This window comes from Thauera sp. 2A1, from assembly GCF_009469595.2.
GTDB lineage: Bacteria > Pseudomonadota > Gammaproteobacteria > Burkholderiales > Rhodocyclaceae > Thauera.
The window spans coordinates 56,443-112,356 of record NZ_SSXV01000010.1 but is presented as its reverse complement, the minus strand read 5'-3'; the positions used below and the strand labels follow the sequence as shown (position 1 = coordinate 112,356).

The following is a 55,914-nucleotide window of genomic DNA, read 5'->3' as shown; positions in this document are numbered from 1 at the left end:
GACGAGATCTTCGCCACCTGGAAGCCGCAGCTCGTCTTCCACGCCGCCGCCTACAAGCACGTGCCGCTGATGGAAGTCGGCAACGCCTGGCAGGCGGTGCGCAACAACGTGCTCGGTACGCTGCTCGTCGCCGCGCACGCGCAGCGCCACGGCGCCGAGCGCTTCGTGCTGATCTCCACCGACAAGGCGGTGAACCCGACCAACGTGATGGGCGCCACCAAGCGCCTGGCCGAGATGGCGTGCGAGGCGCTGCACAGCGCCGGCAACGGCAGCACGCAGATGGAGATGGTGCGCTTCGGCAACGTGCTGGGCAGCACCGGCAGCGTGATCCCGAAGTTCGCCGAGCAGATCGCGCGCGGCGGACCGGTCACGGTGACGCACCCCGAGATCAACCGTTACTTCATGTCCATCCCCGAGGCGGCGCAGCTCGTGCTGCAGGCGGCGGCGATGGGGCAGGGCGGGGAGATCTTCGTGCTCGACATGGGCGAGCCGGTGAAAATCGTCGACCTGGCGCGCAATATGATCCGGTTGTCCGGCTACAGCGAGGACGACATCCGCATCGAGTTCACCGGCCTGCGCCCGGGCGAGAAGTTGTACGAGGAACTGCTCGCCGATGCCGAGGAGACCCGCGAGACGCCGCACCCCAAGCTGCGCATCGCGCGATCGCGGCCGGTGAATGGGACTTTCCTCGAAGAGCTGGAGCAGTGGCTGGCACAGCCGGGGCCGGTGGCCGATGAAGAGGTGCGGATGGGGCTGAAGCGCTGGGTGCCGGAGTATGAGCCGGCGCGGCATTGAATCGAATAGCGCGCAGCAGCCAGGATACACTTCATGCTCGATGCAATGGCTGCGAGCAATTGCTAATTGAGGAGACAGGGTGCCGACGATCTTGAGGGTTGAGGGTTATCGACTGTATTTCTACAGCCACGAACCCGGAGAGCCGCCTCATGTCCATATCGACAAAGGATCTGCGACAGCCAAAGTATGGTTGCACGATGGGTCGGTTGCGAGAAGCTCGGGTTTCACGGCCCAGGAGTTGGGCAAACTGCAGCGCCTTGTGCGCGATGAACAAGCCGTGTTGAAAGGAGCATGGGATGCATTCTTTGGCACATGACACCGACGTTCGGGTGATGAACGTAAGGGTCGATGAAGCTCGTCTCGAGGTCGACCTCATGGACGGTCGCACGATTGCGGTGCCGCTGGCATGGTACCCACGGCTGGCGAACGCCACGGTCGAACAACGAAGCCACTGGGAATTAGCCGGTGGCGGGTACGGCATTCACTGGCCGATGATCGATGAGGACTTGAGCACGGAAGGCTTGCTCCGCGGTGCGCGGGCACCGCAGTGGTCGTAGGTTGGAGAGAAATCGAGAAATCGGGGTCTGACCCCGATTTCTTGATCCTGTGAGAATCGATTCCGCCCACCTCAAGGATATGATCGGGGCCAAGACCGTGCTGATCACGGGCGCCGGCGGCTCGATCTGCAGCGAGCTCTGTCGTCAGCTCGCCCGCTTTGCCCCGGCGCGGCTGGTGCTGGTGGAGGCGAGCGAGTTCGCGCTATACAACATCGAGCAGTGGTTCCGCGTGCACAAGCCCGAGACGCCGATCGTGCCGCTGGCCGGCGACGTGAAGGACGCCGCCCGCCTCGACGAGATCTTCTCCACCTGGAAGCCGCAGCTCGTCTTCCACGCCGCCGCCTACAAGCACGTGCCGCTGATGGAAGTCGGCAACGCCTGGCAGGCAGTGCGCAACAACGTGCTCGGCACGCTGCAGGTGACGGCGCACGCGCAGCGCCACGGCGCCGAGCGCTTCGTGCTGATCTCCACCGACAAGGCGGTGAACCCGACCAACGTGATGGGCGCCACCAAGCGCCTGGCGGAGATGGCCTGCGAGGCGCGGCACAGCTCGGGCAAGGGCTGCACGCAGATGGAGATGGTGCGCTTCGGAAACGTGCTGGGCAGCACCGGCAGCGTGATCCCGAAGTTCGCCGAGTAGATCGCGCGCGGCGGGCCGGTGACGGTGACGCACCCGGAGATCAACCGCTACTTCATGTCCATCCCCGAGGCGGCGCAGCTCGTGCTTCAGGCGGCGGCGATGGGGCAGGGCGGGGAGATCTTCGTGCTCGACATGGGCGCGCCGGTGAAAATCGTCGACCTGGCGCGCAACATGATCCGGTTGTCCGGCTACAGCGAGGACGACATCCGCATCGAGTTTACCGGCCTGCGCCCGGGCGAGAAGTTGTACGAGGAGCTGCTGGCGGACGCCGAGGAAACCCGCGAGACGCCGCACCCCAAGCTGCGCATCGCGCGCTCGCGGCCGGTGGCGGAGGGTTTTCTGGACGAACTGGAGCATTGGCTGTCGCAGCCGGGGCCGGTGGCGGACGAGGCGGTGCGGATGGGGCTGAAGCGCTGGGTGCCGGAGTATGAGCCGGCGCGACATTGAGGGGTTCGCCGCGGGCGTCTGCTTGGTCGAGGTCGAGAATGAAGAAGAGAATTGGCAATAATCCCAAACGGCGGATCATCGAGGGTACGCTGCCGGACATGGCAGCCAGAGAGGCGCTGCTGACCCGGATAAACTACGTGGGCAGCGGCCATCACAAGCTCTACCCTGCGGATTACGGCCTGGAACGAACCAACCCGCGGCCAACGTCATCCGTCTGCGATGCGGTGAAACCCGTGCTTCTGGCGGAGGCGTCGGACCTGTTGCGCCAGGGGGTGCTGCGGGCGATGCTGAGTACTTATGGCCAGGACGGCTTTCCAAAGTACATCTGGTCCGTTTCGCTCGACGGCACCGTATACGAGGCAAAGACCCATCCAAATACGCCGGGGCAGTACCACGGCTATCCGCTCGAGAAAGAAGACAGTTTGCGCGACGAGGTGATTGAGGCATGGGAGGCCCGATGAAAGACGCCTGGGAAATAACCGCTGGCTGGGAGTCGCTCGACAGGGGCAGTGATGAGGAGCGTGCGTGCTTTGCCGCATTGGGTATTCGCGCGCATTCGATCTGGCTAACCGAGGGAAATGACGCGATTGTTAACCGCCTGCGCCAGGCGCCGTATCTATCAGCCTACGATTTGGCCGAGTGGCTGGCATGGAACTGGTGGCGTCTGCGTTGGGAGCCGCGCTCGATGTTGGACGGATGGGATTTCTCGCACCGGCTGACGAGCATCGGGGGGGGCTACATATGGCCGGATCTCACGATCTTTTGTGACGGCGAGCGCACGGTGCTGTTGTCCCGCGCTACGCCGGAGCGTCCGGAGACGCCTTTCCGGTACATCAACCAGGTGGCGCCGGTCATTTCGGCGCTCGATTTCGAGCGTGGCGTGGATGATTTCGTGACGCAGGTGATCGAGCGCCTCGACGCAATGGGCATTCGCGACTCGAACCTTGCCCGGATCTGGCGCGACGTGCAGGAGGAGCGCGTGGATCCTGAGCAGGGGCCTCGGCGCAAGATCGAGGCGTTGATGGGGGTGGATCCCGACGAGTCCGATCCGGATGTAATTGAGCGGGTGCTGGTGGACGCCCGACGTCTGGGCTTGGGGGCAATGGAAGAGCTTGCAGCGGATGTGGGTAGCAGCGGTGGCGTCCGTGAGGTGTTTTCCGCAGATCAATTGACCGAGCATGCGAGGCGCAACGGTTTTGCGGCGGCATTCGACGATGCGGTGCAGCTCGCGGATGCGTTGACGACACCGGCCCGCGCCCAGTTGCCTGCGTGGCAACTGGGCGCCGAGGCCGCCAAGGCGCTGCGTACGCAGGAGCGTTTGGGCTGCGACGCGATCGACGACGCAGTGCTGGCCGCGCTGATGGGCGTGCGGGCGGAAGCGTTGATGAAGACGAATGCAGATGCAGTGCTCGCAATTTCATTTGGGCTGAAGCAGGACGCCGGGGACGACAGAGTGCTGCTGCGCTCGCGATATGCGACGGGCCGACGTTTCGAATTGGCCCGCCTGCTGGGAGACCGATTGCTTGGCAAAGCCGGCGATGCGCTGTACCCGGCGACGCGTTCCACGACCTATCGGCAGAAGGCCCAGCGTGCGTTTGCGGCGGAACTGCTGAGCCCTTTCGACGAGGTCACGGCCATGTTGGACGGCGATTACTCGGCCGAGAACCAACAGGAGGTGGCCGAGCATTTCAAGGTTTCGGAGATGACCATCCGGACGCAGTTGGTCAATCACCGTGTACTCGATCGTGAAGAACTCGAGTCGGGCGAATTCGCCCTCGCGGCCTGACGCGCAACATGATCCGGCTGTCGGGCTACAGCGAGGGCGACATCCGCATCGAGTTCTCCGGCTCGCGGCCGGGCGAGAAGTTGTACGAGGAGCTGCTGGCGGACGCCGAGGAAACCCGCGAGACGCCGCACCCCAAGCTGCGCATCGCGCGCTCGCGGCCGGTGGCGGAGGGTTTTCTGGACGAACTGGAGCATTGGCTGTCGCAGCCGGGGCCGGTGGCGGACGAGGCGGTGCGGATGGGGTTGAAGCGCTGGGTGCCGGAGTATGAGCCGGCGCGGCATTGAGCCGAGCGGTGCGCAGCAGCCGGGATACACTTGGTTTTCGCAGCAAGAGCAGCGAGCAAATGCTGATTGAGGAGACAGGCTGCCGACGATCTTGCGGGTTGAGGGTTATCGACCGTACTTCTATAGCCACGAACCCGGCGAGCCACCTCATGTCCACATCGACAAAGGGGCTGCGACAGCGAAAGTCTGGCTGCACGATGCGTCGGTTGCGAGAAGCTCAGGTTTCACGGCCCAGGAGTTGGGCAAACTGCAACGCCTTGTGCGCAATGAACAAGTCGTGTTGAAAGGAGCATGGGATGCATTCTTTGGCACATGACACCGACGTTCGGGTGATGAACGTGAGGGTCGATGAGACTCGGCTTGTAGTCGACCTCATGGATGGCCGCACGATTGCGGCACCGCTGGCATGGTACCCACGGCTGGCGAATGCGACGGCCGATCAGCGCAGCCACTGGGAATTGGCCGGCGGCGGCTACGGCATCCACTGGCCGCTGATCGATGAGGACTTGAGCACGGAAGGCTTGCTGCGCGGCGTACGGGCACCGCAGTAGTCGCAGGGCGGGTGAAATCGAAGAGATCGGGGTCTGACACCGATTCCTCCGCCACATCTCGTTGGCTCGCCATTTTGCGGTATATTGATGCGGTATTTTGAGTAGGGGCTGAGCTATGGTATCTGCCATCAAACGCAAGACGTCCCTGACGCTGGACGCTGAGTTGCTTGACTCCGCCAAGGTGCTGGAGATTAACGTATCGGCCGTGGCCGAAGCGGCGCTCAAGAGGGCGGTGGCCGAAGCCCGTCGCAAGCAGTGGCTGAATGACAATGCAGACAACTTTGCTGCACAAGCTGCATGGCACGAGCGCAATGGTCACCCGCTGGCCGAGATCATGTGTGCTCCAGGGACCGCTTCGTGGAACGCCTGAACCGCTACAGCGTGGCGGAATACAAGGGCGTGGAGATGGTTGTGGTCGAAAGCGACCTCTTGCCGCCCGACCCTGCGGTCGTCGTCATTCCGTTGCTGCCCGACTATCCCGCCGTCAAGGGCCTGAACCCCGAAATTCTTTATGACGGTAAGCGGTTGATTCTTGCCACCCGACTCATCGCGGCGGTGCGACGAGCCAATGTGCGCTGCGTCGGGAGCGTGGCCGATCAGGGTGACAGCATCAATCGTGCGGTCGACATTCTGATGTCAGGTGTTTAGTGGCGGATGGGCACGAAATCGGGGGCCGAAATCGACAATGCAACTGGCAGACTGGTCGATTTGAGGGTGTGGCGGGCGTAAGTGTGTCGGGTTCAGCTCTTGAACCTGCTCACAGCTCGACGTCCTCATACAAGCCATCCAGCGCCAACTCGGCCCCAACACTTGCCAGCCGGACGACATCACCCTCGCCCGCCGGATGCAACACCCACAGCCCCTCGCTGTTCTTGCGGAAAAGGTCGGCATGCCGGCGATCCTGCTCAATCAGCAGGTATTCCTGCAGCGTGTCGATCTGCTGGTAGAGCTCGAACTTGCGGCCGCGGTCGAAAGCGGCGGTGGAGTCAGACAGTACTTCGATGATCAGGCAGGGATGCTGCTTGGCGAGGCTCGCCTCCGGTTGGCGGTCGCGCGCATCGCAGGTGACGAAGACGTCGGGGTAGAACACCGCGTCTGCGCGTTCGATGCGGAGCTTCATGCCGGAAACGAAGGCGCGGCAGGGCTTGCCCGCAAGTGCGGAGCGAAGCGCTGCGTAGGCATTACCCAGGATGGTGTAGTGCGCATCCGTGCCGCCGGACATGGCGAACACCTCGCCGCCGAGATACTCGTGGCGTTCGGGCTGGGTTTCTTCCCAGGCCATGTAGGCGTCGATGTCGAATTCGGGTTGGGTCTGGGGCAAGGCCATGATGCGTGCTCCGGGTTTTTCAGGAGCATAGCCAGTCGTCGTGGCAGGCTCAATCGCCCCGTGTAGGACCGGGCTCGACCGCGACCAGGCACCGAGTCGCGGTCAAGCCCGCTCCTACATGTAAGGTACGGACCTGTTGCGCTTGACCCTGCCGCTCACCACGCGGCGCGCCGGATCAACGGCCGCTTCGGCGTGTTCTTCATGTGAATCTTCCACCACACGCCGAACAGCGAATCGCCCCAGGCGACGGCCTTGCGCGGCAGGGTCAGGGGGTCGTCGGCGGTTGTAGCGGGGGAGCGCTCGCAGGTGGTGGCGGTGGTCCAGCCGGCTTCGGCGCAGGCTTCGACGGCGCGCAGGTCGTGGCTGCCGAAGGGGTAGCAGAAGTGGCGCACCGGCTCGCCGAGCAGATCCTGCAGCATGGACTTGCAGTCGGTCACTTCGCGCCGGATGGTGGCGTCGTCCTGTTCGGCGAGCTTGACGTGGTTCACCGAGTGGCCGCCGAAGTCGCAGCCTTCGGCGCGCAACTGGCGAATGCGGTCAGCGGTCATCAGCGGCGGCGTGGGGCGATTGTCGCGCTCGAACCAGCTCGACGGGCGCCCGACGAGGCCGGCGATCAGATACACCATGGCCGGGAAGCCGTGCTTCCTGAGGATGGGCCAGGCGTGTTCGGCGAAGTTCTCGTAGCCGTCGTCGAAGGTGAGCGCCACCGCGCGTGGCGGAATCGGCGCCTCGCCACGCACACAGGCGAGCACCTGATCCATCGACAGCACCGTGTAGCCGAAGCGCTTCAGGAAGGCCATCTGCGCGGCGAAGCGGTCGACGCGGCAGTAGGTCGAGCGATGCGACGCCATGGCGCCCTCGAGCCGGTCGAAGCGGCCGACCTGGTGGTACATCAGGATGTTGATGCCGTCGCTCATCGGGGATCGTCTTTGCGGGTTCTGTCTCTACGTCGGCGCCGGGTTCAGCGATTGTCCAGCAACTGCGCGTAGAGCGCACGGTACTGGCCGATGATCGCGCTTTCGGAAAAATCGCGGTCGATGCGGACGAGGCCGTTGGCCACCATCTGCCGCTGCAGGTCCGGTTCGCGGATGACGTGCTCCATGCCTGCCGCCAGCGCAGCACCGTCGTCGCAGGGTACCACCCAGGCGTCCTCGCCATGGCAGGCGATCTCGCGCGCGCCGCGAAAGGCGGTGGCGACCAGCGGCTTGCCGTAGGCCCAGGCTTCGAGGATCACGTTGCCCAGCGTTTCCGCATCGCGCGACGGGAATACCACCATGTCGGCGATGTGGAACCAGGGTGCCGGGTCGTGCTGCCAGCCGGCCCACAGGATGCGGTCGGCGACGCCGGCATGGCGCGCCTGAGCGTCGAGCGCGTCGCGCAGCCCGCCGTCGCCGAGCACAACCAGGCGCAGCCGCTTGCCGTCGATATCGGCGGGCAGCCGGCCCATCGCGTCGACCAGGAAGCGGTGACCCTTCACGTCGATCAAGCGGCCGGCGGTGACCATCAGCCAGTCGTCGGGCCGAACGTCGATCTGCTGGCGCAGCGCCGCGAGCTCGGCCTCAGGCACCGGCTTGGCCGGGTCGGCGAAGTTGGTGATGTGGAACACGCGGCTGGCCGGCAGCCCGCCCTGGATCATCCAGTCGCACAGGCCCTTGGTGTTGCCGATCCAGGCGTGGGCATGGCGGAACGGCGTGAGCTTGTAGTAGCCGCCCAGCCGCGACAGATGCACCTTGCCACGCCCCGGCTTGATGTGCGTGAGGCGGGTGGCGCGGCCCATGTAGGTCTGCACGATGGGTGCGTCGCTCTTCGTGATGAGGCGCGACACCTCGAAGCGCGACAGCGGGTCCCACACGGTGCGAAAGCCGAGCGTGCGATGCGGCACGTCCTGCAAATGGTGGCGGGCGAGCTCCGAGCCGCGGCGCACGACGGCCTCGACCGGCTCGCCATGTCGCACCATCGCCGACAGGAAGCGGGTGAACCAGCGCTCGGCGCCGCCCATGTGCGCGCTGCCGATCAGGTGCAGGGATTTCAGTTGGCTCATGTCTTTCCGCGTCCTTGCAGCACCTTGCGATAGATGGCGAGGTTGCCTTCGCACATCGCCTCCACCGAGAACTCGTCCAGCACCAGCGCGCGGCCGGCTTCGCCCATGCGCGTGCGCAGGGCGGCGTCGTCGAGCAGCCGGTTCATCGCCGCGGCCAGTGCCGTGACGTCGCCCGGTGCGATCAGCAGGCCATTGACGCCGTCGCGCACCGCCTCCGGCATGCCACCGGCGCGGCTGGCGATGATGGGCACCCGCGCGGCGGAGGCCTGCAGCAGCGACACGCCCAGGCCTTCCATGTCGGCGGGATGCACCAGCAGGTCGAGGCCGCCGAGGATCTCCGGCAGGTTGTCCACGAAGCCCATCAAGCGCACGTTGCCGGCCAGGCCCTGGTCGGCGATCGCCTGGCGCAGTTCCGCTTCCAGCGGGCCGCGGCCGAACACGAGCACCTGTAGCGCCGGGTGGCGCGGCAGCACGTTCTGCAGCGCGGCGAGCAGATAGCGGTGGCCCTTGCGCGGGATCAGTTGCGCCACCATGCCGGCGAGCGGTGTGCCTGCCGGCAGGCCGAGCGAAGCGCGGAAGCCCGCCTTGTCGTAGTCGCGCAGGTAGGGCGCGGCATCCACCGCGCTGCGCACGCAACTCACCTTGTCCGCCGCCAGGCCTTCGGACAGCAGCACCTGGCGGATGCCTTCGGAGATGGTGATCACATGGTCGTACAGCCGGTATTTCAGCCCCACCACCCAGCGCGCCTCGGGGTTGTCCACCCGGCGCGACAGCACGCAGGGCACGCCCGCGAGCCGCGCCGCGACCCCGCCCCACAGGTCTGCGCCGCGGCGGCTGTGCAGATGCACCAGATCGGGGCGCTCGACCTCAATCAGGCGCTTCAGCCGCAGCGCCAGGCCGAGGTCGGCGTCGCCTTTCATCGGCAGCTCGAACACCTGCGCGCAGGCGCGTGCCGGCGCGGCGATGTGCGCACCGGGCGGGCAGGCGAGCAGGTTGGTCACGCCGCGGCGGGCGAGCCCTTCCATGATGTAGAGCACCTGCTTGGCGCCGCCATACAGGTGGCGGCCGGATTCGACGTGCAGGACCTTCATGCGGCGCGCTCGGCAGCCAGCACTGCGCGGGCTTCGTGCATGACGCGCTCGGCGCTGATGTCGCGCAGGCAGGTGAAGGCGCCGTTGCAGGTCGGGCGGCGGCGGCAGGGCGAGCAGGGCAGCCCGAGCCAGATCACCTTGCCGTTGGCGCGGCCGGTGTCCAGATAGGGCCGGGTGGAGCCGAACAGCGCCACGGTGGGCGTCGCGAAGGCGGTGCCCATGTGGGTGAGGCCGGTGTCGACGCCCACCAGCAGGCCGGCATGCTTGATGATCGCCGCCGCCTCGGGCAGCCGGGTGGCGCCGGCCAGCGACACGACGCCGGGCGCCGCGCTCGCGATGCGCCGCGCGGCTTCCTTGTCCGCCGGGCCGCCGAGGACGAGCGGCGTGAGGTCGAGCTCGTCGCGCACCCGCGGCGCCAGCGCCTGCCACGCATCCTCGAACCAGTGCTTCTGCGGCCGCGTGGTGAAGGGCGCGAACACCGCGTAGCGGCCGGGTTCGAGGCCATGCGCGGCCAGCAGCGCCCGGGCCTTCGCCTCGGTCTCATCGCTCACGCACAGCCGCGGCAGGAATTCGCCGGTGTCCAGGCCCAGTCGCTCGGCCAGGTACAGATATTCCGAGCTGATGCGCCGTTCGATGCCGCCCTTGGGCACGACCTCGGTCATCAGCCACTGGCTGCCTTCGCGCGAACCCAGCCCGATGCGCCGCGGCGCGCCGGACAGCCAGGTCAGCAGCCCGCTCTTGAGCAGGCTCTGCATGTCGATCGCGGTGTCGAAGCGCTTGTCGCGCAGCATCGCGCGGAAGACGCGGACACGGCCCAGGAATTCGAGGTAGCGGCCTTCCTTCCACAGCTTCTTCCATTCGCCTTTCGGCCACAGGATCAGCTCGTCGATGCAGGGGTCGGCGGCGAGCAGCTCGTGGATGCCGGGCTCGACCAGCCAGGCGACATGGGCGTCCGGATAGCTGCGCTTCACCGCGGCGGCGAAGGGCGAGGCGAAGACGACGTCGCCGATGGCGGAGGCGCGGACGATGAGGAGGCGGTTCAAGGGGGAACAGGAGTCAGGTGTGAAGTGAGAGGACCCGCCGGCAGATTACATCGCGAGTGTCCCGCAGGTTGAGGGTCAGCGCGCGACAGACTCCTGGGGGCAGGAAAAGCCATTCTGCTTCCAGGCGGCTGGCACGTCGTCGATCTTGTAGATATGAACGCTCCTGGGTGCGTTCCGCGCCCTGAATTCGGCCACCTGCGGCAGGCAGCCGAGTGTCGCGGCGAAGTCGTTCATCTCCTTATTGCTCGCGTAGAGCGCCAGGTAGAACGGAGGGGGCGTGTTCTGCAGCGCCAGTCGGATTTCGGGTACTTCGCGCGCGGCCGGATTGTCACGCGAGATGCCTGCCAGGAACTGGAGGCGCGTGTCGTTGATGATGATGCGCTCACCGGCGGTCACGTGGCCTTTGATCCACAGTGCCGCATCGTTGATGAACAGATTCGAAGGCGGAAGCTTGATGAAGCCGGTGAGCACGATGACGCCGAGCAGGATGGCGAGCGCCGGACGCGACAGGCGCCCAACCGTGCTCTCCGCGATCGGGGGCACGGCTTGCAGCGCATCCGCCACATAAGGGCTCAGCAGCGCGAGCAGCAGAAGCGACGCCAGTAGCGCATAGCGGTTGACCATGATCGGAGTCTGCGCCAGAAACACCAGCAGGATCAGCACATTGATCGCCAGCACCCAGTAGATGGGCCCGGCTTTGACGGCGACATGGCGGCGTCCGCGGTAAAGGCACCAGGCGCAGGCGAGCAGCAGGCCATTGCCGAAATTGGCCAGCGTCATGTAGGCGATGGACGCGATGAGGCCCGTGCCGAGGATCAGTTGGGCGAGGTCGCGGCTGTGTTCGTTCAGGATGGCATTGGAAAGCAGCGTGGCGCGATCGGTGAACGTGTGCCAGAGCAGCAGCGGATTGGCCCGCAGGTACAGTTCGTCGAGCCGGGAGGCCGGCAGGTGCCCCGACAGCGCGAGCCCGGCCAGCAAGCCCAGCGCGGGGACGATCCAGCAGCTTGCCAGCAGCCAGCGGCGCAGGCGCATCGTCCGGCCTCCGGCCTGCGCGAGCAGGCCCAGGGGCGCGAGAATCATGAAGGCTGCCGCTTCGATCCTGAACAGGCAGGCGACGGCGATGGCGACCTGCCACGCGAGCGCGTCGGCGAGCCGACCGCGCGGGTCCAGCCAGAAGCGGGTGAAGTGCACGAACCCGAGCAGCGAGAAGGCAAGGAAGCCCCAGTCGCGGATGATTTCCAGTCTGTGATCCAGGCCGCGGAAGGCGAAGAACAGCAGCACCGGCACCCAGCCCAGATGGCCCGCGCTACCGACGAGACGGCAGAGGCGGATGAAGGCGTCGGCCAGAATGACGATGCAGACGGTGTTGACCAGGTAGGCCGAATGCAGCATCGAAAGCCCGGAGAGGTGCGACACCAGGCCGATCAGGATCGGATAGAAGGGCCACGGATAACTCGCCAGCGCGCCCGACAAGCCCTTGTCCAGAAAGGCCTGTGCGGTGTCGATGTACAGCACGCCGTCGGGGTTGATGATCCGCCCGGCCAGGATGGCGGTCGCCATCAGCAGCACGGTGAGGAGGGCGGCGCCTGCGCGGGCGAGGTCACGCTTGCCTGATGTCGGCTCCGACGGCAAGGTCGGCGGCAGTTCCTGTTGCTTCATGTGGACCTGTGGGCGTTGGTGCAGGCGCGCAGCGGGCCCGTCAGGTGACGATGACCGCATTGCGGGCCGCCGCATAGGCGGGAACGGTCAGATACCTGACCTTCGAGCCGTTGAGCCGCGGGATGCCCGAGCCGTTGAAATCGATGCCCGCCTGCGCCACGCCGGCATGATCGCCAGCGGAGAAGGCTTCGCGCACGGTCTTGGTGAACATGCCCGGACCGGTGAAGGCGAGGATGGCGCTCTTGGGGAAACTGAAGCTGCGATTGCGGAAGTAATCGTAGTGATGGCAAATGTTGTCGATCATGCGCGCCAGGACCGGATGTCCCGGCGCAAAAGCGAGGCCCCACTGGCACACGATCTTGTCGGGGTGCTGCATGCGCCCCATCGCCTCGTCGTCGGGCAGCACGATGCAGTCACTGCCTTCGTACGAAATCAGCGCAGAGGCATCGCGCGGGTGCAGCGCGGTCAGGGGGGTGGTGCAGGCCTTGTTGATGTCGAAATAGTAGCCACCGCGCTCGAAGAGGATGCAGTAACGGAAGATGTCCGCCCGCATCGGGCCGAAGCGCACATTGGCAAAGATCCGGTGGATGGGGTGCTCGCCCCAGTGCTCGGCCATGTATGCGCCGAGCTGCTGCTGGTCGAAGATCACGAGCGAGAGTTCCGGGTTGATGTCGCGGAACTTCTCCAATTCACGCGCGTGCGTCTTGCCGAAGTAGCGGTCTTCCCAGGTCTGGTAAACCGTTGTCGGTATCGACTGCTCGACGGCCTGCAGCTTTTCACGATCCGCGACGAGCTGAAGTGGCAGTTCGTTCGTCAGGTAATATCTGCCGCGGCTCAGGCAGCCGAGTATGCGTCGCACGGAGTCATCCTGTGTGCATGAAAAGTGTTTCCGGGGGGCGCCATGAGGCTTGAATTATAATCGCGGCTGGCATCGATACGCACCCGACACCTCCTCAATGCGTCTGGCAATCTTCATTCCTTCCTTCGGCGACGGCGGTGTCGAGCGCATGCTGGTCAATCTGGCCGGCGGCCTGGCGGCGTTGGGTGTGGCGGTCGATTTCCTGACGCGGCACCGCGGCGCGCCTTACCTCGACGAACTGGATCCGCGTGTGCGGCTGATCGACGGAGTGCGTAATGGGATCGCAGATGTGCAACCCTTCCTGTGCCGTTACCTGCAGGACGCCAGACCGGATTTCGTACTGTGCGGCAAGGACGAATCCGCCTTCGCCGTTCTTCTTGCGCGCCGCCTCGCCAGGGTGCAGACCGGTCTGATCATGCAGCCGGGTACCAATTTCTCGGCACGGCTGGCAGAACTGAGGCCTTACGCGCGGTGGCGCATGAGGCTGAAGGTGCGCTTCGTCCATCGTGCTGCCATTGCGGTGGTGGGCAATTCCGAGGGCGTGGTCGAGGACATCGCAAAAGTTGCCGAGCTGCGCCCCGAGCGGGTGCATCTGATCCGCAATCCGACGATCACGCGCAGATTGTTGGCGCAGGCGGCCGAGCCGCTCGATCACCCCTGGTTCGCGGCCGGTGCGCCGCCGGTGATCCTGGGGGTCGGCCGCCTCGGTAAGGTCAAGGGCTTCGATGTGCTGCTGCAGGCATTTGCGCAGGTGAGGCAGGCGCGGCCGTGCCGCCTGATGATCCTCGGCGAGGGGCGTCTGCGCGCCGCGCTGACGAAGCAGGCACGCGAACTCGGCGTGGAGGCGGATTTCGCGCTGCCCGGCTTCGATCCCAATCCATACCGCTATCTCGCGCGTGCGGCCTTGTTCGTGCTGTCTTCGCGCCGCGAGGGGGCACCGAATGCGCTGATCGAGGCCCTCGCGCTCGGAACGCCGGTGGTCTCTTCGGACTGTGCGTCGGGACCGGCGGAAATCCTGCGCGCCGGGGCGGTTGCGCCCCTCGTGCCGGTGGACGATGCGCCGGCGCTGGCGCGCGCCATGCTGGCGACGCTCGACCGGCCCGGTGATGCGCTCGGTCGTAAGGCTGCGGTGGCCGAATACAGCGTGGAAGCGTGCGCGGAACGCTACCTGGCGCTGTTCCAGTCCCTCGCCGCAGAGGCTCGTGCATGACGACGATCGCAATCTTCGCCTCGACTTCCGGGCACAGCGGCGTTGACCGGGCGATGAAGCACCTGGTGCCGGAACTCGTCGGCCGTGGCTACACGGTCGATCTGCTCAAGGTGCGCCGCCATGGGCCCGACATCCGCTTCGAGCATCCGCGCTTCCGCGTGCTGGATCTGGGCACGCGACATACCTACACCGCAGTGTTCGCGGTCGCTCGCTATTTAAGGGCGAACCGCCCCGCCGTGCTGCTGAGCGACAAGGACCGCGTGAATCGCACCGCCCTGGCGGCGAAGTGGCTGGCCGGCAGCGACACGCGGCTGGTGTTCAGCTCCGGCACGACGATCTCAATCGATCTCGCCCATCGCGGCGCATTCGAGCGCTGGCTCCAGCGCAATTCGATGGGCAAGCTGTATGGCTTTGCCGATCGGGTCATCGTGACTTCGACCGGCGTGGCCGACGACATGGCGGCCTACACCGGCCTCGCGCGTGCGCACATCCTCCCGGTCGCGAGCCCGGTGGTGCCCGACGAATTCCTGCAGCGGGAGTTCGCGCGGCCCGACCACCCCTGGCTGCAGCCGGGCGAGCCGCCGCTGATCCTGGGTGTCGGCGAGTTGTGCGAGCGCAAGGGCTTCGACGTGCTGCTGCGCGCGTTTGCCTTGCTGCGCAGGGAGCGGCCGTGCCGGCTGATGATCCTCGGCAAGGGCAACTGGCGTCAGCACCTGATCGACCTCGCCGCGGAGCTGGGCGTTGCGGACGCCTTCGCGTTGCCCGGCTTCGTCGACAACCCTTACGCCTACATGGCCCACGCGAGCCTGTTTGCGATGACCTCGCGCTGGGAAGGGCTCGGTTTCGTGCTGATCGAGGCCATGGCTGCCGGCACGCCGGTGGTTTCGACCGATTGCCCGAGCGGCCCGGCGGAGGTGCTCCAGGGTGGCCGCTACGGCAGACTGGTCGCGGTCGACGATGCCGAGGGGCTGAAACGGGCGATGGCCGAAACCCTGGATGCGCCTCTGCCCGCGGCGACGCTGAAGGCGGCCATCCAGCCCTATACCGTGTCGGCGGCGACCGACGCCTATCTCGGGGCGTTCGGCCTGCCGGTTCGGGCGGCCTGAACGTGCGACCTGAACGGGCTCGCCTGCGCGGGCCGATGCTAAACTCCGCGCCTTCCGGCTGCAGGCACGGGACCCTCGTCCGGGAGGCGGTTCGCGGATCGCCGAGTCTCCCTCAACCCCCTTCTGGAGCCCGTTGGCTTATGTGTGGCATCGCAGGCGTCATTTCGAAGAACCGGCCCGCGGACCGGGAGGTGCTCGAGCGCATGGCCGCGGCGCTGGCGCATCGGGGTCCGGACGACCGGGGCTACTTCATCGAAGGTGACGTCGGTCTGGCGCAGACGCGGCTTTCGATCATCGACCTCGCGCATGGCCACCAGCCGCTCTACGCGCGCGGCGACGAACTGGTCCTGGTCGCGAACGGCGAGATCTACAACGATCTCGAGCTGCGTGCCGAATTCGAGCGTGATGGCGCCCACTACCAGACGCGCTCCGACAGCGAGACCATCCTGCACGCCTATGATCGCGACGGCGAGGCCTGCCTGCAGCGCCTGTTCGGCATGTTCGCCTTCGCGTTGTACGACCGCCCGCGCCGGCGCCTGCTGCTGGCGCGCGACCGGCTCGGCATCAAGCCGCTGTTTCTGGCGAAACTGCCTGACGGCTACGCGTTCGCTTCCGAGCTGAAGGGGTTGCTGCCGGCCCTGCAGGGGCGCGTCGGGATCGATGCCGATGGCCTCGTGCAGTTCCTGCACAATCAGTTCAGTTCCGGCCGCACGACGATCCTGAGTGACGTCGAGCGCCTGGCGCCGGGCGAGGCGGTGCTGTTCGAGGATGGGCGCCTGGTGCGCCGCTGGCAATACTGGTCGGCCTCCGACGTGCAGCCACAGCGCTTGACGCTCGAGGAGGCCAGGGAGGCGTTCTCGCCGCTGATGGAAACGGTCATGCGCCAGCACATGCGCGCCGACGTGCCTTTCGGCCTGTTCCTGTCCGGCGGCGTCGATTCAGGCACGCTGCTGGCGCTGCTGACGAAGTACGGCGACCAGCCGGTGCGCACCTTCTCGGTGGGCTTTCCCGGCACCGGCACGCAGGACGAACTGCCACCGGCGCTGGAGATGGCCAGGCGCTATGGCAGCCTGCACACCGAGATCCGGCCGAGCGGCGACGAGCTGCGTCAGCACCTGGCAGCCACTGTCTGGGCGGCGGACGACCTGATGCGCGACTACGCCAACATCCCCACCTCGCTGCTGTCGCGTCACGCTGTCGGCGAGCTGAAAGTGGTCTTCTCCGGCGAGGGGGGCGACGAAGTGTTCGCCGGCTACGGCCGCTTCCGCAAGTCCGCCGTGCAGCGCTGGGTCAAGGACCTGCTGCAGCCGGGCTCGGGTGGGTTTCGCACCAGCGGCGCGCTGGACCGCGGGGCGCGTCGCCGGCTCCTCGGGGCGGAGTTGCGGGAGGCCTTCACGCGCGTGCGCCAGCCGTTCATCGACGCCTGGGAGGCCAGCCCGCCGAGCTGGTCGGCACTGCAGCGCATGCAGTACGACGAGCTCCTCACCGCACTGCCGGACAACCTGATGGTGAAGGCAGACCGCATGATGATGGCCTGGGGGCTGGAGGGGCGCGTACCCTTCCTCGATCACCGCATCGTCGAATTCGGCTTGTCGCTGCCGGACGAGCTCAAGGTCAGCGACCGGCGCGGCAAGGTGTTCCTGAAGGAGTGGGCGCGTCCCTACGTGCTCGAGGAGCAGATCTCGGCTAAGAAGCGTGGCTTCCATGTGCCGGTCAACAATTGGCTGAGCGGCGACTTCCTGACCCGGCTCGGCCGGGCGCTGGCCGCTTCGCCCGCCATTCGCGCCTGGTTCAATGCGGACGAAGTGGCGCGGCTGGTGCGCAGGCAGCATGGCAGGGACCGCACGGCCGCCCGGCTGCTGTACGCCTTGCTGCAGTTCGCGCTTTGGCACCGGATGTTCATCGAGGGCGAGGGCGCGCGGCCGCCGGCGCTCGTCGAGCCGCTCGAGCTGCTGGGTGCCTGAGCGGTGAACGACGCGCTTCGCCCTGGCTCGCGTGCCCGCCTGGCGGTGCTGATCTCCTTTTCCGGCGAAGGCGGCGTCGAGCGCATGGTGCTCAACCTCGTCGAAGGCTTCGCGGCGCGCGGAGTCACCGTCGACCTGCTGGCGATCCGCGCCGACAGCGCGCATCTGGGGGCCTTGCCGGAAGGCGTGCGGCTGATCGACCTCGGCGTGCGCCACAGCGGCATGGCGGTGCGGCCGCTGGCGCGCTACCTGCGCGAGGCGAAGCCCGAGGCCCTGCTTGCCGCCAAGGATCGCGCCATCCGCGCCGCGGTGCTGGCGCGCTGGCTGGCGGGCAGCAAGGTGCGCATCGTCGGCCGGCTGGGCACCAACCTGTCGGCGGCGCTCGAAGGGCGTTCGGGGCTGGCGCGCTGGCTGCGCGTGGCGCCGATGCGGCTGTTCTATCCGCCGGTGGAGCGGGTGGTGTGCGTGTCCGAAGGCGTGCTGGAAGACACCGCCCGCCTCACCGGCCTGCCGCGCGAGCGGCTGCAGGTGATCCGCAACCCGGTGGTGACGCCGCGCCTGGGCGAACTCGCGGCGCAGCCGGTGGAGCATCCGTGGTTTGCCGACCACGCCGTGCCGCTCGTGCTGGGTGCCGGCCGCCTGACCGAGCAGAAGGACTTCCCGACCCTGGTGCGTGCCTTTGCGACGCTGAGGCGTGCGCGGCCGGCGCGGCTGGTGATCCTCGGCGACGGGCGCCATCGCGCGCGGCTGGAAGCGCTCGCCGCCGAACTCGGCGTCGCCGCCGACGTGGCGCTGCCAGGCTTCACGCACAATCCCTATGCGTGGATGGCGCGGGCCGATCTCTTCGTGCTCAGTTCCGCCTGGGAAGGCTCACCCAACGTGCTGACCGAGGCGCTGGCGCTGGGTACGCCCAGCGTGGCGACCGACTGCCCGAGCGGCCCGCGCGAGGTGCTGGACGGCGGGCGTTACGGCCCGCTGGTGCCGGTCGGCGACGCCGAGGCGCTGGGCGAGGCGATGCTGCGCACGCTGGCCGCGCCGCTGCCCGCCGCCGAGCTGAAGCGCGCGGTGGCGGCCTACAATCGCGACGCGTCGGCGCAGGCCTATCTCGCCGCGCTCGGGCTCACTGGAACCGACTGAATGCTGCTGTCGCTGAAATACAACTTCCTCTTCGTCCATATCGCCAAGACGGGCGGCACCTCGGTGCGCGACTCGCTGCGCCCGCTGCGCCTGCGCGACCCCTGGTATCCGGTGCAGTTCCTGTGCTCGCGGCTGTCGGCGCTGTCCGGCCACCGGCTGGGGATCAAGTTTCCGCGCCATTCGAAGATCATCGCCGCGAAGGAGATGCTGCCGGCGGAGACGTTCGACAATCTTTTCAAGTTCGTCTTCGTGCGCAACCCGTGGGACCTGCAGGTGAGCTCGTTCCACCACATCCGGCGCGAGCGGCCGCACCTGATGAGCCACATCGAGACTTTCGACCAGTTCATCCGCTGGAAGCTCGATCCCGAGCGGCCCTACCAGTTCCATGTGGACACCAGCATCGAGCTGCAGAGCGACTACGTGATCGACCTGCACGGCAAGGTGCTGGTGGATTTCATGGGACGCTACGAGCACCTGGCCGAGGACTTCGACGAAGCCTGCCGCCGCATCGGCATCAAGCCGCCCGAGCTGCTGCACAAGCGCCAGGCGACCGACCGCCAGAAGGATTTCCGCAGCTACTACACCGACGAGCTGGCGGAGATGGTGGCGAAGCACTTCGAGCCGGACATCCGGATCTTCGGGTACCGGTTCGACGAGCCCTGATCGAGCGATTCGAGCGCCCCAGGCATCGTAGGGTCGGCTTCAGCCGACCGGCGGTCCGGCGCGACGGTCGATTGGCCGGCTGAAGCCGGCCCTACGGGTTTCCGGTAAGCGTCCCGAATTGACGTTTATTGGAGCGCATCATCCACCGCAATCTCGCTGCCACTCGCCAACAGCCGCGCATACGCCCCATCGGCCGCGGCCAGTTCGGCATGCGTACCGACCTCCACGATGCGCCCGCGCTCCATCACCACGATGCGGTCGGCGTCGCGGATGGTGGACAGGCGGTGGGCAATGACGATCACGGTGCGGTTCTTCCGCAGGGTGTCGAGCGCGTCCTTCACCGCGCGCTCTGACTCGTTGTCGAGCGCCGAGGTGGCTTCGTCCAACAGCAGGATGGGGGCGTCCTTCAGGAAGGCGCGGGCGATGGCGACGCGCTGGCGCTGGCCGCCGGAGAGCTGGCTGCCGTTGGGGCCGACGCGGGTCTGCAGGCCGTCGGGCAGCTTGGCGATGAACTCCCAGGCATGTGCAGCGCGGGCGGCGCGCTCGATGTCGGCGAGCGGCACTTGCGGGCGGCCGTAGGCGATGTTGGCAGCCAGCGTGTCGTCGAACAGAACCACCTGCTGGCCGACCCAGCCGATCTGGCTGCGCAGCCAGCCCAGTGGCAGGGTGCCAAGCGGCTCGCCGTCGAGCAGGATGCGGCCTTGCGTGGGCTCGAAGAAGCGGGTGATCAGGTTGACCAGCGTGGTCTTGCCGCTGCCCGAGGCGCCCACCAGCGCCACCGTCTCGCCGGGGCGGATCGCCAGCTCGAAGCCGTCGAGCGCCCGGCCGTCCTGCGCCGGGTAGCTGAAGCTCAGTTGCTCGAAGCGCAGTTCGCCGCGCGCGGCGGGACGGTCGGCGGACGTGGTGTCGGGCTCGGGCGGGGTGTCGAGCAGTTCGAAGATGCTCTGCGCGCCGGCCAGGCCGCGCTGTATCACCGAGTTGATGTTGGTCAGGCGGCGGATCGGCTCGAACAGCATCGACATCGCGGTGACGAAGGACACGAATTCGCCGGGCGTGAGCTTGTTTTCCGCGGACAGCGCCGAGGCCGTCCAGATCACCGCCGATACGGCTGCAGCGGCGAGGACCTGCACCAGCGGCACGTTGGCAGACGACACGCGCACCGTGCGCATCGTCTGCTGGCGCAGGCGCTCGGAAATGACGGCGAACCTGCGGTCCTCATGCTCGTGCGCGCCGAAGAGCTTGATCTCGCGGATGCCGGTGAGCGATTCCTCCACCGCGCCGGTCATGTGCCCGGTGGTTTCCTGCATGGCGCGATTGGAGCCGCGCAGCTTGCGGCTGGCGACGCGGATCAGCCAGGCCACCACCGGTGCGATGGCGACGATCAGCAGCGTGAGCTGCCAGGCGGTGTAGATCAGGTAGCCGGTGAGGCCGACGATGATCAGCGAGTCGCGGATGATGATGATCCAGGCGTTGGAGAGCGCCGAGCCGACCTGCGGGATGTCGTACAGGATGCGCGACAGCATGCGCCCGCCGGCCTCGGCCTGATGCACCGACATCGGCAGGTGCATCTGGTGGCGGAACACCTGCTGGCGCAAGTCGGTGATCGCCTTGTTGGCGATCCACTGGCTCGAGACGCTGGCGGCGTACTCGGCGATCCCCTTGCCGAGGAAGGCGAGCATCAGGAACAGCGGCACCTGCCACTGCGCGGTGGCGCTCTTGCCGATCAGGCTCTCGTCGACCAGCGGCTTGAGCAGCGCCGGCAGCACCGGCTCCAGCGACGCGGCAGCCACCATCGCCAGCAGCGACAGCGCGACGACCTTGTAGTAGGGTTTGAGCGAGCCGAGCAGGCGGCGGTAGAGCTGGATCGAGGCCTTCATTCCCGGTGCAGCACCTTGTCGACCAGCAGGCTGGACCAGCCTTCGGCGCGGAACTTGGCATGCAGGGCGTCGGCGTCGTAGCGGGTTTCCAGCCAGGTCAGGAAGTCGACCGGGGCGCTGGCCGTCTCGGCGAGGTAAGAGGCGAAGAAGAAGTCGAGAACCCCCGTGCGGGCCTTCTTGAAGTGCCCGTAGCGCCAGTTGAGCTCCGCTGCTGCATCGGCCACCGGGTGGCCGAGATGAAGGATGCGGTAAAGGGCCGCACCCAGTCCGGCGCGATCCGCGCCAGATTTGCAATGCATCAGGGCCGGATACTCGATCTGTTCGAACAGCGCGCCGAGCGCCTTGATCTCCTGCACCCGCGGGGCATTGCGTGAATAAAGCTTGGTGTCGTGGAGGGCGATGCCCAGCTTGCGGCAGATATCCTTTTCGTAATGGTAGGTGCCGAAGTCGTTTTCGCCGCGCAGGTTGATGATGCTGCGAATGCCGTACTTGCGCTGGTACTTGCGGATCTGTGCCGGGCTGGGCTGGCTGCAACGGTACATTCCACCGCCCAGGTGGTAGAAGTTGTTGTAGACGGCCCGGATGAAGCCGTGGTCGACCAGGTGCATGTCGAGCCAGGCCTTGAGCCGGCCGCCTGGCGTCTTGAGGGGGTCCGGTCTGGTCATTTCGCCTTGTCGACGGTGAAGGGGATGTTTTGCACCGCCGGCAGGCGCGCGAGCGTGTCTGCGGTGATGCCGGCGGGCTGGCCGGCGCGGCAGGCGAAGGCGTCGGGCGCGATCGCATCGACCAGCGCGTCGCATCCGTCCGCGGTGGCCGGCACCACCCAATCCACCATGCGCAGCGCCGCCAGCAGCGGCAGCAACGCATGTGGCGAACCGTCGGCCGCGGCGGGCGCGATCACCACCAGGCGGTCGCCGAGCGCGCGCGCGGCGTCGAGAAAATCGAGCGCGCCACCGTCGATGGCCGCGGGGGCGAGCGTGGCGACCACCGCCTCGCCGGCCGCGCGGGCGCGCTCGCGCACCGTGGCGATCGCGCCCGCGCTCACCACGCCCTGCGGCAGCGGTGCGTGGCGCTCCATCTCGGCTCGTACCTCATCCACCGTGGCGGTGGCGGTGCCCAGCTTGCCGACGACGATGCCGGCGGCGAGGTTGGCCAGCGCGGTGGCGTCGGCCAGCGACAGCCCGGCGGCGATGCCGCAGCCCAGCGCCGCCGACACCGTGTCGCCCGCGCCGGTGACGTCGAACACTTCGCGCGCGCGGGTGGGTAACTGGAAGGGCGTCGCGTTGCGTCGCAGCAGCGTCATGCCGCGCTCGCCGCGGGTGATCAGCAGCGCGTCGAGCTCGAGTTCGGCACGCAGGGCTTCGCCGCGCGCGATCAGCGTCGCATCGTCGGCGCAGGGGCCGACGATGGCCTCGAACTCGGCAAGGTTGGGCTTCACCAGGGTGGCGCCGCGGTAACGGGAAAAATCGGCACCTTTGGGGTCGACCACCACCGGCACGCCCTGCGTCCGTGCCTGCGCGATCAGCACCTGCACGCCGGCGAGCGTGCCCTTGGCGTAGTCGGACAGGATCAGCACGTCGGCTTCGGTGAGCAACTCGGCCACCGCCGCTTCCATCAGGCCGGCATGTTGCGCGGCGAAGGTCTGCTCGAAATCGAGCCGGATCAGTTGCTGGTGGCGGCTGATCACCCGCAGCTTGGTGATCGTCGGTGCATCCGACACCGTCTGCAGCCTGCAGCGTACCTGCTGCGCCTCGAGCCGTGCGGCGAGCAGGCGGCCTGCTTCGTCCTCGCCCACCAGGCCGACCACGGTGGTGCGGGCGCCCAGCGCGGTGGCGTTGAGCGCCACGTTGCCGGCGCCGCCGGCGCGCACTTCGTCCTCGCCCACGCGCACCACCGGCACCGGGGCCTCCGGCGAGATGCGCGAGGTGGCGCCGTGCCAGTAGCGGTCGAGCATGACGTCGCCGACGACGAGCACGCGGCTGCCGGAGAAGTCCGGAAGGGGAAGCAGCATGGGAGCGAACGCAGTCCGTATCGGGAAAACCGGCGGATTATCCCATGGATCGGCGCCGCCCCGGTCCGGCGGCGCTCGTGCGGTGCGGCTTCAGTAGCCCTGGAAGTCGCGCAGCAGCCACACCGTCGCGCGACGGTGCAGCTTCGGATAAACGGCGATGTCGACCTCGCCCAGCCGCTCGGCGGCGGCAAAGCGCGCGCTGATCGCGCCCGCGTCGTCGCGGTCGGTGACGAACAGGAAGTGCTGGCCGGTCTGCAGCGTCAGCGGCGCGGTGAGGCCGTAGTGGTCGGTGACGTGAGCCTGCGGCTGCCAGCGCGCATAGTGTGCAGGGCGCAGGTGGTAGATCAGTTGCGCCAGCATCTCGCGCTCGTCCGACAGCAGCACCACGTCAGGATGCGCCGAGGACTGCGCCGCGAGATAGGGGCGGACCGACTCGGCAAACGCCTGCCAGCCGCGCGCGCGCTTGTAGGGGTCGTTGCGCGACGTGAGCTCCTTGCCGGCGAGCCGTACCAGGTCGGGCCAGTGGTAGGCGACCGGGGCCAGCAGCAGGTTGAACGCCACCGCCACGATCATCAGCCGCCAGCGGCTACGTCCGCCCTGCGCCAGGAAGGCCGGCACCAGCACGCAGCCGCCGACGAAGATCGGCGCCGCCCAGTTGCCGTTGGCGCGCCCGGTGAGGGCCTGCAGGCCGACGACGGTCAGCAGTGGCAACACCAGCATCAGCAGGAAGCGAAAGCGCGTGTCCGCCCACAGGCTGCGCGCTCGCAGCAGCGCCCAGGCCAGGCCGACGGCGAGCAGCGGGCCGAACGACACCCATTGCGCACCCAGGAACTCGAAGAACTCGCCCGGCTTGAAGCCGCGCTGGGCGACGCCCGCGCCGCTCACCCGGGTGATCTCCGCGGTGTGCTGGAAGGTGGGGAAGCCGTGCTGCCAGTTCCACCACAGGTTGGGCGCGAACACGGCAAAGGCGACGACCAGCGCCAGCCACGGCCCGGGCCGCAGCAATTGCCGCCAGCCGCCGGGATGCGCGAGCAGGGCGAGGAAGGCGGAGCCGATGAAGGCCGCCATGGTGTACTTCGACATCATGCCCAGCCCGGCCACCAGCCCGATCGCCAGCCAGCCGACGGTGGCCCCGGTCTGCAGCGTGCGCCATAGCAGCAGCATGCCCAGCGCCCAGAGAAACAGCAGCGGCGCATCGGTGCTGACGAACAGTCCCAGCGCCGACACGATCGGCATCGTCAGGAAGGCGAGTCCGGCCCAGAAGCCGATGCGCGCGTCGAACAGCCGCTGGCCGAGCTGCTGGATGACCAGCGCCGCGGCCGGATACAGGATCAGCGACGGCGCCTTCAGCGCCAGCAGGTTGTCGCCGAACAGCGCCTGGCACAGCGCAATGAGCCCGGCGATCAGCGGCGGCTTGGAGTAATAGCCCCAGTCCAGCGCCTGCGCCCAGCCCCAGTAGTAGGCCTCGTCCACATAGGGGTCGATGTGCAGGTGCAGGATCGCCCAGGCGCGGTAGAGCGTGAAGGCGACCGCGAGGAGCGGCAGCAGCCAGGCGGGTGGCGCACTGGCCGGCCGATGGTCGGCAAGATGCGTGGCGTTCGGGATGGGCGTCATGGGCGCGAGTTTAGCGGAACGCGGCCACCTCGGACTTTGCGGCGCCCCCCGCCCATCGCGCCTCCGCCTTTGCCGCAATCTGCGGGGTCGCGGTCAAGCCCGCTCCTACAGGACCGCGCTACCGTGGGAGCGGGCTTGACCGCGATGTGGCCGATGTTAGCGAACGCGGCGTATGAGTGGCACGCGCCCTGCCGTAGGAGCGGGCTTGACCGCGATCAGCCGCTTGGGTGCTCAATGCTTCAGCGGTTGAACCACTTCAACACCACCCCCCAGCTCTCGACGTCAATGCGAGTCACGTGCCCGCAGGCGAAGTCCAGCCCCAGCCAGCGCTCGGCCGGCAGGCCGAGCAGGTGGCCGGCGATGGCGCGCAGCGGGCCGCCGTGGGCGACGACGGCCACCGGACCCGGGGGGCGGCTAAGGATCAGGTCGTTGAGCCAGCCCAGCGCGCGCGCCGCCATCTCGCGCGCCGATTCGCCACCCGGCGCGCGAAAACCCAGCGGATCGGCCGCCCAGTCGTCGATCGCGCTGCCGATGTCGTCGAACAGCCGGCCTTCCCAAGCGCCGAAGTGGATCTCCTTCAGGCGCTCGTCCAGCAAAGGTTCGCCGAGCGCGTCCGCCAGCAGGCGCGCGCGCTGCAGCGGGCTGGCATGCAACTCGAACTCGGCCGGCAGCAGCGGACGCAACCGCGTGGCGCAGTCCTCTGCGGATTCGGCCAGGCCCACGTCGTGCTGGCCATAGCACACGCCGTGCGCGACGTCGGGCCGGGGGTGGCGGATCAGGTGGAGTTCCATGAGGCGGAAGTCTATCTTGCCGCCCGAGATTCATTTGCTATGCTGATCGAAGTTAAAACTTTCGATCAGCAATATGATTCCGCGTCAGGCACTTGCAACGCTCCATCGGCTGGCGAAGGGTTTCCCGGTGTTGCTGCTGACCGGCCCCCGGCAGGCTGGAAAAACCACGCTGGCACGGCTCGGTTTTCCGGAAAAGGCTTATGTTTCGCTCGAGAATCCGGACGAACGCGAGTTTGCGGAGCGCGACCCGAAGCGCTTCCTGCAGCGTTTCCCCGACGGCGCCATCCTGGACGAGGTGCAGCGCTGCCCGGCCTTGCTGTCATGGTTGCAAGGCCTGGTCGATGAACGTCGCCGCATGGGAGACTTCGTGCTCACCGGCTCGCAGCAATTCGAACTGGCGTCGGGCGTCAGCCAGTCGCTGGCAGGCCGTGTCGGCAGGGTGGAGCTGCTTGGCCTGTCCGGAGCGGAGCTGGCTACACATGGAAGCCTGCCCGACCACATCGACACCCTGTTGTGGCAAGGAGGCTACCCGGCCTTGTACGACCGCCAGCTCGAGCCGGGAGACTGGTTCGCCAACTACGTTGCCACCTACCTCGAGCGCGACGTGCGGCAATTGCTGGCGGTGCGGGATCTCAGGCTTTTTCAGCGCTTCGTGCGCATGTGCGCTGCGCGTTCGGGGCAGTTGCTCAATCTGGCAGCGCTCGGGGCGGACTGCGGCATTTCTGCGGTGACGGCTCGTGAGTGGCTGTCGGTGCTGGAGGCGAGCTTCCTGGCGATGCGCGTGCCGCCCTACTTTCGCAATTTCGGCAAGCGGCTGGTCAAGACGCCAAAACTCTACTTTCTGGACGTCGGGCTGATGGCCTGGCTGCTCGGCATCCGCCATCCGGCCAGTGTCGAGACGCATGCTTCGCGCGGTGCGCTGTTCGAAACGTGGGTGGTGTCGGAGCTCGCCAAGCGGCGCCTCAATGCGGGACAGCCGGCGGATCTGTATTTCTGGCGCGACAGCGCGGGTCACGAGGTCGACCTCATCCTGGAAACGTCGGAAGGCCTGCAGGCGGTGGAGATCAAGTCGGGCATGACCTTCGCGGAAGACTGGCCGCAAGCCGTGGCGAAGTGGCGCGCGCTGGCGGGCGAGGAAGGCCGCCTGCCCTGGCTGGTCTTCGGCGGCGAGGGCGACTACGAGCGGCAGGCTTGTCGCGCGCTGGGATGGCGCGAGTTCATCGCTGTCGCAGGGAATGTCGTTTCAGGCTGAGCACCGGCACTTAGAAGAGCGCCGCCAGCGCCGGATGCCAGGCCACCAGGATGCCGAGGTAGCACGCCAGCTCCGACGCCTGCTGGGTGGCGCCGAGCAGGTCGCCGGTGTAGCCGCCGAGGCGGCGCAGGAACATGCGCGCGGCCCACGCCGTCACCAGCAGCACGGCGAGCGTGGCGCCGAGCACTTCGATGGGTGACAGCAGTGCCAGCGGCAGCAGACCGCACAGCGAGGCGATCGCCAGCTCGGAGCCGGTGAGGCGGCGGGCGAGCGGCTTGGCCTTGGAGGTTTCGTCCTCTCGCACGTAGGGCAGCAGGTGGATCAGGCTGGTCGAGGCCAGCCGCGACAGCGGGTGGGCCACCAGTAGCGCGATCGCCACGTCGAGCTCGTCCTCGGCGCCCAGTTCGTACAGCGCCGCCGCCTTCGCCAGCAGCATCAGCACCATGCCGATGGTGCCGTAGCTGCCGATGCGCGAGTCCTTCATGATGGTGAGCACCTGGGATTTTTCCCAGCCGCCGCCCAGACCGTCGCAGGCGTCGGCCCAGCCGTCCTCGTGGAAAGCGCCGGTGACGCGCACCGTCACCGCCATCGACAGCAGCACCGCCAGCGTCGGCGGCAGGACCATCACGCAGGCGAGGTAGGTGGCTGCGCCGATCGCGCCCACCACCCAGCCCACCAGCGGAAAGTAGCGTGCCGAGTGGTTGAGCCGCTCGGTCGACCACGGCACCCAGGCCGGCACCGGCAGGCGGGTGAAGAAGCCGAGCGCGGTGAAGAAGAGTTCGAGCTGGTAGCGCATCGAGGTTAAGTCAGGTTGAGCGTAGGGGCGCTCTCTCTAATGGCTATACTGCGCATAAAGCATGCGCATCGATACGAGGTGTCTCAATGATTGCTCATACTGCATCGGCCAAGAAAGCCACGAATCTTAGCCTTTCCGCTGACGTACTGGCTGAGGCCAAGCGTCTGGGCATCAACGTTTCGCAAGCTTGCGACGAGTTCCTGCGCGAACTGGTGCGGGCCGAGCGGACGCGGCGCTGGAAGGCCGAAAATGCCGATTTCATCGTCGAGTACAACCGCATCGTCGAGTCAGAGGGCTTGCCCCTGGCCGAATGGAGAAGCTTCTGACATGCCCTGCTTCGACGTTTATCGTCATGCGGGACCGGGCTCGGTCGACACGCCCTACCTCATGGATGTCCAGGCCGATCTGCTCGACGTGCTCGACACCCGGGTGGTTGTCCCGCTGCGTCGGCGCGACAGGCTGGCGATCGCCAGGGTGCCGCCGGATCTGATGCCCATGTTCGACATAGAGGGCGTGGCCTGTGTGCTGGAGATGCCGAAGCTGGCCGCGGTGCCGGCCCGACTGCTGAAGAGACGTGTCTGCTCGCTCGCCGAGCATCGGGCGCAGATCACCGCTGCGCTTGATTTTCTGTTTCAGGGCTATTGAGCCTCAGCCCTTGTCGCTGACGCCGGCCGATTCGAAGCTCGCCATGTCGTTGAGGAAGTTCACCGCCGCCTGCACCAGCGGATACGCCAGCGCCGCGCCGGTGCCTTCGCCCAGGCGCAGATCGAGCTCCATCAGCGGCTCGACGCCCAGGTGGGCGAGCTGCACGCGGTGGCCGGGCTCCTGCGAGCGGTGGGCGAACACGCAGTAGGGCAGGATGGCGGGCTCGATGGCGTGGGCGATGAGCAGGGCCGAGGTGACGATGAAGCCGTCGATCAGCAGCACCATGCCTCTCTCGGCTGCGCCCAGCATGGCGCCGGCCATCATCGCGATTTCGAAGCCGCCGTATTCGGCCAGCGCCGCGAGCGGGTCGATCGGTCGTCCACCGCGCCGCAGCGCCTGTTCCAGCAGGACGCGCTTGCGCGTGAGGCCGGCGTCGTCCAGGCCGGTGCCGCGGCCGGTGATGGTGGCGAGGTCCGCGCCGCCGGCTTCGCCCACCAGGCAGTGCGTCAGCAGCGAAGCCGAGGCGGTGTTGCCGATGCCCATCTCGCCGAAGCCTACGCAGTTGCAGCCGTTGGCGGCCAGCGTGTGGGCGAGCTCGCGGCCGCGGGCGAGCGCGGCGTCGCACACTTCGGCGCTCATCGCCGGCTGCTCGAGGTAGTTTGCGGTACCGGGTCCGAGCTTGGCGTTGATGAGGCCTGGACGCTTGCCGAAGTCATGGTTGACGCCTGCATCGACGACGGTGAGGCCGATGTCCAGTTGCCGCGTGAACACGTTGATCGCCGCGCCGCCGGCGAGGAAGTTCTCCACCATCTGCCAGGTCACGTCCTGCGGATAGGCTGACACGCCGGCGCGCGCCGCGCCGTGGTCGCCGGCGAACACCAGGATGTGCGGCTGGCGGAGCTCGGGCGTGAGCGTCTGCTGGATCAGCCCGATCTGCAGCGCCAGGCCTTCCAGCCGGCCGAGCGCGCCGAGCGGCTTGGTCTTGCGGTCGATCTTGTGCTGCAGGGCGGCGGCGAGCGCGGTGTCGGGGGCGGAAAGATTCGGCTTCATGGCGGATGGGGCGGTTTCAGTCGCGGCGGATGGTAGCACCACTCCGACTGTCGCGGCCCCGCGTAGGAGCGCGCTTGAGCGCGGCCCGACCCCGAATCGCGGTCGAGCCCGCTCCCAGGCGGAAGCGGCGAGTCGTTGTAGGAGCGCGCTCGAGTGCGACCCGCCTCCAAATCGCGGTCAAGCCCGCTCACGACACCGTCGGCGACCCTTTCATCACCAGCGGCAGCCCTGCGGCGACAAAGGTCACGCGCGGGCAGAGCGCTGCCACCGCCTGGTTGAGCCGCCCGGCCTCGTCTCGGAACAGCCGGCCGAGCGGGGTTTCCGGCACGAGGCCGAGGCCGACTTCGTTGGCGACCAGGATCACCTGCCCGGGCAGGGTGGGCAGGGTGGCGAGCAGGGCGTCGCGCTGCTGGCGGAAGCGCGGCAGGGCCTCGGCGCTCGCCGCCGGCGGCAGCGCCTCCGCGCCGGCCATCAGGTTGGCGAGCCACAGCGTCAGGCAATCGACGATCACGCAGCGCTCGGGCGCGGCTTCGCGGCGCAGCGCGGCGGCGAGCGTGAGCGGCGCCTCCACCGTCTGCCACGCGGCGGGGCGGTCGGCTCGGTGGCGGCGGATGCGTTCGGCCATCTCTTCGTCGCCGGCTTCGGCGGTGGCGATGACGGTGACCGGCAGGCCGGAATCGACTGCGCGCTGTTCGGCGAGCCGGCTCTTGCCCGAGCGCGCGCCGCCGAGGATCAGTTCGAGTTTCATCGGAAAGTGGACTTTATTGCGCTGCAAAATCGAGCCGAAAAAGGTATCATCCGCGCCGCTGCCCCGAAAGGGGCGCTGCGTTCGAGGTGCCCGACGGCGGTCCACGCCCGAGGGGTAAACGGGAAACAGGTGCGCGCTGCGACGGGCTTCGAGCCTCGTCCCGCAATGCCTGTGCTGCCCCCGCAACGGTAAGCGAGTGCAAGGCGCGTCATGCAGCCACTGGGCCCGGCCCGGGAAGGCGATGCGCTGCGTGCGGACGGTTTCGTCATGAAGCCGTTCCGACTCAATTCGCGAGCCCGGATACCGGCCCCGACGTGTTGGCGGATGTGCCGCGGGGTGGCGGCGACGGGCTCGGGCTTCCTGATGCCCGGGCTTGCCCCGGTCGTGGTGCGTCCATGTGCAGCTTGCCGTGGACTTGCGGGGACGCAGGGCGCGGCCTGGGGAGTTCCCATCCATGAATATCCGTCTTTCGGCCGCGGCAGCCGCGATCTGTGCCGCGTTTCCCGCAGCCTCCGTCCTTGCCGACGGCGAACACGTGTTCGCGCCGGTCATCGTGTCCGCCACCCGCATCGACATGCCCGACGTCGACGCCACCTACGCGTCCGAGGTGTACACGCGCAAGGATATCGAGCGTTCCGGCGCCACGACGCTGGTCGATTACCTCGCGCGCCAGACGTCGATCCAGGTTGCGCCCAGCTACGGCAACCGCTTCACGCCCAGCATCAACATGCGCGGCTACGGCCTGACCGATGGCCATCAGAACGTCGTGATCTCGGTCGATGGCCGCCGCCTCAACAACATCGACATGGTGCCGCAACTGCTGGGCAGCATCGCGCTCGCCGACATCGACCGCATCGAGATCACCAAGGGCAGCGGCTCGGTGCTGTACGGCGATGGTGCCACCGCGGGGTCCATCCAGATCTACACGAAGCCCCGCGACGGCGTCAGCGTCGAGGCTTTCGGCGGCAGCCAGGGCAGCCTGGGCGGCACGGTCGCGGCAGGCGTGGTGCGCGATAGATTCACGCTGTCGGCGACGGTCGACCATGGGCAGACCGACGGCTTCTCCGACAGGGATCCGTCCGGCCATCGTGACGAGTCGAAGTCCGACACCTGGCGCGTGGCCGCCAGCGCGAAGCCGGCCGACGGGCTCGAGCTTACCGCCGACGCTGGCCAGACCCGCATCGACACACGCTATCCGGGCGCGCTGAGCGTGGCGCAATTCCGCGCCGATCCGGCGCAGAACGACGGCCGCCTCTACACCCACCAGCGATTCGACAGTGACTACTGGAACGTCGGCGCCGATTACCGCCTCGCCGACGCATGGAAGCTGTCGGCGCGCCATGGCACCGAGGACAAGACCTCGAAATTCCTCGGGACCTGGGCGAGCCAGGCGGACTACACCTACAACTCCGACGAGCTGGCATTGCAGTACCTGGGCGAGCGTCTGTCGGCCACTGCCGGCGTGCAGGGTTTCGACGGCGTGCGCAAGGGCGAGGACAACAAGACCTGGAAGCGCAACCTCGGCGCGTTCGTGCAGGCGCAGTATGCGATCGATGCGCTGACGCTGTCGGCCGGCGCGCGGCGCGAGCGGGTGGAATACGAATATCGCGCCGATGGCGGCGCCAGGCTGAAGGACGACGCCCGCCTCACCGCTTGGGACGTGGGCTTCAACTACCGCCTCGATCCGGCGCTGTCGGTGTTCGGCAACTACAACGACGCCTTCCAGGCGCCCGACATCGACCGCTTTTTCACCTGCAGCGCGTTCGACGCCAACTTCAGTTGCGTGCGTACCGGCTTCAATGCCTTCATCCAGCCGGCACACGCGAAGACGGTGACGCTGGGTGTCAATCACGTGCTGCCGCGCAACCGGCTGAAGGTGTCGGTCTTCCATGCGCGGCTGAAGGACGAGATCTACTTCGACCCCTACACCTTCAACAACACGAACCTCGACCGGTCGCACAAATACGGTGTCGAGGTCCAGGACGCGTGGCAGATCACGTCGGTGCTGGCCGCCTCGCTGAACTATGCGTGGACGCGGGCGATGATCGACCGCGAGAACGATGGCGGCACGAGCCTGAATGGCAAGGAACTGCCCACCGCGCCGCGGCACAACCTGGTCGCCGGCCTCGCCTGGAAGGTGAGTGATGCCGGCACCTTCAACCTTTCTCACACCTGGCGCAGCCGGGCGTGGGCCGAGGGCGACTTCGACAACAACGCCCCGCGGCAGCGCGAATACCACTCCACCGACCTCGCCTATCGCCACAAGCTGACGAAGGACGTCGAGGTCTACGGCGCGGTCAGCAACCTCTTCGAGCATCAGAACGGGGTGTGGGTGGAAAGCCAGTACCGGCCGCCGGTGGTGATCTACCCGGTCGACTTCGCCCGCACCTGGAAGCTCGGCGCGCGCGTCTCCTTCTGAGCGCGGTCGGAGAGACAGTCATGAGGACGTTTTCTTCTGCGGCAGCCGCCGCGGCATGCGCCTGCGCGGCTTCCGCGGCCGCCTGGGCGGACGGCGGGCCGGTGCTGGGCCCGGTCGTGGTGACCGCCACGCGCCAGGCCGAGCGCGCGGCCGAGACGCTGGGCAGCCTCGAGGTGATCGATCGCGCCGAGATCGAGCGCGCCGGGCATTCCAGCCTGGTCGAGCTGCTGTCGGCACGCGCCGGCATCCAGGTGACGACCAATGGCGGTGCTGGATCGACCGCCAAGGTCTTCATCCGCGGCGCGGAATCCGGCCACACCCTGCTGCTGGTCGATGGCATGCGCGTCGGTTCGGCGACGCGCGGCGACGCCGCGCTGGAAGTGATTCCGCTCGAGGCGGTGGAACGCATCGAGATCCTGCGCGGTGCGGCGAGTGCGCTGTACGGTTCGGACGCGATCGGCGGCGTGATCCAGATCTTTACCCGCAAGGGTGAGCCGGGTGTGCAGCCCGCGCTGCGTGTCGGCTTCGGCAGCGATGCCACGCGCGCGTTGAGCGCCTCGCTGAGCGGCGGCGCGGAGCGCCTGCGCTACAGCCTCGTCGCCGGCCACGAGCGCACCGCGGGCATCAATGCGAAGCCCGGTTCGCGCGCCGGCAGCGACCCCGACCGCGATGGTTTTCGCAACGACTACCAGAGCGCGTCGATGTCGCTCGGCTTGCGCGAGCAGGACGAAGTCGGCATCTCGCTGCTTCGCGCGGACGCGCAGAACGACTACGACGCCGGCAAGGCATTCGATTCCTACCTCGACAAGCGCACCGAAAGCGCGACGGCGCACCTGCGCAACCAGCTCGGTGCGGGCTGGACGAGCACGCTGCGCCTCGGCTACAGCACCGAGCGCGCCTTCACCCGCAGCAGCGCAACGTCGAGCTCCGAGTTCGGGACGGTGCAGCGGCTGTTGTCCTGGCAGCACGACGTGGCGCTCGCGGGCGGGTCCCTGCTCGCCGCCTACGAGCACCTGGAGCAGGAGGTCGACACCTCCACCGCCTACGTCGAAGACAAGCGCATCGTCAATTCGGCGCTGCTGGGCTGGGGCGGGCAGTTCGGCCGCCATCACCTCCAGGTCAACGCCCGCCATGACGACAACTCGCAGTTCGGCGGCCGCACGACCGGCAGCGTCGCCTATGGCTATCAGTTCCTGCCCGAGTGGCGTGTCCAGGGCAGCATCGGCAGCGCGTTCAAGGCACCGACCTTCAACGACCTCTACTACCCGCGCAGTTGCACCAGTTCCGGCTGCAACACCGGCAATCCGGACCTGAAACCGGAGGAGGCGTTGAATCGCGAGCTGGGCGTGGTGTGGGAGTCAGGGCACTACAGCGCGCGGGCGACCTACTTCAACAACCGCATCCGGAACCTGATCGAGTGGGCGCTGCTGCCGGGTGTGAAGCCACGCACCCGCATGGCGGGCAACGTCAGCGATGCGCGCCTCGAGGGCCTGGAACTGGGCGCGACGGCAGCGTGGGGCGGTTATCGGGTGCGCGCCAGCGTCGATTTCCTCGACGCGCGCGATGCCGACACCGACGAGCGCCTCGCTCGCCGCGCCAACCATGCCGCCTCGCTGGCGGTGGAGCGTGAGCTCGGAAGCTGGATCCTCGGTGCCGAACTGGTCACCCAGGGCGGGCGCTATGATGTGGTGCCGAACACGGCAGCCGACCGGATGGGAGGATATGGCCTGCTCAATGCCTATGTTCATTACGTACCGGCGCGCGACTGGCGGATCGAGGCCCGCTTCAACAACCTGCTCGACAAGGAGTACGAACTGGTGCGCGGCTATGCCACGCCCGGTGCGACCGCCTTCGTCGCCGTGCGCTACGCGCCGCGCTGAGCTGCCATGCCGGCCGTCGTCCTGCAACGCGGAGCGAGCATGAGGAGGCCGGCCGGGCGCCGCCCGGGCGTGCTGATCGCGCTGCTGCTGCTCGCGGCGGGCGCCTTCCTGTGGGCGCTGGCGGCGGGCGACCTGCCGGTGACGCTGGGCGATGCGCTCGCTGCGCTCGCAGGTGACGGCGAAGGCACTGCCGCCGCGGTGGTGCGCGAGCTGCGCCTGCCGCGCGCGGTATCGGCCTTCGTGTGCGGCGGGCTGCTCGCCACCGCGGGTGCGCTGATGCAGGTGCTGTTGCGCAATCCGCTCGCCGACCCCTACATCCTGGGCATCTCGGGGGGCGCCGCGGTCGGCGCGCTGGGGGCGATCTCGCTCGGCGCGGCGGTGTTCTGGGTGGATGCCGCGGCCTTTGCCGGCGCGCTGTCGGCGATGCTCCTGGTCTTCGGTCTGGCGCACGGCGACGGAAGCTGGACGCAGACGCGGCTGCTGCTGACCGGCGTGATCGTCGCCTCCGGCTGCGGCGCGGCGGTGTCGATGATGCTCGCGCTCGCCACCGACACGCGCGTGCTGTCCATGCTGTTCTGGCTGATGGGCGACGCCAGCGGCGCGGCACGCCCCTGGCCGGCACTGGCGGTGCTGGCGCTGGGGCTCGCCGCGGTGCTGCCGTTCGCGCGCGACCTCAACGTGCTGGCGCGCGGCGAAGTCAACGCGCGTGCGCTGGGCGTGAACGTGACGCGGCTGCGTGTCGCGCTGTACGTGCTCGCATCGCTGCTCACCGCCTCGGCGGTGACGCTGGTGGGGTCGGTCGGCTTCGTCGGTCTCATCGTGCCGCACCTGGTGCGCCTGGCGATCGGCAACGACCAGCGCGTGCTGCTGCCGGCTGCGGCGCTGGCCGGCGGCACCCTGCTGCTGGCGGCCGACACCGCCGCGCGCACCGTGATGGCCCCGCAGCAGTTGCCGGTCGGCGTGCTGACGGCACTGATCGGCGTGCCGGTGTTCCTGTTCCTGCTGGCGCGGCATCCGCGATGAGCGCCGCGTCTGCGGCCGACGTGCCGCTGCTCGAGGCCGATGGCCTGGCGCTGCAGGTGGGCGAGCGCTGGCTGTGCTGCGAGTTCAGCCTCAAGCTGGCGGCGGGCGAGTGCCTTGCCCTGCTCGGCCCCAACGGCGCCGGCAAGACCACGCTGCTGCACACGCTGGCCGGCCTGCGCGAACCGTCCGTCGGCCGGGTGCGGATCGGCGGCCAGCCTTACGCCGCGTGGCCGGCACTGGAGGCGGCGCGCTTTCGCGGCCTGCTGGTGCAGCAGCAGCCTGACCATTTCGCCGCCTCGGTACTGGAGACGGTGCTGATCGGCCGCCATCCGCACCTCGGCCGCTGGGGCTGGGAAGGGCCTCAGGACGAACGCATTGCGCGTGACGCGCTGGCCGCCGTCGGCCTGGCCGATTTCGCCGACCGCGACGTGCTCACGCTATCGGGCGGCGAGCGCCAGCGCGTGTCGATCGCCGCCTTGCTGGCGCAGGCGCCGCGCCTGTTCCTGCTCGACGAGCCGCTGAACCATCTCGACCTGCATCACCAGATCGCCACCCTGGACCTGTTCCGGCGCCTGGTGCGCGAGGGCGCCAAGCGGCCTGCCGGCGGCCGAGGCGTGGTGATGGTGCTGCACGACATCAACCTCGCCGCGCGCTATGCCGATCACGTCATCCTGCTCGATGGCCGCGGCGGCGTGCGTGCCGGCGACCGCGACAGCGTGCTGCAGCCCGAGCTGCTGTCGCATGCCTTCGGCCATCCGCTGCGGCGCTTCGAGGTCGATGGCCGCGTGACCTTCATACCGGATTAGAGAACACGATGAGCGAACGGAATCAGACCGCCGACGAGGGCAGGGACGCCCGCCACAACGAACGCATGGCGCGCAAGAAGGCGGTGGTGGACGAGAAGATCGCCGCCGCGCAGGTCGAGCGCGGCGTGCTGCTGGTCAACACCGGCAACGGCAAGGGCAAGTCCTCGGCCGGCTTCGGTCTCGTCGCGCGGGCGCTCGGCCATGGCATGCAGGTGGGCGTGGTGCAGTTCATCAAGGGCCGCTCCGACACCGGGGAGGAGGCCTTCTACCGCAGGCAGCCCGGCGTCGCCTGGCATGTGAGCGGCGAAGGCTTCACCTGGGAAACGCAGGACCGCGCGCGCGACGTCGCCACGGCCGAGGCGGCCTGGGAGGTGGCGCGCGGCCTGCTGCGCGACCCGGCGATCGGCCTGGTGGTGCTGGACGAACTGAACATCGCGCTGAAGTACCGCTATCTGGACGTGGACAAGGTGATCGCCGACCTGCGCGCGCGCCCGCCGATGCAGCATGTGGTCGTCACCGGCCGTGCGGCGCCGCCCGAGCTGGTCGAGGCCGCCGACACGGTGACCGACATGACGGTGGTGAAGCATGCCTTCGCCGCCGGCGTGAAGGCGATGCCCGGCCTGGAGTGGTGAGCCGATGAGCGATGCCGTCGTCCGCTGTCCGGCGCTGTTCGTCGCCGCGCCCGCCTCCGGCCAGGGCAAGACCACCGTCACCGCCGCGCTGGCGCGCCTGCACACCCGGCTGGGGCGCAAGGTGCGCGTATTGAAGTGCGGGCCGGATTTCCTCGATCCGCAGATCCACGCGGTGGCGAGCGGCGCGCCGGTCTACAACGTCGATCTCGGCATGTGCGGCGAGGCCGACATCGCACGTCGGCTGCATGCCGCTGCGACCGACGCCGACCTGATCCTCGTCGAGGGCGTGATGGGCCTCTACGACGGCGCGCCGAGCGGCGCCGACATCGCCTGCCGCTTCGGCATCCCGGTGATGGCGGTGATCGACGCGCGTGCGATGGCGCAGACTTTCGGCGCCATCGCGCACGGCCTGGCGAGCTTCCGCCCCGGCCTGCCGTTTGCCGGCGTGCTCGCCAACCACGTCGGCAGCGCACGCCACGCCGACATGCTGCGCGACGCGCTGCCGGCCGGCATGCGCTGGTTTGGCGCGGTGATGCGCGATGCCGATGCGGCGCTGCCCGAGCGCCACCTCGGCCTGCTGCAGGCCGCCGAGATCCACGACCTGGAAGCGCGCCTGGACCGCCTTGCCGACAGCCTCGCCGCCACCGGTGCGGCCGAGTTGCCGCCGGCGGTGGAATTCCCCGCCGTGGCCGCCGATGCGTTGCCGCCGCTGCTCGCCGGCCGAACGATCGCCATCGCGCGCGACGCCGCGTACGGCTTCATCTATCCGGCCAACGTCGACACGCTGCACGCGCTCGGCGCCACGCTTGCCTTCTTCTCGCCGCTGGCGGGCGATCCCTTGCCGGACTGCGATGCGGCATGGCTGCCGGGCGGCTATCCCGAGCTGCACGGCGAGCGGCTGGTGGCCAACACGGCCTTCTGGCGCGGGTTGCGGGCGCATGCCGATGCCGGCAAACCCTTGCTCGCCGAGTGCGGCGGCATGATGAGCCTGTTCGACACGGTGGTGGACAAGGCCGGCATGGAGCACGCGTTCGGCGGCCTGCTGCCGGGCCGCGCGGTGATGCAGAAGCGGCTGGCCGCGCTCGGCATGCAGGTGGCCGAGCTGCCGGAGGGCCGCCTGACCGGGCATACCTTCCACTATTCGCAGAGCGAGACTCCGCTGCGGCCGTCATTGCATGCGCAGACGCCCGGAGGCGGGGAGGGCGAGGCGATCTACCGCGTCGGCCGGCTGACGGCCTCCTACGTGCATTTCTACTTTCCGTCGAATCCGGCCGCGGTAGCGGCGCTGCTGTCGCCGCTCAGCGCGCGCGTGTAGTACCGCGTTTCGCGCGCACTTCCTCGAGCTGCCCGCACAGGCGCTCGGCGCCGTCGAGCAGGCGCGGCGTGTGGCGCTGGATCAGGTCGGGCGGGATGAAGAACAGGTTGCCGCCGGCATTGGCCGCGAGCGTCGGCCAGCGCTTCCACTGGTCCAGCCATTCCGGGCGGGAGTCGGCCATGCCGCTGGCGATGATCGCCTCGGGGTTGGCGGCGAGTACAGCCTCGGTGCTGATGCGCGGCGCGAGCTGCTTGAGGCCGCCGAACACATTCACCCCGCCGCACAGGCGGATCGCGTCGGAAATCACCTGCTCGTCGTTGATCGTCATCAGCGGCGAATTCCAGATCTGGTAGAAGAGCCGCACCGGCGGCCGCTCGCGGTAGCGCGCGGCGAGGGCAGACTGGCGCTGGCGAAAACCGGCGGCTGCGGCGTTGGCCGCCGCCTCGGTGCCAGCGAGGCGGCCGAACTGCTCCAGGCTCTGGGCCACGGCCTCCAGGCTGCGCGGCTCGTTCACATACACCGGAATGCCGAGCGCGTTGAAACGGTCGAGCTGAGCGTCGCGGTTGCCGCTCTTCCACGCGATCACCAGGTCCGGCTTGAGCGCCGCCACCGCTTCGAGATCGACCCGGGTGTGGCTGCCGACCTGTGGCAGGCGGGTGGCTTCCGGCGGATAGTCGCTGTGCTGCACCACGCCGACCACCTTGCTCCCCGCGCCCGCGGCGAACAGCAGCTCGGTGACGTGTGGCGCGAGGCTGACGATGCGCTGCGCCGGGCGCTCCAGATGCAGCCGGTGGCCGGCGTCGTCGGTGAGATCCACCGCCGCATGCGCGAACGTGGCAGGCAGGGCGGCGAGCAGCGCGAGCAGCGCGCGAACGCGGGGGCGGCGTGTCATGGCGAAAGGGCATGCGCCGGCGTGAGGCGCCGTGCGGAGTTCGAAAGCGCGCATTTTACGCGATGTGCGCATGCGCCTCGCCTTGCAAGTCCCGCGCCCGGCCTGCCACACTTGAAGCGCAGATCCATTCATCCATCGCCGCCATGCCCCTGCCCGAACTTCCCCGCTGCCGTCCCGGCCCGCTGCCCGGCCATGTGTATCTGGTGGGCGCCGGCCCCGGCGATCCGGAACTCTTCACCCTGCGCGGCGCGCGCCTCGTCGGCGGTGCGGATGTGGTGGTGTACGACAACCTCGTCGCGCCGGACATCATCGAGCTCGCGCCGGCCGGCGCGGAGCGCATCTATGTCGGCAAGAAGGCCTCCGACCACACCTTGCCGCAGGACGAGATCAATGCCCTGCTGGTGCGCCTGGCCCGCGCCGGCAAGCGGGTGGTGCGGCTCAAGGGCGGCGACCCGTTCATCTTCGGTCGGGGTGGAGAGGAGATGGAAACCCTGGTCGAAGCTGGCATCACCGTCGAAGTGGTGCCGGGCGTCACCGCAGCCTCGGGCATCGCCGCCTATGCCGGCATTCCACTCACCCACCGCGACCATGCGCAATCGGTGGTGTTCACCACCGGTTTCCTGAAGGACGGCCGGCTGGATCTCGACTGGCCGATGCTGGCCCGCCGCGGCCAGACGCTGGTGATCTACATGGGCATTTCGCGCCTGGACGAAATCTGTGCGCAGCTTGTCGCCCACGGCCTGCCGGCCTCGACGCCGGCGGCGGTCATCGAGCGCGGCACGACATTCGCCCAGCGCGTGGTCGCGGCGGATCTCGCCACCCTCGACGCGCGGGTGCGCGAGCAAGGTGTGCGCCCGCCGGCGCTGACGGTGGTGGGCGACGTCGTCGGCCTGTACCCGCGGCTGGCGTGGTTTGCAGCCGATCTGCGCGAGGCCGGCGCGCCGGTGCCGCACGCAGGATGCTCGGGCGTACATCCCGAGCGCGCGAAGCGCTGAGGGCTTGCCGCCGATTCAGCCCGCCCGCGTCGCGGGCTCGCGCGGCGCAGCCTGCTCCAGGCCGGCGCGGAACAGCGCCGCGACGAGGTCGGACTGGGTCAGCATGCCGACGACTTCCTGCGCGCCGTTCACCACCGGCAGGTGGTGCAGGCCGGCGTCCGAGAACAGTGGCACGGTGTCGACGATCGGTTGCTCCGGCCGCACGGTGACGACGTGGGTGGACATCAGGTCGGCGACGACCTGCGGATGTGCATCCACCTGCCCGCCCTCGGCCGCGCTGGGGGTGGCGCGCGACACGAGAAAGTCGTGCAGCGACAGGATGCCGACCAGGCGTCGCCCGCCCTCCACCACCGGCAGCGCCTTGATGCGGTGGCTCACCAGCAGTTCCCAGGCTTCGCCCAGCGGCAGCTTGGGCGTCACCGTGAGCAGGTCGCGCGACATCATGTCGCCACAGCGGATCTCACCGAAGTGGCGGCGGTAGGCACGCCGCTCGACGGCATAGACCAATTCCTCCAGGTCTTCGACGGTGACGTCGAGCTGTTCGCTGTGCTCCTTCAACACCGCGTCGAAATCCTCGTGCGTGATGCCGATGCGCTCGCTCGGCGGTCGGTCCGTCGTGCCGTGAGGCTGTGCCGTGGGCAGCGGTGGCCGGTGCGGATAGCGGCGGCGCGACAGGTTGTTGAAGGCGAGCGCGGTCAGCAGCATGCAGGCTGAATTCACCGCCACCGGCCACAGCGCGAAGTTGTAGCCCATGGCGTCGATCGCCGGTCCGCCCAGCACGCTGGTGAGCGCCACCGCGCCGCCCGGCGGATGCAGGCAGCGCAACTGGAACATCACGCCGATCGCCAGCGCCACCGCGATCGCCCCGACGGCGCCGGAGTGCCCCAGCCAGTGCGCGCAGCCGATGCCGATCAGCGCGGACACGAAGTTGCCGCCGATGATGGACCAGGGTTGTGCCAGCGGGCTTGCCGGGACGGCGAACAGCAGCACCGCCGAGGCGCCCATCGGCGCGACGAACCAGGGATTGGACTCGCCCAGTGCAAGATGGCTCACCGATTCGGTCATCAGCAGGCCCAGCAGGGCACCGACGCAGCCCAGCAGGCGCTCACGGTGGCTGGCATTGTGCGCTGCGGGGCGGAAGCTGCGCAGCCAGGAAAGAAGACGGGCCTGCGCTCCGCTGCTTCGGGATTCGGGTGCCACGTTCATTTACAGGAATGTTTCGGGGCTGCGATGGTGCACCCGCGAGCACTCCCGGCGCAATGGGAACGGCCGATTTCGTGCGGGCTGCAGCGGCGGGGTGCCGACCGCTGCCGCTATAATCCGCGCCTTGTGCCGTCTTCCGGGTTTCAACGTGTCCGATCGCCTCGCCGTGCTGCCGCAATACCTGCTTCCCAAGCAGGCCCTGACCGTTCTTGCCGGCAAGCTCGCCGGCGCCCGCGCCGGCGGCCTGACGACGGCGGTGATCCGCTGGTTCGTCGGGCGCTACGGCGTGAACATGGACGAGGCCGCCAACCCCGACATCGCCAGCTACCCTACCTTCAACGAGTTCTTCACCCGGCCGCTGCGCGCCGGTGCGCGGCCGCTGGCGCAGGCGCCGCTGGTGTGCCCGGTCGACGGCGCCATCAGTCAGTTCGGCGCGATCGAGCGCGACCAGATCTTCCAGGCCAAGGGCCACCGCTACTCCACCACCGCGCTGGTGGGAGGCGACGCCGCGCTGGCGGCGCGCTTCGAGGATGGCGCCTTCGCCACGCTGTACCTGAGCCCGCGCGACTACCACCGTATCCACATGCCCTGCGCGGGTCGCCTGCGACGCATGATCTATGTGCCGGGCGCGCTGTTCTCGGTGAACCCGACCACCGCGCGCGGCGTGCCGGGCCTCTTCGCGCGCAACGAGCGTGTGGTGTGCGTGTTCGAGTCGTATGACGGGCCTTTCGTGCTGGTGCTGGTGGGCGCCACCATCGTCGGCAGCATGGCCACCGTGTGGCACGGCGTGGTGAATCCGCCGCGCACGCCGACGGTGCGCGACTGGCTGTACGAGGATGGCGAAGTCGTGCTGAAGCAGGGCGACGAGATGGGACGCTTCCTGCTCGGCTCGACGGTGGTGATGCTGTTCCCGAAAGGCCGCGTGCGCTTCAATCCGGAATGGTCGCCGGCGCGCGCCATCCGCATGGGCGAGGCGATGGGGCTGGCGCTCGCCTAGTCCGGCCGGTGAGGCGGCGGCGCAGGTGTGCGGCCCGCACCAAGGCTGTGCGAAAACTGCTGCAATGCACGCAGGCGGGGCATGGGACAGTGCTCAGGGGCGCTGCGTACGAGGCGGCGACGCCCCCGGTCTTCCCTTAGAAAAATGTTATTAAACAATCCCTTGAGAGGCGTTCTCGCGGTTTTTGGGCGGATGGTCGCGTGCTGGCACGGTTGAAGCTTGACGATTCCCATCCCGTCGTGAGACGGGACTGGCATCCCGCAGGCAATACGACGACCACCAGGAGACAGTCCATGCCCAGCCGTCCGATTCACCAAGTCATCGCCGACCAGCCCTTCGTCTGCGTGCCGATCGACCTGTCGGTCCGTGCCGTCACGCAGCTCATGAAGGAGCGCCGGCAGAGCGCGGCGCTTGTCACCGAGCACGGCGTGCTTACCGGCATCTTCACCGAGCGCGACGCCACCTTCCGGGTTCTGGCCGCGGGCCTGGACGCGGATGCGACGCGGGTCGGCGACGTGTTGACGCACAAGCCGCAGACGATCAGCGGCGACAAGCCCTTCGGTCACGCGCTGCACATGATGTACGACGGGGGCTTCCGCCACGTACCGGTGGTGGATCGTTCCGGCCGGCCGGTGGGCCTGCTGTCGGCGCGCGATGCGCTGGCGCTGGATGCTGAAGCCTTCAGCACCGAGCTGGTGCGGCGCGAGGAAATCACCGTCATCCTGTGACCGGCGCGCAACGCGGCGTGCGCCGCGTTGCCATCGCCTTTGCCGGGCTCAGAGCAGGTTCATCTTCTTCGCCGCGTCGCGCAGCTCACCACGAAAATCCGGGTGGGCGATGCCGATCAGCGCCTCGGCGCGCTGCTTGGCGGTCTTGCCGCGCAGTTGGGCGATACCGAACTCGGTGACGACATAGTTGATGTCGTTCTTGCTGGTGGTCACGTGCGTGCCCGGCGACAGCACCGGCGCGATGCGCGACACGGTGTCGTTCTTCGCGGTGGAAGGCAGCACGATGAAGGCCTTGCCGCCGTTGGAACGGTTGGCGGCGCGCACGAAGTCGACCTGGCCGCCGGTGCCGGAATAGGGGAGATGGCCCAGGCTTTCGGAGCCGCACTGGCCGAGCAGGTCGATCTGCAGCGTGGCGTTGATCGCGCACAGCTTGTCGTTGCGCGCCGCGTTGTACGGATCGTTGGTGAAATCGACCGGATGCATCTCCAGCGCCGGGTTGCGGTCGAGGTGGCGGTAGAGCTTGTGCGAACCGAGCGCGAAAGTCGCCACCGTCTTGCCCGGCATGAAGGTCTTCTTGCGGTTGGTGACCGCGCCGCTGTCGATCAGCGACAGGATGCCATCGCCGATCATCTCGGTGTGGATGCCGAGGTCGCGCTTGTGCTGCAACTGCATCACCACCGCGTCGGGAATGCCGCCATAGCCGATCTGCAGCGTCGAGCCGTCGTCGATGAGGTCGGCCACGTACTTGCCGATCGCTTCCTGCACCGGGCCGATCTTCGGCAGGCCGACTTCGAACAGCGGCTCGTCGCTTTCCACCAGGCCGCTCACCTGGGAGATATGCACGTGGCAGTCGCCGTAGGCGAAGGGCACGTTGGGGTTGACCTCGAGCAGGATCACGCGCGCACGGCGCACCGCCGCCATCGTGTAGTCAGGTGCCAGCGATAGCGAGAAATAGCCGTGCTCGTCCATCGGCGAAGCCATCGACACCACCACGTCGGCCGGGCTCAGGCCACGGTCGATCAGCATCGGCAGCTCGGAGAAGTAGGCCGGCAGGAAGTCGATCCAGCCGGCCTGGCCGCCGGGGCGCGTCGCACCGCCGTAGAAATAGGCGTCATGGCGGACGTTGTGGCGCGTTGTCTCGTCCAGGTAGCCGTACTTGCGCAGCGGCAGGATCTGGCTCACCACCACGTCGCGCAGGCTGTGGCGGCGGTCCGACAGCGCATGCAGCAGCGCGGGCGGTTCGCCGACCCCGGTGGGGACGACGACGGTCTCGCCGTCGTGGATCATGGCCACGGCGTCCGCGGCGGTCATGCGCTTCTGGGTGTACTGGGCTTGCACGTTCGACATCATCCTCTCCCGCTCCTGTGGTCTTTTTTGTTGCGAACCATGTGATTATACGGTTTTTCCATACTGGTGCGTATGGATGAGGCAGCGTGCCAGGCGGGACAAGAAAAAGGCCACCGCAACGGGTGGCCTGGGAATGGATTGTGCTGGTCGCCGCAGGGCAGCGCGCGACGACGGCAGCGCGTCAGCGGTTGCCGTTGCCGCGCGGCGTGAACAGTGCGGGACGCTGCGCAGGCCGGCGGTTCTGGCCCTGACGCTCGCCATGGGCCGCCGCCTGGTCGCTGCGTCTGCCGCCGGCGTCGTTGCGCCGCGGCGGCGTGGCGCGATTGCCGTCGACGTCGGGACGGGGTGACGGGATGCGGTTGCCGTCGGCTTCCGGGCGGGTGGCGTTGCGCGGGGCGCGGTTGCCATCGACTTCGCGCTGCGGACTGCCTTGCGGGCGGTTGCCCGGGCGCGAGGGCGACGGCGCCTTCGCAGCGCCGGCGCGTTCGTTGCGGCCATTGCCGTCGGCGCGGCGCGGCTGGCCGCCGCGGCGCGGCAGCGGTTCGCGCTGGTGGTCGGCGTCGTGCGCCGCTTCCGCGCCCGCGCTGGGCACGAAATCGTCGGCGGTGGCGCGCGTGATGCGACGCTTGATCAGGCGTTCGATTGCGGCCAGCAGCTTGGCTTCTTCCGCATCGACGAGCGAGATCGCGTTGCCGTCGGCACCGGCTCGGCCGGTGCGGCCGATGCGGTGGACGTAGTCTTCCGGTACGTTGGGCAGCTCGAAGTTCACCACCTGCGGCAACTGGTCGATATCCAGGCCGCGCGCGGCGATGTCGGTGGCGACCAGCACCGGCAGCGAGCCATCCTTGAATTCGCTCAGCGCACGCGTGCGCGCTGCCTGGCTCTTGTTGCCGTGGATGGCGGCTGCAGGGATGTCGTGCTTGCTGAGGTATTCGGCGAGCTTGTTGGCGCCATGTTTGGTGCGCGTAAACACCAGCGCCTGGAACCACTGGTGCTTCTTGATCAGGTGCGCGAGCAGTTCGCGCTTCTGCTTCTGGCCGATCAGGTACACCGACTGCTCCACGCGTTCCGCGGTGGTGTTGCGCGGCGCCACTTCCACCGTGCGCGGCTGGTGCAGCAGGCCGCCGGCGAGCTCGCGGATCTCGTCCGAGAAGGTGGCGGAGAACAGCAGGTTCTGGCGTCTCTTCGGCAGCAGCGCGAGCACCTTTCGGATATCGCGGATGAAGCCCATGTCGAGCATGCGGTCGGCTTCATCGAGCACCAGGATCTCGACGCCGGACAGGTCAAGCGTTTTCTGGCCGACGTGGTCGAGCAGGCGGCCAGGCGTGGCGACCAGGATGTCGACGCGCTTCTTCAGCGCGGCGATCTGCGGATTGATATTGACGCCGCCGAACATCACCAGCGACGTGAGCGGCACGTGTTTGCCGTAGATCTGCACCGACTCCTCGACCTGCGCGGCGAGTTCGCGCGTCGGCGTCAGGATCAGGCAGCGTGGCCGTCCGGGCGGATGCGGGTGGGCATGGGTGGCGGCCAGCATGTGCAGCACCGGCAGGGTGAAGCCGGCGGTCTTGCCGGTGCCGGTTTGCGCCGCGGCGAGCAGGTCGCCGCCCGCGAGCACCTGCGGGATCGCCTGAGCCTGGATCGGGGTCGGTTGCGTGTAGCCGGCTTCGGCGATGGCGCGAAGCAGCGGCTCGGCCAGCCCGAGGCTGGCGAAAGTCGTGTCTGTGGTCATTGAATGTATTCTGCGGCGGCGCGCTGTCCATCCGAGGACGGCGCCGAACCGGGCACATGAGAGTCGTCCCGGGCGCAAAGGGGCCGGGCCCTGTTTCTGGAAGGTGCCGCATCGTTCAACAGAAAAGCGCGGCACACGGGCGACTATAGCGCAGACTAGGGGTTTTTGTGCGCTGCAGCGAAAGAAATGCAGCGATGCGGATTGAAACAGGAAGTTCTCACAAGGGTGCCTGTTTTAGGTAACTTGCCGCCTTGGGCTTGTTGGCTGCCTGTCGTCGGGCCCTTAATGTCGAAAGTTCGAAGGGATTTGAGCGGGAGTGGTGGCGACGTGACGCCTCAATCAAGAGTGTTCGAGCTTCGATCCCGCCTTGCGCGTCGCCTGGGCCTGCTCTCGGCGAGCGGCCTGGTGCTCCTGGCGGCCACGCTGCTGGCCATGCTGGTCGTCGTCTTCCACGCCATGGCCCAAAGCTGGGCGGCCGTGCTGAGGGGCGACCCGACGCATGCGGGCGCCTGGAGCCTGCTCGGCGTGAGCATGGCCTTGTGTGCGGTGCGCCTCGCCGGCGTTGTGCTGCATACCTCGCCCGGGCCTGGCGGCATCCGGCTTCCGCGGCAGGCGGCGGAGAGCTTCTACCAGGTGATCGATGACGTCGCCCAGCGTTTCGGCGTTGCGCCGGTGCGCAATGTCTGGATCAGCAGCGACATGAATGCACTGGTGCTGCAGCGCCCGGCATGGGGCTGGATCGGGCCCATCCGGACGCATTTGTTGATCGGCCTGCCGCTTGCACACAGCGTGTCGCCTGCACAACTGGACGCGGTGCTGGCGCATGAGTTTGCCCATCTTGCACGCCAGCGCTCGGGGATGGGCGCGCAGGGGGCACATCTGCGCGCGTGGTGGGCGCGCGTGCTGGACGAGGCGTTCGAGAACTTTCCGTGGGCGGCAGACTGGCTCGAACGCCAGGCCAACCCCTTTTATCGCGACATGCTGAGGCTGGCGCGAGTCGAGGAGTTCGAGGCCGATGCCTGTGCTGCGCAAGTGGTCGGCGCGTCGTTGCTGGGCGAGACGCTGGTCGAGATCGGCCTTAAGGCACGCTTCCTGGAACAGGATTACTGGCCGAGGGTGATGGCCCACAGCACGCAGTTCCCCAGCCCGTCCATCCGCCCCTACCGCGAGATGGGGCTGGGCGTGGCGGCGGGCTTCCTGCGCCGGGAATCGGTCGTGGAGGATCTGTCCCACTACGATGCGGGGGGCGGCAGCCTGCCACTGCATCCAACGCTGCACGAGCGACTGCGCGCGCTCGGGGCGCCCTTGCGAGCGGCCGCGAGCGACGAGACTTCCGCCGCCGTCGCTTACTTTGCGCCCCTGCTCTCGACCCTGTCCTGGGCGTTCGATCGCGCCTGGTGGGAGGAAACTCGCGAAGATTGGCAGCAGTGCTACCTGGACGCGCAGGACGATGATTGAAGCGGGCGGTCGCGGGCCGACGCGCGGCCCGGGTCAGGCGATGTCGTGCAGGGCGGCGCTCAGCCCCGTGCGCAGCCGTGTCCACGCCGCCTCGTCGGGCGGCAGGCCGAGGCGCAGGCTGGCCGGCGTGTCGAACAGCCGCACCAGGATGCCGCGGCGCGCCAGCGCCTCGTGAAGCGCTGCCGCGCGGGGGTGCGCAAACCATTTGAAGAGCGCCGGCCCTGATACGCTGCCGAGGCCCGCTTCCTGCAGCAGGGCGGCGAGCCGCGCGCCGTCGGCGGTCAGCTTGTGCCGCATGCGCTGCTGCCAGTCGCGGTCGGCCAGTGCGTGGCGCGCGGCGTGGCGTCCCGGCCCGCTGATCGCCCATGGCCCCAGCGCTTCCGCAAGCTGCAGCCGCAGCGCAGCCGGGGCCAGCACGAATCCGACGCGCGCGCCGGCAAGGCCGAAGAACTTTCCCAGCGAGCGCAGCACCACGAGGCCGGGGAGGCCTGCCTGCGCCGCGAGGCTGGCGCCCGGCTCGGCATCGATGAAGGCCTCATCCACGATCAGCCAGCCGCCGCGTCGCGCCAGGCGCGTGTGCCATTCGAGCAGGCTGTCGCGGGCGAAGTGCACGCCGCTGGGATTGTTGGGATTGACGAGCACGACCACGTCGCTGCGATCCACCGCAGCGTCGAGTCCGGCGGCGTCGCACTGGTGCACCGCGCGACCGCGCCACGCGTGTGCGTGTTCTGCGTAGCTGGGTGCGAGCAGGCTGACGCGTGCGCCGGGCAGCAGCGCAGGCAGTGCCTGGATTGCTGCCTGCGAGCCGGCGACGGGCAGCAGTTCGTGCGTGCCGAAATAGGCGGCGGCGATTTCCTGCAGGCCGTCGTCCTCTTCCGGCAGGCGCTGCCACACCTCAGCGGAAACAGGCGGAACCGGGTAGGCAACCGGGTTGATGCCGGTGGACAGGTCGAGCCAGTCGGCCAGCGGAATGCCATGGCGGGCTGCGGCGCGGCGCAAGCGACCGCCGTGCTCAAGCACCGGCGCTTCCCGCAAGCCCGGCGATGAGCGCGGGTGCGGCCAGCGCCAGCACCATTGCCGCACCCAGCCACAGCAGCACCCCGTGGCGGACGAGACGCACCGCGGCGCGGATCGAGGCAGCATCCGGCACCGCGCCTTCGCCCAGCGGCGGCCGTTGCTCGACGTGTCCGTGATAGAGGGCGGCGCCACCCAGCGACACACCCAGCGCGCCGGCGCCGGCAGCCATCACCGGCCCGGCGTTGGGGCTGTCCCACGCCGGCGCCTGGCGGCGCCAGCACGCCAGCGCAAGCCGGGTGCGACCCAGCAACGCGTAGGTGAGCGCCGTCAGGCGCGCGGGCAGCGCGTTCAGCACGTCGTCGATGCGTGCCGCCGCCCAGCCGAAGCGCAGGTAGCGTGGCGTGCGGTAGCCCCACATGGCGTCCAGCGTGTTCGCCAGACGGAACAGCAGCGCGCCGCAGCCGCCGGCAACGAGAAACCAGAAGAGCGCGCCGAACACTGCGTCGTTGCCGTTTTCCAGCACCGATTCGGTGCCGGCGCGCGCCACTCCGGTGGCGTCGAGCGCGGCGGTGTCGCGGCTCACGATCCAGCCCACGCGTTCGCGCGCGCGTTCCAGGTCGCCCGCGGCGAGTGGCGCGGCGATGGCCTCGGCGTGTTCGACGAGGCTGCGCCCGCCAAGGGCGAAGTACAGCAGCGCGACATCCACCGGCCAGTGCGCGAGCGGATGGGCCGCGCGCAGGGCGGCCGCCAGCGCGACCCAGGGCAGCACCGCCAGCGCCCAGGCGATCGCCCCGGCGGCGCGCTGTTCGGCGCGGCGCCGCACCGCGCGCTCCACCGCCGCGGCCCAGCGGCCGAAGCCCACCAGCGGATGCAGGCGTCGCGGCTCGCCGAACAGGCGGTCGGCGAGGAGCCCGGCGACGAGCTTGATGACGAGGAGGCTGAAGGCGGACATGGCAAGACGGTGTCGTGGAGGATTGGGGGCCGGCGAGCGGAGGGGGCGTTCGAAGCCCGCGGACTTCGCCCACGATCGGCGATAATCCGCTCCCCGAAACAGCGGTGCCGGATTTTACGCGATGTCCCAGGCTTTGACCTTGATGGTGCAGGGCACCACCTCCGATGCCGGCAAGAGCACGCTGGTGGCCGGCCTCGCCCGTGTGCTGCGGCGGCGCGGCCTGCGCACGGCGCCGTTCAAGCCACAGAACATGGCGCTCAACTCGGCGGTGACCGCCGACGGCGGCGAGATCGGCCGCGCGCAGGCGCTGCAGGCGCTGGCCGCCGGCGTGGCGCCGCACACCGACTTCAATCCGGTGCTGCTCAAGCCGTCGACCGACATCGGCGCGCAGGTGATCATCCACGGCCGTGCAGTGGCCAGCCTGTCGGCGCGCGACTATCACGCCTACAAGCCCACTGCGATGGCGGCGGTGATGCAGAGCTGGCAGCGGCTGGTCGGCGCCTACGACGCGGTGCTGGTCGAAGGCGCCGGCAGCCCGGCCGAGATCAACCTGCGCGACCGCGACATCGCCAACATGGGCTTCGCCGAAGCGGCCGACGTGCCGGTCGTGCTGGTGGCCGACATCGACCGTGGCGGCGTGTTCGCGCACCTGGTCGGCACCCTGGAACTGCTGTCCCCATCGGAGCAGGCGCGTGTGCGCGGCTTCGTCATCAATCGCTTCCGCGGCGACATCGGCCTGCTGCAGTCGGGCCTGGCTTGGCTGGAGGAGCGCACCGGGCGGCCGGTGTTCGGCGTGATGCCCTACCTGCACGGCTTGTTCCTTGACGCGGAGGATGCGCTGGCCGACAAGGCGGGGGATGTCGCCGCCGGCGAGGGCGCGCTGCGCGTGGTGGCACCGGTGTATCCGCGCATCTCCAATCACACCGATGTCGACGCCTTGCGCCTGCACCCGGCAGTGGACTTCCGCTGGATCGGCCCGGGCGAGGCGATTCCGCCGGCCGACCTCATCGTCCTGCCGGGCTCCAAGAGTGTGCAGGCGGACCTCGCGTGGCTGCGGGCGCAGGGCTGGGAGCCGGCGATCCACCGTCACCTGCGCTATGGCGGCAAGCTCATCGGCATCTGCGGCGGCTTCCAGATGCTGGGACGGGAGCTTGCCGATCCGCACGGCGTCGAGGGCGCGGCGGGGAGCATGGCGGGCCTGGGCTTGCTCGAAATGCGTACCGTGCTCGAACGCGACAAACGGCTCGACAACGTACGCGGCCGTCTCACCCTGGACGGCAGCCCCGCGGTGGCGGGCTACGAGATCCACATGGGTGTGTGCGAGGGGCCGGCGCTCGCGCGTCCGGCGCTCGAGCTGATGCGTTCCGATGGCGGCATGCGCGCCGACGGTGCGCGCTCGGCCGACGACCAGATTCTCGGCACCTACATGCATGGACTGTTCGACGCGCCAGCGGCGCTGGCTGCGCTGCTCGAATGGGCAGGAGGGCAGGCAGTCGCGACGGTGGATCTCGCGGCGCGCCGTGAGGCCGACCTCGACCGGCTGGCCGATGCGGTCGAGGCGCATGTCGACCTCGCTGCCCTGTTCGGCGGCGCGCTGCCGGTCTGAGCCACGCTGGCGCCCGGCTTGCCGCAGCCGCTCCCCGTGGGGGCCGCAGCGGTCCTGAACAAGATTGCTGCGCACGCCGGGTCGGCATGACTACAATTTGCCCATGAATCCCGAAGCCGAATCCGCGCACGGCGCCGAGTCTTCCCCGCTGGGCCGTCCAGTGGCCTACCGCGACACTTACGCGCCCGAACTCCTGTTCCCGATCGACCGCCAGCTCAAGCGCTCCGAACTGGGCCTGCGCGCCGACGCCTTGCCCTTCGTGGGCGAGGACCTGTGGAACGCCTACGAACTGTCCTGGCTCGACCCGCGCGGCAAGCCGGTGGTGGCGCTGGGCCAGTTCCGCGTGCCAGCCTCGACGCCGCGACTGGTGGAGTCCAAGTCGCTGAAGCTGTACCTGAACTCCTTCAACCAGCAGCGTTTTCCCTCGGTCGACGTGGTGCAGGAAACGATCGCGCGAGACCTGTCGGCCGCGGCCGGTGGCGCGGTGGCCGTCGACATCGTCCCGCTGCTGCAGCGACCCCGGCGCGCGGCGGCCTATCCGGACGGCTTCTGCCTCGATGCGCTGGAGATCGCGGTCGACACCTACCAGCCCGAGCCAGCCTTCCTGCGCGCTGCCGGCGGTGGTGCGGAAGTGCGCGAGACCCTCTATTCCCACCTGCTGAAGTCCAACTGCCTGGTCACCGGGCAGCCCGACTGGGGCATGCTGGTGGTGCGCTACCGCGGCCAGGCCATCGAGCGCGAGGGCTTGTTGCGCTACATCGTGTCCTTCCGCGGGCACAACGAGTTTCACGAGCAGTGCGTCGAGCGCGTGTTCTGCGACGTCCTCGCGCGGTGCCGGCCGGCGGAGCTTTCGGTGTGGGCGCGCTACACGCGGCGCGGCGGGCTCGACATCAACCCTTTCCGTGCGACGCACGCCGGACTGCATGGCGGCGAAGAGATCGAAGTGCGGCAATAGCGTCAGTGTCGGTCCGCGCGTCTGCGAGGGCCTTTTCGATGCGGGCGAGGTCGAGTCCTGGCGGGCGCTGGCGCGTGGTTTTGATGCATCTCAAATTGGTGTCCGACAGGCTCGCGCGCTTGCAAAAAAAAGATCATTCTGGCGGTATCCCCGCATAGGAAAATGCAGCGCGGTGGTTTAACATCCGTCGCAGTTTCAACCGCCCTACATCGATGAGGTAAGGACCATGAAAGTGTTCGTTGCTGCCGCGGTTGCCGCGGGTCTTCTCTCTGCTGCGCCGGCCTTCGCCAACGCCGACCTCGCCAAGGCCAAGAACTGCCTTGCCTGTCACGCCGTCGACAAGAAGCTGGTCGGTCCCGCCTACAAGGACGTGGCCGCCAAGTACGCCGGCCAGAAGGACGCGGCCGCGATGCTTGCGACCAAGATCCAGAAGGGTGGCGTGGGTGCATGGGGCCAGGTGCCGATGCCTCCCAACCCGCAGGTGAATGACGCCGAGGCCAAGCAGTTGGTCGAGTGGATCCTGGCGCAGAAGTGATGCCTTACCAAAGCCTGTTCCGGTCATGCCGGAACAGGCCTGCTGCAAGCTGACAGGAGGGCCGACATCTTGCGATGTCGGCCCTCCTTACGTGCGCCTGTCGCTTTGCCTTCCTGTTTCTGCCGCCTTCGTCGCCTGTCTGCGCGCGCGGTCGGGCAGGCTCTCAGTGCAGGTGCGTTTGCGCTGAGCGGGGTTGCACCGGGTAGGTGTGCATGGATGGGGCCGGCGCCTGCCTCAGCCATGCTTCGGCCTCGCCGGCACTGGCCGGCCGTGCGAACAGGTAGCCCTGCATGACATCGCAGCCCAGCGCCTTCAAGGCGTCCGCCTGTTCCGGCCGTTCGACGCCCTCGGCGATGATCTGCAGGTTGAAGCCGCGGGCGATGCCGGTGATGGCCGAGATGATGGGATTGGTCATCGTCACGTCCAGCTCACGCACGAAGCTGCGGTCGATCTTCAGTGTGCTGACCGGAAACTTCTGCAGGTAGGCAAGCGCCGAGTATCCAGTGCCGAAGTCGTCGATCGCCACGCCGATGCCGGCTTCGCGCAATTGCCGCACCTTGATCGCGACGCCGGCGCTGTCGTTCATCATCATGCTTTCGGTGATCTCGAGCTCGATCTGGCTTGCGGGCACGTCATGCTGTGTCAGGCAGGTCACGATGGAGCTCACGATGTCGCGGTGGCCGAAATCGTGCGGCGACAGGTTGATGGACAGCCTGACGTCCCGATGTCCCGCCTGGCGCCAACGGGCGAGCTGGGCGCAGGAGGTGTCGAGTACCCAGCGGCTGATCTGGCCGATGAGGCCGACCTCTTCCGCCACCGGGATGAAAGTCGCCGGCGGAACCTGGCCGAGCTGCGGATGATTCCAGCGCAGCAGTGCTTCCATGCCGATCACCTTGCCCTGCGACAGACTGATCTGCGGCTGGTAGAACAGCTCCAGCTCGTTGCGCTCGAGCGCCTGGTGCAGGTCGTTCTCGAGGGCGATGCGCTCGCGGTGATGCGTGTTGAGCTTGGGGTCGAAGAAGCGGAAGGCATTCTTGCCCGAGCGCTTGACCTGGTACATCGCGATATCGGCGTGGCGCGTCAGGTCCTCGGCCGTGCTGCCGTCGCGCGGGAACAGGGCGATGCCGATGCTGACCGTCGCGCGAAAATCCCCCTGGCTGAGTTTGATCGGTTCGCTGAGGGTGGTGACGATCTTGCGTGCGATGGTCTCCGCGTCCTCGGGCTGGTTGATGTCCGGCAGCAGCACGGTGAATTCGTCGCCGCCCAGGCGTGCCAGCGTGTCGCCGCGCCGCAGGGTGGACGACAGGCGCGAGGCGATGGCGCGTAGCAGCAGATCGCCCTCGGCATGGCCATAGGTGTCGTTGACGAGCTTGAAGCGGTCGACGTCGACGAACATCACGGCCAGCGCGCCGGTGCGCCGTTGCGCCTGGGTGATGGCCAGTTCGAGCCGGTCCTTGAACAGCACGCGGTTGGGCAGGTGGGTGAGCTGGTCGTGGTAGGCCTGGAACGAGATGATTTCCTCGGCGCGCTTGCGTTCCGAGATGTCGCGCGCCACGCCATACAGGCCGACGACGCGGCGCTCGCCCTGCTGGCTGAGCATCGGGATGCCGGTGAGCGACACGGTGAGGCTGTCGGGTTCGACCGGCGCGAGTTCGCCGCGGTTGCGACGCAGGCGCAGCTCCACGTTGAAGCTCTCTCCCGGCATCGTGCTCGGCAGGCTCAGCAGGCTGCAGATACGGTCCACATCCTCGGGCATCACCAGTGTGGTGAAGGGGCGACGGATCAGCGTTCCACGCTCGAAGCCGAGCAACTGCTTCACCCGGGGGTTGATGTAGCTGAAGCGCCCCTCTGCATCGAGCGTGAAAATGAGGTCGGGCGAACTCTCCACCAGGTAACGATGCAGCCTCTCCGAGGCCTTCAGGCGCTGCTCCATCGCGCGGTTGACCTTTTCGAGCGCCGCCTTGTGCAGGGCACTCTCGACGGCGCGCTGCAGTTGCGCGATGTGGTATGGCTTGCGCACGTAGTCGTCGGCGCCGCGGCGCAGTGCGCCGATCACCGAGTCGACGTCATTCTCGCCGCTGATGATGATCACGACTTCTTCGCGCGAGTGTTCGACCAGCCAGTCGAGCACCGCGAGGCCGGTGCCGTCGGGAAGCCGGTTGTCCAGCAGGATGAGGTCGTACGCCCGGCTCGAGAGAGACTCGATGCCATCCGCCACCGTGCCGCAGGCATCGAAGTTGCGCCCGGGCTTTGCCAGCACTTGAGTGAAGGTCGCACGCAACGAAGCATCGTCGTCGACAATCAGGATGCGTACCGCAGGCTCCTGGTGCGCGGGGGGGCTGCCGGACATGGCGTTGAAGGGTTGTTCACCCGGGATGACCATCACTCCGCGCTCGCTTGGTTTCAAGATCGTGATTCTGTTACATGATGCAACACTGCGCCGGATTGATCCAGCGGCACGAGGATCTGGAAGCTGGTGCCGATGCCCGGCTGGCTGCGGCACATGATGGAAGCTTTCGATTGCGCGAGGATGTCGCGCACCACGCTCAGGCCCAGTCCCTGATGCCCGCCGCCCTTGGAACTGGGCCTGGGCGAAAACAGATCGGCGAGTCGATCTGCGGGCAGGCCTGGCCCATTGTCCGCGACGCGGATCTCGACCTGGGCGCGGCCGTCAAGGATCACCGTGCCCATCACCGACACCGTGACGCGCCTGCCCGGCTGCAGCGCCTCGGAGGCGTTGCGCAGCAAGTTCAGCAGCACCTGCTTGAGGGCCGAGGCCGGTATCGCGGCATCGGGCACATTGCGCGCGGCGCGCAACTCGAAGCCGATGCCGTGCTGTGCGAACAGCGCCTCCCCATACACCGCCCGCATCTCGAGCAGCAATTCGGTGACGCGGCAGCTCGGTGCCTCGGCGGACTCGACCGGCAGATCGGAGGCGCGGCGCAGCAGGTTGTCGATGCGGTCCAGTTCGGCGTTTAGCAGCAGCATCTCGTCCTGCAGCGGAGTGTCGTCCGCACGTTGCTGTCCGAGCAGTTCAAGCCGGTTCTTGACCACGGTGAGCGGATTCGTCGCCTCGTGCGCGATCTTGCGCACATGTTCGCGGAAGCGCTGCTGCAGCGCCGCCTCGCGTGTGGCGGCGTCATTCTCGCGGCGCTGCGCGGCCCGAATCGCGCGCGCGCCCGCACCCAGCAGCGCGGCGGACAGGCCGCGCAGACGCGCGCCGCTGCGTGCGGCGGCGCCCGGCAGCACGGCGATCGCGGTGTGGCCTGCGGCGGGCAGCGGCAGGCAGGTGAAGGCCTGCTGCCCGAGCCAGCGCGCGACATGCCAATCCGTCATGCTGCGGTGCGGCCGGGCGCCGGCCCAGTCGTGCGTGGTGAGCTCGCCCGAGCGTGCAGCCATGGCAATGCAACTGCGCTCGTCGTCAAGTGACAGGTCGAGCTCGTCGATCAGCGTCGACGTGCCGTTGCGTGCAGCAGGC

General features: G+C 68.3%; 53 protein-coding genes, 2 pseudogenes and 1 riboswitch (2 of these 56 cut by a window edge). Of the genes and pseudogenes, 32 read left to right on the top strand and 23 right to left on the bottom strand.

All coding sequences use genetic code 11. The features are described from left to right. The 11 genes and pseudogenes from GH664_RS11370 to GH664_RS11330 all read left to right on the top strand — a co-directional run. On the top strand, window positions 1–795 hold the final stretch of the coding sequence (locus tag GH664_RS11370; protein ID WP_153168181.1) for a nucleoside-diphosphate sugar epimerase/dehydratase. The gene continues 1,041 nt to the left of window position 1, outside the view; only the last 795 of its 1,836 coding nucleotides appear in the window; the start codon falls outside the window, past its left edge; it ends in the stop codon at window positions 793–795. A gap of 79 nt (window positions 796–874) precedes the next feature. Further along, window positions 875–1,111 carry a DUF4160 domain-containing protein gene (locus GH664_RS23865; RefSeq protein WP_153168180.1) on the top strand — a complete coding sequence of 79 codons (237 nt, stop codon included), beginning with the start codon at window positions 875–877 and terminating at the stop codon, window positions 1,109–1,111. Further along, window positions 1,092–1,352, top strand: coding sequence for a DUF2442 domain-containing protein (locus GH664_RS11365; RefSeq protein ID WP_153168179.1), 261 nt, complete (start codon window positions 1,092–1,094; stop codon window positions 1,350–1,352). The genes GH664_RS23865 and GH664_RS11365 overlap by 20 nt, the downstream gene beginning before the upstream one ends. 79 nt (window positions 1,353–1,431) lie before the next feature. Beyond that, window positions 1,432–2,439 (top strand): annotated as a pseudogene (locus GH664_RS11360) (UDP-N-acetylglucosamine 4,6-dehydratase family protein). Window positions 2,440–2,477: 38 nt separating this feature from the next. Then, a complete protein-coding gene (locus GH664_RS11355; RefSeq protein WP_153168178.1) occupies window positions 2,478–2,900 on the top strand; it encodes a hypothetical protein in 423 nt (140 codons plus the stop codon). Further along, a complete protein-coding gene (locus tag GH664_RS11350) occupies window positions 2,897–4,225 on the top strand; it encodes a hypothetical protein (RefSeq protein WP_153168177.1) in 1,329 nt (442 codons plus the stop codon). The genes GH664_RS11355 and GH664_RS11350 overlap by 4 nt, the downstream gene beginning before the upstream one ends. Next, window positions 4,222–4,509: pseudogene (locus GH664_RS23855) on the top strand (polysaccharide biosynthesis protein); the annotation flags it as partial. The gene GH664_RS11350 and the pseudogene GH664_RS23855, both read left to right, overlap by 4 nt. Before the next feature lie 91 nt (window positions 4,510–4,600). Further along, a complete protein-coding gene (locus GH664_RS23860) occupies window positions 4,601–4,825 on the top strand; it encodes a DUF4160 domain-containing protein (RefSeq protein WP_264301966.1) in 225 nt (74 codons plus the stop codon). Then, window positions 4,806–5,060, top strand: coding sequence for a DUF2442 domain-containing protein (locus GH664_RS11340; protein WP_153168176.1), 255 nt, complete (start codon window positions 4,806–4,808; stop codon window positions 5,058–5,060). The genes GH664_RS23860 and GH664_RS11340 overlap by 20 nt, the downstream gene beginning before the upstream one ends. A gap of 115 nt (window positions 5,061–5,175) precedes the next feature. Further along, window positions 5,176–5,430 carry a type II toxin-antitoxin system CcdA family antitoxin gene (locus tag GH664_RS11335; protein ID WP_153168175.1) on the top strand — a complete coding sequence of 85 codons (255 nt, stop codon included), beginning with the start codon at window positions 5,176–5,178 and terminating at the stop codon, window positions 5,428–5,430. Continuing rightward, window positions 5,418–5,708, top strand: coding sequence for a CcdB family protein (locus GH664_RS11330; RefSeq protein WP_153168174.1), 291 nt, complete (start codon window positions 5,418–5,420; stop codon window positions 5,706–5,708). The genes GH664_RS11335 and GH664_RS11330 overlap by 13 nt, the downstream gene beginning before the upstream one ends. A 109-nt stretch (window positions 5,709–5,817) precedes the next feature. On the opposite strand, the gene GH664_RS11325 is transcribed toward GH664_RS11330, so the two are convergent. The 7 genes from GH664_RS11325 to GH664_RS11295 form a co-directional block, all read right to left on the bottom strand. Beyond that, window positions 5,818–6,387, bottom strand: coding sequence for a Uma2 family endonuclease (locus tag GH664_RS11325; protein WP_153168173.1), 570 nt, complete (start codon window positions 6,385–6,387; stop codon window positions 5,818–5,820). A 155-nt stretch (window positions 6,388–6,542) separates the two neighbouring features. Then, window positions 6,543–7,304, bottom strand: a complete 762-nt coding sequence (locus tag GH664_RS11320) for a polysaccharide deacetylase family protein (protein ID WP_153168172.1) — start codon at window positions 7,302–7,304, stop codon at window positions 6,543–6,545. 44 nt (window positions 7,305–7,348) lie between these two features. Beyond that, window positions 7,349–8,428 carry a glycosyltransferase gene (locus GH664_RS11315; protein WP_194270385.1) on the bottom strand — a complete coding sequence of 360 codons (1,080 nt, stop codon included), beginning with the start codon at window positions 8,426–8,428 and terminating at the stop codon, window positions 7,349–7,351. Beyond that, window positions 8,425–9,519, bottom strand: coding sequence for a glycosyltransferase family 4 protein (locus GH664_RS11310; RefSeq protein WP_153168171.1), 1,095 nt, complete (start codon window positions 9,517–9,519; stop codon window positions 8,425–8,427). The genes GH664_RS11315 and GH664_RS11310 overlap by 4 nt, the downstream gene beginning before the upstream one ends. Further along, window positions 9,516–10,562, bottom strand: a complete 1,047-nt coding sequence (locus GH664_RS11305) for a glycosyltransferase family 9 protein (RefSeq protein ID WP_153168170.1) — start codon at window positions 10,560–10,562, stop codon at window positions 9,516–9,518. Before GH664_RS11305 ends, GH664_RS11310 begins: the two co-directional genes overlap by 4 nt. A 75-nt stretch (window positions 10,563–10,637) precedes the next feature. Next, window positions 10,638–12,221, bottom strand: coding sequence for a hypothetical protein (locus GH664_RS11300; protein WP_153168169.1), 1,584 nt, complete (start codon window positions 12,219–12,221; stop codon window positions 10,638–10,640). A gap of 40 nt (window positions 12,222–12,261) precedes the next feature. Beyond that, window positions 12,262–13,080: a glycosyltransferase family 32 protein gene (locus tag GH664_RS11295; RefSeq protein WP_153168168.1), complete on the bottom strand. Its 819-nt coding sequence runs from the start codon at window positions 13,078–13,080 to the stop codon at window positions 12,262–12,264. A gap of 97 nt (window positions 13,081–13,177) precedes the next feature. Between GH664_RS11295 and GH664_RS11290 the strand changes: the two genes are divergently transcribed. The 5 genes from GH664_RS11290 to GH664_RS11270 all read left to right on the top strand — a co-directional run bounded on the left by GH664_RS11290 (window position 13,178) and on the right by GH664_RS11270 (window position 19,160). Continuing rightward, window positions 13,178–14,290, top strand: a complete 1,113-nt coding sequence (locus GH664_RS11290) for a glycosyltransferase (RefSeq protein ID WP_153168167.1) — start codon at window positions 13,178–13,180, stop codon at window positions 14,288–14,290. Further along, window positions 14,287–15,396, top strand: coding sequence for a glycosyltransferase (locus GH664_RS11285; protein ID WP_153168166.1), 1,110 nt, complete (start codon window positions 14,287–14,289; stop codon window positions 15,394–15,396). Before GH664_RS11290 ends, GH664_RS11285 begins: the two co-directional genes overlap by 4 nt. Window positions 15,397–15,536: 140 nt before the next feature. Beyond that, complete coding sequence (gene asnB, locus GH664_RS11280) at window positions 15,537–17,360, top strand: asparagine synthase (glutamine-hydrolyzing) (protein ID WP_153168165.1); 1,824 nt, start codon at window positions 15,537–15,539, stop codon at window positions 17,358–17,360. A 3-nt stretch (window positions 17,361–17,363) separates the two neighbouring features. Continuing rightward, window positions 17,364–18,497, top strand: coding sequence for a glycosyltransferase (locus GH664_RS11275; protein ID WP_228111476.1), 1,134 nt, complete (start codon window positions 17,364–17,366; stop codon window positions 18,495–18,497). After that, entirely contained in the window at window positions 18,498–19,160 is a 663-nt protein-coding gene (locus GH664_RS11270) for a sulfotransferase family 2 domain-containing protein (RefSeq protein WP_153168164.1), read from the top strand. It begins immediately after the preceding gene. Window positions 19,161–19,285: 125 nt separating this feature from the next. Here the strand turns inward: GH664_RS11270 and msbA are convergent, their stop codons facing one another. From msbA to cobC, 5 genes are all read right to left on the bottom strand, one after another. Beyond that, the gene (gene msbA / locus GH664_RS11265) at window positions 19,286–21,037 is read right to left on the bottom strand and encodes a lipid A export permease/ATP-binding protein MsbA (RefSeq protein ID WP_153168163.1); all 1,752 of its coding nucleotides are present in this window, start codon (window positions 21,035–21,037) and stop codon (window positions 19,286–19,288) included. Then, window positions 21,034–21,702, bottom strand: a complete 669-nt coding sequence (locus tag GH664_RS11260; protein ID WP_228111475.1) for a tyrosine-protein phosphatase — start codon at window positions 21,700–21,702, stop codon at window positions 21,034–21,036. Before GH664_RS11260 ends, msbA begins: the two co-directional genes overlap by 4 nt. Next, a complete protein-coding gene (gene rfaE1 / locus GH664_RS11255) occupies window positions 21,699–23,048 on the bottom strand; it encodes a D-glycero-beta-D-manno-heptose-7-phosphate kinase (RefSeq protein WP_153168162.1) in 1,350 nt (449 codons plus the stop codon). Before rfaE1 ends, GH664_RS11260 begins: the two co-directional genes overlap by 4 nt. 90 nt (window positions 23,049–23,138) lie before the next feature. Beyond that, window positions 23,139–24,662, bottom strand: a complete 1,524-nt coding sequence (locus GH664_RS11250) for a glycosyltransferase family 39 protein (RefSeq protein ID WP_153168161.1) — start codon at window positions 24,660–24,662, stop codon at window positions 23,139–23,141. Between the two features lie 239 nt (window positions 24,663–24,901). Then, window positions 24,902–25,453, bottom strand: a complete 552-nt coding sequence (gene cobC, locus GH664_RS11245; RefSeq protein WP_153168160.1) for an alpha-ribazole phosphatase family protein — start codon at window positions 25,451–25,453, stop codon at window positions 24,902–24,904. A gap of 73 nt (window positions 25,454–25,526) precedes the next feature. On the opposite strand from cobC, the gene GH664_RS11240 reads away from it, so the two are divergent. Beyond that, the gene (locus tag GH664_RS11240) at window positions 25,527–26,705 is read left to right on the top strand and encodes an ATP-binding protein (RefSeq protein ID WP_153168159.1); all 1,179 of its coding nucleotides are present in this window, start codon (window positions 25,527–25,529) and stop codon (window positions 26,703–26,705) included. 10 nt (window positions 26,706–26,715) lie between these two features. Here the strand turns inward: GH664_RS11240 and GH664_RS11235 are convergent, their stop codons facing one another. Beyond that, a complete protein-coding gene (locus tag GH664_RS11235; RefSeq protein ID WP_153168158.1) occupies window positions 26,716–27,501 on the bottom strand; it encodes an adenosylcobinamide-GDP ribazoletransferase in 786 nt (261 codons plus the stop codon). Window positions 27,502–27,587: 86 nt separating this feature from the next. Here GH664_RS11235 and GH664_RS11230 point away from each other — a divergent pair, with 86 nt between their 5' ends. Next, window positions 27,588–27,827, top strand: a complete 240-nt coding sequence (locus GH664_RS11230) for a type II toxin-antitoxin system CcdA family antitoxin (RefSeq protein WP_153168157.1) — start codon at window positions 27,588–27,590, stop codon at window positions 27,825–27,827. 1 nt (window position 27,828) lies between these two features. Then, window positions 27,829–28,146: a CcdB family protein gene (locus GH664_RS11225; protein ID WP_153168156.1), complete on the top strand. Its 318-nt coding sequence runs from the start codon at window positions 27,829–27,831 to the stop codon at window positions 28,144–28,146. A 3-nt stretch (window positions 28,147–28,149) separates the two neighbouring features. Here the strand turns inward: GH664_RS11225 and cobT are convergent, their stop codons facing one another. Further along, window positions 28,150–29,196, bottom strand: a complete 1,047-nt coding sequence (cobT, locus tag GH664_RS11220; protein ID WP_153168155.1) for a nicotinate-nucleotide--dimethylbenzimidazole phosphoribosyltransferase — start codon at window positions 29,194–29,196, stop codon at window positions 28,150–28,152. Between the two features lie 187 nt (window positions 29,197–29,383). Next, on the bottom strand, window positions 29,384–29,944 hold the full coding sequence (gene cobU, locus GH664_RS11215) for a bifunctional adenosylcobinamide kinase/adenosylcobinamide-phosphate guanylyltransferase (protein ID WP_153168154.1): 561 nt from the start codon (window positions 29,942–29,944) through the stop codon (window positions 29,384–29,386). 67 nt (window positions 29,945–30,011) lie between these two features. Further along, window positions 30,012–30,271, top strand: a riboswitch (cobalamin riboswitch). Between the two features lie 127 nt (window positions 30,272–30,398). Between cobU and GH664_RS11210 the strand changes: the two genes are divergently transcribed. The 6 genes from GH664_RS11210 to GH664_RS11185 are packed head-to-tail and all read left to right on the top strand — an operon-like array spanning window position 30,399 to window position 38,019. Beyond that, window positions 30,399–32,363: a TonB-dependent receptor gene (locus tag GH664_RS11210; RefSeq protein ID WP_153168153.1), complete on the top strand. Its 1,965-nt coding sequence runs from the start codon at window positions 30,399–30,401 to the stop codon at window positions 32,361–32,363. A gap of 20 nt (window positions 32,364–32,383) precedes the next feature. Beyond that, window positions 32,384–34,243, top strand: coding sequence for a TonB-dependent receptor (locus GH664_RS11205; protein ID WP_153168152.1), 1,860 nt, complete (start codon window positions 32,384–32,386; stop codon window positions 34,241–34,243). A 39-nt stretch (window positions 34,244–34,282) separates the two neighbouring features. Further along, window positions 34,283–35,266 (top strand): iron ABC transporter permease, encoded by a 984-nt coding sequence (locus GH664_RS11200; RefSeq protein ID WP_194270384.1) that lies wholly within the window; start codon window positions 34,283–34,285, stop codon window positions 35,264–35,266. Continuing rightward, the gene (locus GH664_RS11195; RefSeq protein WP_153168150.1) at window positions 35,263–36,072 is read left to right on the top strand and encodes an ABC transporter ATP-binding protein; all 810 of its coding nucleotides are present in this window, start codon (window positions 35,263–35,265) and stop codon (window positions 36,070–36,072) included. The genes GH664_RS11200 and GH664_RS11195 overlap by 4 nt, the downstream gene beginning before the upstream one ends. An 8-nt stretch (window positions 36,073–36,080) precedes the next feature. Next, window positions 36,081–36,704: a cob(I)yrinic acid a,c-diamide adenosyltransferase gene (cobO, locus tag GH664_RS11190; RefSeq protein ID WP_153168149.1), complete on the top strand. Its 624-nt coding sequence runs from the start codon at window positions 36,081–36,083 to the stop codon at window positions 36,702–36,704. 4 nt (window positions 36,705–36,708) lie between these two features. Then, window positions 36,709–38,019: a cobyrinate a,c-diamide synthase gene (locus GH664_RS11185; RefSeq protein WP_153168148.1), complete on the top strand. Its 1,311-nt coding sequence runs from the start codon at window positions 36,709–36,711 to the stop codon at window positions 38,017–38,019. Here GH664_RS11185 and GH664_RS11180 read toward each other — a convergent pair. Beyond that, entirely contained in the window at window positions 38,003–38,911 is a 909-nt protein-coding gene (locus GH664_RS11180) for a cobalamin-binding protein (RefSeq protein ID WP_153168147.1), read from the bottom strand. The two genes, GH664_RS11185 and GH664_RS11180, sit on opposite strands and share 17 nt — an antisense overlap. Window positions 38,912–39,054: 143 nt before the next feature. Between GH664_RS11180 and cobA the strand changes: the two genes are divergently transcribed. Continuing rightward, on the top strand, window positions 39,055–39,906 hold the full coding sequence (cobA, locus tag GH664_RS11175; RefSeq protein WP_153168146.1) for a uroporphyrinogen-III C-methyltransferase: 852 nt from the start codon (window positions 39,055–39,057) through the stop codon (window positions 39,904–39,906). 15 nt (window positions 39,907–39,921) lie between these two features. On the opposite strand, the gene GH664_RS11170 is transcribed toward cobA, so the two are convergent. Next, on the bottom strand, window positions 39,922–41,112 hold the full coding sequence (locus GH664_RS11170; protein ID WP_153168145.1) for an HPP family protein: 1,191 nt from the start codon (window positions 41,110–41,112) through the stop codon (window positions 39,922–39,924). Window positions 41,113–41,257: 145 nt separating this feature from the next. On the opposite strand from GH664_RS11170, the gene asd reads away from it, so the two are divergent. Then, window positions 41,258–42,106 (top strand): archaetidylserine decarboxylase, encoded by an 849-nt coding sequence (gene asd / locus GH664_RS11165; protein ID WP_153168144.1) that lies wholly within the window; start codon window positions 41,258–41,260, stop codon window positions 42,104–42,106. A 293-nt stretch (window positions 42,107–42,399) separates the two neighbouring features. After that, window positions 42,400–42,834 (top strand): CBS domain-containing protein, encoded by a 435-nt coding sequence (locus GH664_RS11160; RefSeq protein ID WP_153168143.1) that lies wholly within the window; start codon window positions 42,400–42,402, stop codon window positions 42,832–42,834. A gap of 48 nt (window positions 42,835–42,882) precedes the next feature. Here GH664_RS11160 and GH664_RS11155 read toward each other — a convergent pair whose 3' ends face one another. After that, the gene (locus GH664_RS11155; RefSeq protein ID WP_153168142.1) at window positions 42,883–44,181 is read right to left on the bottom strand and encodes an acetyl-CoA hydrolase/transferase family protein; all 1,299 of its coding nucleotides are present in this window, start codon (window positions 44,179–44,181) and stop codon (window positions 42,883–42,885) included. 181 nt (window positions 44,182–44,362) lie between these two features. Further along, window positions 44,363–45,913 (bottom strand): DEAD/DEAH box helicase, encoded by a 1,551-nt coding sequence (locus GH664_RS11150; RefSeq protein WP_153168141.1) that lies wholly within the window; start codon window positions 45,911–45,913, stop codon window positions 44,363–44,365. Between the two features lie 327 nt (window positions 45,914–46,240). On the opposite strand from GH664_RS11150, the gene GH664_RS11145 reads away from it, so the two are divergent. Next, a complete protein-coding gene (locus GH664_RS11145) occupies window positions 46,241–47,371 on the top strand; it encodes a M48 family metallopeptidase (RefSeq protein WP_228111474.1) in 1,131 nt (376 codons plus the stop codon). A gap of 33 nt (window positions 47,372–47,404) precedes the next feature. Here the strand turns inward: GH664_RS11145 and cobD are convergent, their stop codons facing one another. After that, window positions 47,405–48,391 (bottom strand): threonine-phosphate decarboxylase CobD, encoded by a 987-nt coding sequence (gene cobD / locus GH664_RS11140; RefSeq protein ID WP_153168139.1) that lies wholly within the window; start codon window positions 48,389–48,391, stop codon window positions 47,405–47,407. Beyond that, the gene (cbiB, locus tag GH664_RS11135) at window positions 48,384–49,340 is read right to left on the bottom strand and encodes an adenosylcobinamide-phosphate synthase CbiB (protein WP_153168138.1); all 957 of its coding nucleotides are present in this window, start codon (window positions 49,338–49,340) and stop codon (window positions 48,384–48,386) included. The genes cobD and cbiB overlap by 8 nt, the downstream gene beginning before the upstream one ends. A gap of 121 nt (window positions 49,341–49,461) precedes the next feature. Between cbiB and GH664_RS11130 the strand changes: the two genes are divergently transcribed. From GH664_RS11130 to GH664_RS11120, 3 genes are all read left to right on the top strand, one after another. After that, window positions 49,462–50,946 (top strand): cobyric acid synthase, encoded by a 1,485-nt coding sequence (locus tag GH664_RS11130; protein WP_153168137.1) that lies wholly within the window; start codon window positions 49,462–49,464, stop codon window positions 50,944–50,946. 103 nt (window positions 50,947–51,049) lie between these two features. Then, entirely contained in the window at window positions 51,050–51,901 is an 852-nt protein-coding gene (gene queF, locus GH664_RS11125) for an NADPH-dependent 7-cyano-7-deazaguanine reductase QueF (RefSeq protein ID WP_153168136.1), read from the top strand. Between the two features lie 226 nt (window positions 51,902–52,127). Then, on the top strand, window positions 52,128–52,436 hold the full coding sequence (locus GH664_RS11120; RefSeq protein WP_153168135.1) for a c-type cytochrome: 309 nt from the start codon (window positions 52,128–52,130) through the stop codon (window positions 52,434–52,436). A 163-nt stretch (window positions 52,437–52,599) separates the two neighbouring features. Here GH664_RS11120 and GH664_RS11115 read toward each other — a convergent pair whose 3' ends face one another. Both GH664_RS11115 and GH664_RS11110 read right to left on the bottom strand, forming a co-directional pair. Further along, window positions 52,600–54,786: a bifunctional diguanylate cyclase/phosphodiesterase gene (locus GH664_RS11115; RefSeq protein ID WP_228111479.1), complete on the bottom strand. Its 2,187-nt coding sequence runs from the start codon at window positions 54,784–54,786 to the stop codon at window positions 52,600–52,602. A 53-nt stretch (window positions 54,787–54,839) separates the two neighbouring features. Then, window positions 54,840–55,914, bottom strand: the 3' portion of a protein-coding gene (locus GH664_RS11110) for a HAMP domain-containing sensor histidine kinase (protein ID WP_153168134.1). Its footprint extends 935 nt past the window's final position; only the last 1,075 of its 2,010 coding nucleotides appear in the window; its start codon lies off the right edge, out of view; the stop codon is at window positions 54,840–54,842.

Bases quoted from the DNA above. Each gene is read 5' to 3' on its own strand.
- GH664_RS11350 (WP_153168177.1), top strand. From the start codon at position 2,897: ATGAAAGACGCCTGGGAAATAACCGCTGGCTGGGAGTCGCTCGACAGG.
- GH664_RS11240 (WP_153168159.1), top strand. From the start codon at position 25,527: ATGATTCCGCGTCAGGCACTTGCAACGCTCCATCGGCTGGCGAAGGGT.
- GH664_RS11205 (WP_153168152.1), top strand. From the start codon at position 32,384: ATGAGGACGTTTTCTTCTGCGGCAGCCGCCGCGGCATGCGCCTGCGCG.
- GH664_RS11155 (WP_153168142.1), bottom strand. From the start codon at position 44,181: ATGTCGAACGTGCAAGCCCAGTACACCCAGAAGCGCATGACCGCCGCG.
- GH664_RS11115 (WP_228111479.1), bottom strand. From the start codon at position 54,786: ATGTCCGGCAGCCCCCCCGCGCACCAGGAGCCTGCGGTACGCATCCTG.
- GH664_RS11130 (WP_153168137.1), top strand. From the start codon at position 49,462: ATGTCCCAGGCTTTGACCTTGATGGTGCAGGGCACCACCTCCGATGCC.
- GH664_RS11260 (WP_228111475.1), bottom strand. From the start codon at position 21,702: ATGACCAGACCGGACCCCCTCAAGACGCCAGGCGGCCGGCTCAAGGCC.
- GH664_RS11320 (WP_153168172.1), bottom strand. From the start codon at position 7,304: ATGAGCGACGGCATCAACATCCTGATGTACCACCAGGTCGGCCGCTTC.
- GH664_RS11315 (WP_194270385.1), bottom strand. From the start codon at position 8,428: ATGAGCCAACTGAAATCCCTGCACCTGATCGGCAGCGCGCACATGGGC.
- GH664_RS11250 (WP_153168161.1), bottom strand. From the start codon at position 24,662: ATGACGCCCATCCCGAACGCCACGCATCTTGCCGACCATCGGCCGGCC.
- GH664_RS11180 (WP_153168147.1), bottom strand. From the start codon at position 38,911: ATGACACGCCGCCCCCGCGTTCGCGCGCTGCTCGCGCTGCTCGCCGCC.
- asnB (WP_153168165.1), top strand. From the start codon at position 15,537: ATGTGTGGCATCGCAGGCGTCATTTCGAAGAACCGGCCCGCGGACCGG.
- GH664_RS11285 (WP_153168166.1), top strand. From the start codon at position 14,287: ATGACGACGATCGCAATCTTCGCCTCGACTTCCGGGCACAGCGGCGTT.
- GH664_RS11150 (WP_153168141.1), bottom strand. From the start codon at position 45,913: ATGACCACAGACACGACTTTCGCCAGCCTCGGGCTGGCCGAGCCGCTG.
- GH664_RS11225 (WP_153168156.1), top strand. From the start codon at position 27,829: ATGCCCTGCTTCGACGTTTATCGTCATGCGGGACCGGGCTCGGTCGAC.
- GH664_RS11325 (WP_153168173.1), bottom strand. From the start codon at position 6,387: ATGGCCTTGCCCCAGACCCAACCCGAATTCGACATCGACGCCTACATG.
- GH664_RS11235 (WP_153168158.1), bottom strand. From the start codon at position 27,501: ATGCGCTACCAGCTCGAACTCTTCTTCACCGCGCTCGGCTTCTTCACC.
- GH664_RS11120 (WP_153168135.1), top strand. From the start codon at position 52,128: ATGAAAGTGTTCGTTGCTGCCGCGGTTGCCGCGGGTCTTCTCTCTGCT.
- GH664_RS11270 (WP_153168164.1), top strand. From the start codon at position 18,498: ATGCTGCTGTCGCTGAAATACAACTTCCTCTTCGTCCATATCGCCAAG.
- GH664_RS11355 (WP_153168178.1), top strand. From the start codon at position 2,478: ATGAAGAAGAGAATTGGCAATAATCCCAAACGGCGGATCATCGAGGGT.
- cbiB (WP_153168138.1), bottom strand. From the start codon at position 49,340: ATGTCCGCCTTCAGCCTCCTCGTCATCAAGCTCGTCGCCGGGCTCCTC.
- GH664_RS11160 (WP_153168143.1), top strand. From the start codon at position 42,400: ATGCCCAGCCGTCCGATTCACCAAGTCATCGCCGACCAGCCCTTCGTC.
- GH664_RS11340 (WP_153168176.1), top strand. From the start codon at position 4,806: ATGCATTCTTTGGCACATGACACCGACGTTCGGGTGATGAACGTGAGG.
- GH664_RS11290 (WP_153168167.1), top strand. From the start codon at position 13,178: ATGCGTCTGGCAATCTTCATTCCTTCCTTCGGCGACGGCGGTGTCGAG.
- GH664_RS11230 (WP_153168157.1), top strand. From the start codon at position 27,588: ATGATTGCTCATACTGCATCGGCCAAGAAAGCCACGAATCTTAGCCTT.
- GH664_RS11210 (WP_153168153.1), top strand. From the start codon at position 30,399: ATGAATATCCGTCTTTCGGCCGCGGCAGCCGCGATCTGTGCCGCGTTT.
- queF (WP_153168136.1), top strand. From the start codon at position 51,050: ATGAATCCCGAAGCCGAATCCGCGCACGGCGCCGAGTCTTCCCCGCTG.
- GH664_RS11365 (WP_153168179.1), top strand. From the start codon at position 1,092: ATGCATTCTTTGGCACATGACACCGACGTTCGGGTGATGAACGTAAGG.
- GH664_RS11170 (WP_153168145.1), bottom strand. From the start codon at position 41,112: ATGAACGTGGCACCCGAATCCCGAAGCAGCGGAGCGCAGGCCCGTCTT.
- cobO (WP_153168149.1), top strand. From the start codon at position 36,081: ATGAGCGAACGGAATCAGACCGCCGACGAGGGCAGGGACGCCCGCCAC.
- msbA (WP_153168163.1), bottom strand. From the start codon at position 21,037: ATGAAGGCCTCGATCCAGCTCTACCGCCGCCTGCTCGGCTCGCTCAAA.
- GH664_RS11300 (WP_153168169.1), bottom strand. From the start codon at position 12,221: ATGAAGCAACAGGAACTGCCGCCGACCTTGCCGTCGGAGCCGACATCA.
- GH664_RS11195 (WP_153168150.1), top strand. From the start codon at position 35,263: ATGAGCGCCGCGTCTGCGGCCGACGTGCCGCTGCTCGAGGCCGATGGC.
- GH664_RS11200 (WP_194270384.1), top strand. From the start codon at position 34,283: ATGAGGAGGCCGGCCGGGCGCCGCCCGGGCGTGCTGATCGCGCTGCTG.
- GH664_RS11310 (WP_153168171.1), bottom strand. From the start codon at position 9,519: ATGAAGGTCCTGCACGTCGAATCCGGCCGCCACCTGTATGGCGGCGCC.
- cobT (WP_153168155.1), bottom strand. From the start codon at position 29,196: ATGAAGCCGAATCTTTCCGCCCCCGACACCGCGCTCGCCGCCGCCCTG.
- GH664_RS11185 (WP_153168148.1), top strand. From the start codon at position 36,709: ATGAGCGATGCCGTCGTCCGCTGTCCGGCGCTGTTCGTCGCCGCGCCC.
- cobC (WP_153168160.1), bottom strand. From the start codon at position 25,453: ATGGAACTCCACCTGATCCGCCACCCCCGGCCCGACGTCGCGCACGGC.
- GH664_RS11335 (WP_153168175.1), top strand. From the start codon at position 5,176: ATGGTATCTGCCATCAAACGCAAGACGTCCCTGACGCTGGACGCTGAG.
- cobU (WP_153168154.1), bottom strand. From the start codon at position 29,944: ATGAAACTCGAACTGATCCTCGGCGGCGCGCGCTCGGGCAAGAGCCGG.
- rfaE1 (WP_153168162.1), bottom strand. From the start codon at position 23,048: ATGCTGCTTCCCCTTCCGGACTTCTCCGGCAGCCGCGTGCTCGTCGTC.
- cobA (WP_153168146.1), top strand. From the start codon at position 39,055: ATGCCCCTGCCCGAACTTCCCCGCTGCCGTCCCGGCCCGCTGCCCGGC.